At 61.9% G+C, this 56,918-nt stretch carries 48 protein-coding genes (1 of these 48 cut by a window edge); 20 read left to right on the top strand and 28 right to left on the bottom strand.

Going from position 1 to position 56,918, the window contains the following annotated elements; genetic code table 11:
• A protein-coding gene (gene recR, locus HX866_RS14660; protein ID WP_177092450.1) for a recombination mediator RecR crosses the window boundary here: on the top strand, positions 1–273 show its final stretch. The gene continues 330 nt to the left of window position 1, outside the view; 273 of the gene's 603 nt are visible here — the last part of the coding sequence; its start codon lies beyond the left edge, outside the window; its stop codon occupies positions 271–273.
• Between the two features lie 80 nt (positions 274–353).
• Here recR and HX866_RS34350 read toward each other — a convergent pair whose 3' ends face one another.
• The 13 genes from HX866_RS34350 to HX866_RS14595 all read right to left on the bottom strand — a co-directional run bounded on the left by HX866_RS34350 (position 354) and on the right by HX866_RS14595 (position 16,013).
• Positions 354–686 (bottom strand): hypothetical protein, encoded by a 333-nt coding sequence (locus HX866_RS34350; protein WP_256261170.1) that lies wholly within the window; start codon positions 684–686, stop codon positions 354–356.
• Between the two features lie 151 nt (positions 687–837).
• Positions 838–1,764 carry a glycosyltransferase gene (locus HX866_RS14650; protein WP_177140030.1) on the bottom strand — a complete coding sequence of 309 codons (927 nt, stop codon included), beginning with the start codon at positions 1,762–1,764 and terminating at the stop codon, positions 838–840.
• Positions 1,765–1,780: 16 nt separating this feature from the next.
• Positions 1,781–3,196, bottom strand: coding sequence for a lipid II flippase MurJ (locus tag HX866_RS14645; protein ID WP_177140105.1), 1,416 nt, complete (start codon positions 3,194–3,196; stop codon positions 1,781–1,783).
• A 24-nt stretch (positions 3,197–3,220) separates the two neighbouring features.
• A complete protein-coding gene (locus HX866_RS14640; RefSeq protein ID WP_177092448.1) occupies positions 3,221–4,042 on the bottom strand; it encodes an acyltransferase in 822 nt (273 codons plus the stop codon).
• Positions 4,039–5,427 (bottom strand): O-antigen ligase family protein, encoded by a 1,389-nt coding sequence (locus tag HX866_RS14635; protein WP_177140029.1) that lies wholly within the window; start codon positions 5,425–5,427, stop codon positions 4,039–4,041. Before HX866_RS14635 ends, HX866_RS14640 begins: the two co-directional genes overlap by 4 nt.
• Positions 5,427–6,527, bottom strand: a complete 1,101-nt coding sequence (locus HX866_RS14630) for a glycosyltransferase family 4 protein (protein WP_177125781.1) — start codon at positions 6,525–6,527, stop codon at positions 5,427–5,429. Before HX866_RS14630 ends, HX866_RS14635 begins: the two co-directional genes overlap by 1 nt.
• Positions 6,518–7,735: a glycosyltransferase family 4 protein gene (locus HX866_RS14625; RefSeq protein ID WP_177092445.1), complete on the bottom strand. Its 1,218-nt coding sequence runs from the start codon at positions 7,733–7,735 to the stop codon at positions 6,518–6,520. The genes HX866_RS14630 and HX866_RS14625 overlap by 10 nt, the downstream gene beginning before the upstream one ends.
• Entirely contained in the window at positions 7,732–9,057 is a 1,326-nt protein-coding gene (locus HX866_RS14620) for a cellulase family glycosylhydrolase (RefSeq protein ID WP_177140028.1), read from the bottom strand. The genes HX866_RS14625 and HX866_RS14620 overlap by 4 nt, the downstream gene beginning before the upstream one ends.
• The gene (locus HX866_RS14615) at positions 9,047–10,237 is read right to left on the bottom strand and encodes a glycosyltransferase (protein WP_177100304.1); all 1,191 of its coding nucleotides are present in this window, start codon (positions 10,235–10,237) and stop codon (positions 9,047–9,049) included. The genes HX866_RS14620 and HX866_RS14615 overlap by 11 nt, the downstream gene beginning before the upstream one ends.
• Positions 10,237–12,231 (bottom strand): GumC family protein, encoded by a 1,995-nt coding sequence (locus HX866_RS14610; protein WP_177092442.1) that lies wholly within the window; start codon positions 12,229–12,231, stop codon positions 10,237–10,239. The genes HX866_RS14615 and HX866_RS14610 overlap by 1 nt, the downstream gene beginning before the upstream one ends.
• A gap of 18 nt (positions 12,232–12,249) precedes the next feature.
• Positions 12,250–13,032 (bottom strand): polysaccharide biosynthesis/export family protein, encoded by a 783-nt coding sequence (locus HX866_RS14605; RefSeq protein WP_177092441.1) that lies wholly within the window; start codon positions 13,030–13,032, stop codon positions 12,250–12,252.
• 86 nt (positions 13,033–13,118) lie between these two features.
• Complete coding sequence (locus HX866_RS14600) at positions 13,119–14,576, bottom strand: mannose-1-phosphate guanylyltransferase/mannose-6-phosphate isomerase (protein ID WP_177140027.1); 1,458 nt, start codon at positions 14,574–14,576, stop codon at positions 13,119–13,121.
• Positions 14,577–16,013 carry an undecaprenyl-phosphate glucose phosphotransferase gene (locus HX866_RS14595; RefSeq protein ID WP_177092439.1) on the bottom strand — a complete coding sequence of 479 codons (1,437 nt, stop codon included), beginning with the start codon at positions 16,011–16,013 and terminating at the stop codon, positions 14,577–14,579. It abuts the gene before it with no gap.
• A 403-nt stretch (positions 16,014–16,416) separates the two neighbouring features.
• On the opposite strand from HX866_RS14595, the gene yegS reads away from it, so the two are divergent.
• On the top strand, positions 16,417–17,316 hold the full coding sequence (gene yegS / locus HX866_RS14590; RefSeq protein ID WP_177125777.1) for a lipid kinase YegS: 900 nt from the start codon (positions 16,417–16,419) through the stop codon (positions 17,314–17,316).
• On the opposite strand, the gene HX866_RS14585 is transcribed toward yegS, so the two are convergent.
• The 3 genes from HX866_RS14585 to HX866_RS14575 form a co-directional block, all read right to left on the bottom strand.
• Positions 17,300–17,962 carry a response regulator gene (locus HX866_RS14585; protein WP_177092437.1) on the bottom strand — a complete coding sequence of 221 codons (663 nt, stop codon included), beginning with the start codon at positions 17,960–17,962 and terminating at the stop codon, positions 17,300–17,302. The genes yegS and HX866_RS14585 overlap by 17 nt on opposite strands.
• Positions 17,959–18,849 (bottom strand): sensor histidine kinase, encoded by an 891-nt coding sequence (locus HX866_RS14580; RefSeq protein WP_177093336.1) that lies wholly within the window; start codon positions 18,847–18,849, stop codon positions 17,959–17,961. The genes HX866_RS14585 and HX866_RS14580 overlap by 4 nt, the downstream gene beginning before the upstream one ends.
• A gap of 465 nt (positions 18,850–19,314) precedes the next feature.
• Complete coding sequence (locus HX866_RS14575) at positions 19,315–19,779, bottom strand: hypothetical protein (RefSeq protein WP_177092436.1); 465 nt, start codon at positions 19,777–19,779, stop codon at positions 19,315–19,317.
• Between the two features lie 575 nt (positions 19,780–20,354).
• Here HX866_RS14575 and HX866_RS14570 point away from each other — a divergent pair.
• Together HX866_RS14570 and HX866_RS14565 are read left to right on the top strand one after the other, a co-directional pair.
• Positions 20,355–21,284, top strand: a complete 930-nt coding sequence (locus tag HX866_RS14570) for a chemotaxis protein CheV (protein WP_177092435.1) — start codon at positions 20,355–20,357, stop codon at positions 21,282–21,284.
• Positions 21,285–21,369: 85 nt separating this feature from the next.
• On the top strand, positions 21,370–22,176 hold the full coding sequence (locus HX866_RS14565; protein ID WP_177092434.1) for an MOSC domain-containing protein: 807 nt from the start codon (positions 21,370–21,372) through the stop codon (positions 22,174–22,176).
• A gap of 169 nt (positions 22,177–22,345) precedes the next feature.
• On the opposite strand, the gene HX866_RS14560 is transcribed toward HX866_RS14565, so the two are convergent.
• A complete protein-coding gene (locus HX866_RS14560; RefSeq protein WP_177092433.1) occupies positions 22,346–24,274 on the bottom strand; it encodes a transglycosylase SLT domain-containing protein in 1,929 nt (642 codons plus the stop codon).
• 62 nt (positions 24,275–24,336) lie between these two features.
• Positions 24,337–24,489 carry a hypothetical protein gene (locus HX866_RS14555; RefSeq protein ID WP_177092432.1) on the bottom strand — a complete coding sequence of 51 codons (153 nt, stop codon included), beginning with the start codon at positions 24,487–24,489 and terminating at the stop codon, positions 24,337–24,339.
• Here HX866_RS14555 and HX866_RS14550 point away from each other — a divergent pair.
• Complete coding sequence (locus HX866_RS14550; RefSeq protein WP_177092431.1) at positions 24,488–26,404, top strand: ATP-binding cassette domain-containing protein; 1,917 nt, start codon at positions 24,488–24,490, stop codon at positions 26,402–26,404. The genes HX866_RS14555 and HX866_RS14550 overlap by 2 nt on opposite strands.
• Before the next feature lie 213 nt (positions 26,405–26,617).
• Here the strand turns inward: HX866_RS14550 and HX866_RS14545 are convergent, their stop codons facing one another.
• The gene (locus tag HX866_RS14545; RefSeq protein WP_177092430.1) at positions 26,618–27,061 is read right to left on the bottom strand and encodes a universal stress protein; all 444 of its coding nucleotides are present in this window, start codon (positions 27,059–27,061) and stop codon (positions 26,618–26,620) included.
• Between the two features lie 103 nt (positions 27,062–27,164).
• Between HX866_RS14545 and HX866_RS14540 the strand changes: the two genes are divergently transcribed.
• The 7 genes from HX866_RS14540 to HX866_RS14510 all read left to right on the top strand — a co-directional run bounded on the left by HX866_RS14540 (position 27,165) and on the right by HX866_RS14510 (position 35,632).
• Positions 27,165–27,602, top strand: a complete 438-nt coding sequence (locus tag HX866_RS14540) for a hypothetical protein (RefSeq protein WP_177092429.1) — start codon at positions 27,165–27,167, stop codon at positions 27,600–27,602.
• A gap of 347 nt (positions 27,603–27,949) precedes the next feature.
• A complete protein-coding gene (gene fadB / locus HX866_RS14535; RefSeq protein ID WP_177092428.1) occupies positions 27,950–30,097 on the top strand; it encodes a fatty acid oxidation complex subunit alpha FadB in 2,148 nt (715 codons plus the stop codon).
• Between the two features lie 174 nt (positions 30,098–30,271).
• The gene (fadA, locus tag HX866_RS14530) at positions 30,272–31,447 is read left to right on the top strand and encodes an acetyl-CoA C-acyltransferase FadA (RefSeq protein ID WP_177140026.1); all 1,176 of its coding nucleotides are present in this window, start codon (positions 30,272–30,274) and stop codon (positions 31,445–31,447) included.
• 85 nt (positions 31,448–31,532) lie between these two features.
• On the top strand, positions 31,533–31,769 hold the full coding sequence (locus HX866_RS14525) for a DUF1653 domain-containing protein (protein WP_177092427.1): 237 nt from the start codon (positions 31,533–31,535) through the stop codon (positions 31,767–31,769).
• A 114-nt stretch (positions 31,770–31,883) separates the two neighbouring features.
• Positions 31,884–34,505 (top strand): type I DNA topoisomerase, encoded by a 2,622-nt coding sequence (topA, locus tag HX866_RS14520; protein WP_177100316.1) that lies wholly within the window; start codon positions 31,884–31,886, stop codon positions 34,503–34,505.
• A gap of 192 nt (positions 34,506–34,697) precedes the next feature.
• Positions 34,698–35,219: a DUF6586 family protein gene (locus HX866_RS14515; RefSeq protein WP_177092425.1), complete on the top strand. Its 522-nt coding sequence runs from the start codon at positions 34,698–34,700 to the stop codon at positions 35,217–35,219.
• 176 nt (positions 35,220–35,395) lie between these two features.
• Complete coding sequence (locus HX866_RS14510; RefSeq protein ID WP_100939176.1) at positions 35,396–35,632, top strand: hypothetical protein; 237 nt, start codon at positions 35,396–35,398, stop codon at positions 35,630–35,632.
• 100 nt (positions 35,633–35,732) lie between these two features.
• Here the strand turns inward: HX866_RS14510 and sulA are convergent, their stop codons facing one another.
• Entirely contained in the window at positions 35,733–36,206 is a 474-nt protein-coding gene (gene sulA / locus HX866_RS14505) for an SOS-induced cell division inhibitor SulA (RefSeq protein WP_177092424.1), read from the bottom strand.
• Between the two features lie 10 nt (positions 36,207–36,216).
• Positions 36,217–36,825 (bottom strand): transcriptional repressor LexA, encoded by a 609-nt coding sequence (gene lexA, locus HX866_RS14500; protein ID WP_103496730.1) that lies wholly within the window; start codon positions 36,823–36,825, stop codon positions 36,217–36,219.
• 251 nt (positions 36,826–37,076) lie between these two features.
• On the opposite strand from lexA, the gene HX866_RS14495 reads away from it, so the two are divergent.
• The 3 genes from HX866_RS14495 to HX866_RS14485 all read left to right on the top strand — a co-directional run bounded on the left by HX866_RS14495 (position 37,077) and on the right by HX866_RS14485 (position 39,748).
• Entirely contained in the window at positions 37,077–37,790 is a 714-nt protein-coding gene (locus HX866_RS14495) for a TetR/AcrR family transcriptional regulator (protein ID WP_177092423.1), read from the top strand.
• Between the two features lie 205 nt (positions 37,791–37,995).
• On the top strand, positions 37,996–38,994 hold the full coding sequence (gene nagZ / locus HX866_RS14490) for a beta-N-acetylhexosaminidase (RefSeq protein ID WP_177100563.1): 999 nt from the start codon (positions 37,996–37,998) through the stop codon (positions 38,992–38,994).
• A 10-nt stretch (positions 38,995–39,004) separates the two neighbouring features.
• The gene (locus tag HX866_RS14485) at positions 39,005–39,748 is read left to right on the top strand and encodes an S-methyl-5'-thioinosine phosphorylase (protein ID WP_177092422.1); all 744 of its coding nucleotides are present in this window, start codon (positions 39,005–39,007) and stop codon (positions 39,746–39,748) included.
• On the opposite strand, the gene HX866_RS14480 is transcribed toward HX866_RS14485, so the two are convergent.
• From HX866_RS14480 to mfd, 3 genes are read right to left on the bottom strand one after another with little or no spacing between them, the layout of a single operon-like run.
• Entirely contained in the window at positions 39,745–42,438 is a 2,694-nt protein-coding gene (locus HX866_RS14480) for a DEAD/DEAH box helicase (RefSeq protein ID WP_177140104.1), read from the bottom strand. The two genes, HX866_RS14485 and HX866_RS14480, sit on opposite strands and share 4 nt — an antisense overlap.
• Before the next feature lie 19 nt (positions 42,439–42,457).
• Complete coding sequence (locus HX866_RS14475; RefSeq protein WP_177092421.1) at positions 42,458–43,024, bottom strand: CsiV family protein; 567 nt, start codon at positions 43,022–43,024, stop codon at positions 42,458–42,460.
• Between the two features lie 10 nt (positions 43,025–43,034).
• A complete protein-coding gene (gene mfd, locus HX866_RS14470) occupies positions 43,035–46,484 on the bottom strand; it encodes a transcription-repair coupling factor (protein ID WP_177140025.1) in 3,450 nt (1,149 codons plus the stop codon).
• 351 nt (positions 46,485–46,835) lie between these two features.
• On the opposite strand from mfd, the gene HX866_RS14465 reads away from it, so the two are divergent.
• On the top strand, positions 46,836–48,299 hold the full coding sequence (locus tag HX866_RS14465; RefSeq protein ID WP_177092419.1) for a glyceraldehyde-3-phosphate dehydrogenase: 1,464 nt from the start codon (positions 46,836–46,838) through the stop codon (positions 48,297–48,299).
• A gap of 78 nt (positions 48,300–48,377) precedes the next feature.
• Here the strand turns inward: HX866_RS14465 and HX866_RS14460 are convergent, their stop codons facing one another.
• Complete coding sequence (locus HX866_RS14460; protein ID WP_177140024.1) at positions 48,378–49,676, bottom strand: MFS transporter; 1,299 nt, start codon at positions 49,674–49,676, stop codon at positions 48,378–48,380.
• A gap of 180 nt (positions 49,677–49,856) precedes the next feature.
• A complete protein-coding gene (locus HX866_RS14455) occupies positions 49,857–50,423 on the bottom strand; it encodes a chalcone isomerase family protein (protein WP_177100326.1) in 567 nt (188 codons plus the stop codon).
• Positions 50,424–50,711: 288 nt separating this feature from the next.
• Here HX866_RS14455 and sthA point away from each other — a divergent pair, with 288 nt between their 5' ends.
• Positions 50,712–52,106 carry a Si-specific NAD(P)(+) transhydrogenase gene (sthA, locus tag HX866_RS14450; protein ID WP_177092416.1) on the top strand — a complete coding sequence of 465 codons (1,395 nt, stop codon included), beginning with the start codon at positions 50,712–50,714 and terminating at the stop codon, positions 52,104–52,106.
• A 42-nt stretch (positions 52,107–52,148) separates the two neighbouring features.
• Here the strand turns inward: sthA and HX866_RS14445 are convergent, their stop codons facing one another.
• Positions 52,149–52,871 (bottom strand): glycerophosphodiester phosphodiesterase, encoded by a 723-nt coding sequence (locus HX866_RS14445; RefSeq protein ID WP_177140023.1) that lies wholly within the window; start codon positions 52,869–52,871, stop codon positions 52,149–52,151.
• 61 nt (positions 52,872–52,932) lie between these two features.
• On the bottom strand, positions 52,933–53,520 hold the full coding sequence (locus tag HX866_RS14440; RefSeq protein ID WP_177092414.1) for a PilZ domain-containing protein: 588 nt from the start codon (positions 53,518–53,520) through the stop codon (positions 52,933–52,935).
• Positions 53,521–53,632: 112 nt separating this feature from the next.
• Between HX866_RS14440 and HX866_RS14435 the strand changes: the two genes are divergently transcribed.
• From HX866_RS14435 to HX866_RS14425, 3 genes are all read left to right on the top strand, one after another.
• On the top strand, positions 53,633–54,883 hold the full coding sequence (locus HX866_RS14435; protein ID WP_177100330.1) for a lipoprotein-releasing ABC transporter permease subunit: 1,251 nt from the start codon (positions 53,633–53,635) through the stop codon (positions 54,881–54,883).
• A gap of 7 nt (positions 54,884–54,890) precedes the next feature.
• Entirely contained in the window at positions 54,891–55,574 is a 684-nt protein-coding gene (lolD, locus tag HX866_RS14430; RefSeq protein WP_177126855.1) for a lipoprotein-releasing ABC transporter ATP-binding protein LolD, read from the top strand.
• Positions 55,575–55,643: 69 nt separating this feature from the next.
• The gene (locus HX866_RS14425) at positions 55,644–56,888 is read left to right on the top strand and encodes a lipoprotein-releasing ABC transporter permease subunit (protein WP_177092411.1); all 1,245 of its coding nucleotides are present in this window, start codon (positions 55,644–55,646) and stop codon (positions 56,886–56,888) included.
• Positions 56,889–56,918: the final 30 nt, after the last annotated feature.

Here is a 56,918-nt window from a genome sequence, read left to right as displayed (position 1 = left end):
TCGCCGCTCGATGGTCTGGGCCCGGAAGCGATCGGTATCCCGCAGTTGCTGGCGCGAATCGAAGAGCAGGGCAGCTTCAGCGAAATCATCCTCGCCACCAACCCGACGGTTGAAGGCGAAGCCACAGCTCATTACATCGCCCAGTTACTGGCCAACAAAGGCCTGATCACCTCGCGTATCGCCCATGGCGTGCCGTTGGGTGGGGAACTGGAACTGGTGGATGGCGGCACCCTGGCCCATTCGTTTGCCGGGCGTAAGCCGATTGCGTTGTAAGTCGGTCCGGCGCTGACGGTAACGCCTGGGCTCACGAGGTTCTCGGTCGCGCCCCGGCGGCGCGACACGAGTCACGGGGGTCAGGAGGTCAGCAGCAGCAGGATCTGGTCCATGCGATTGTTGGCAATCCAGACCAGGGGCGCGCCGATGACTGCTGCGGCACCGGCGACGTAGGTCAGTCGGCTCTTGATGGATTTGACATCGTTGCGCACCTCATTCAGGTCGCGGTGGATGTATTCGAAGCGGGTTTCCAGCTCTGTGATTCGGGGTTCCATAGCATCGCCTCCAGGGGTACGGGTCGTCTTGGCCTTGTCATGGCGGGGCGGGAGTTGCGGTTTGGCGTCGTGATGGCCCGGCTCGTGGGCCGAAGCGCTCAAGTGCGGTGCCGCGCAGTGCTGTAGCTCGACTTCCATGTGAATATGCTTCCTCGATGGTTCAGGTCCAGAGTGTTATTCGCTCGATAAAAAGAGCTTGAAGAAGTTCGCCTTATTTCGCTTCCGGGTCAATTGAGGCTGTTCTCTGATGATCATCGGAAAATTCCTCATCGTTTGAAGTCCTGCCAAATCAGGCATGCGGACTGTCCCAGTAGCGCTTGTACATGCCCAGGTTCTTTTTCAGCCGCCTGGGCAGATGGCGTTCTTGCTGGCTCAGTTTGTAGGCGAGCAGTTTCACCCCGTTGCGCCAGAGCGAGCCGGGCCAGGCGAACCAACGGCTGGGGCCAAGGAACTTCAACTCGGAGAGCACATAGCGCAGACCCTCGCCGCCGGCTCCGCCGAACTGCTGGCGAATCCATGGCTCGCGAGCGTGGAAGACGCCGATATCGAAGTAGCGTCGGAACTCTTCAGCGAGGCTGTAGTTATGGGAGTGTCGGCAACGCGCGCTGCCTTCGTAGGCGACTTTCCAGCCTGCCTGGAGCATTTTCGCCGCGACATACATGTCTTCGGAAAGGATCACATGCTGCGGGAAACCACCGACCTGCATCAGGGCCTGGCGCCGATAGGCGGAAAAGGAGTTGGAGATGAAGGCGGTCTTGATCCCCAGCCGTGGGGCATCGGCCAGGCTCTTGACCTGGGAACTCGGCGGGTAGTTGAACAACCTGGCGTGCTCGGCCAGGGGCGTGGCATCCAGGTGTGGCAGTTGTCGACCGCAGACGGCACCGACCTGCTCGTCGGCAAACGGCCGGACGATGTTGGCAATGCCTTCGGGATCTTCCAGGTAGGCATCTTGGGTCATGAACACGTAGAGCTCGTAGCCGGGGTTCTGCTCGACCATCCATTGGCGGGTGCCGCCGTGGTTGAAGTCCTTGCTGTCGATGCGTTGTACCCGGGGGCAGCGTGAGCAGGCCAGCTCGAAGGTGCCGTCGCTGGAGCTGGAGTCGACGATCAGGGTGTCGAAGGTCGCGGTCTGGGTGGCCAGGGAGTCGAGCAGGCGTTCCAGGTCGCGGCGCCCGTTGTAGGTCGGAATCACTACGGCCACTTGAGGGGTCGACATCGTTCGGTCTCCAGGTTCAGCCGGGCAGTGAGCGCCAGGGGCGCAGCCACGCGGCCAGGGCAATCAGCAGGATCAGGCTGCACAGGCTGCTCAGGCCCAGTTGCAGCCAGATACCGTGCAACGGATGCAGGCCCAGCGCGGCCACGATCATCACCGCCAACCCCAGCAGCCCATGGGTACGCCATGGCACCAGGGCCTGCAATTGTTGGCGGCGGATCAGCAGCAGGCCGGTGAGTATCACCCCACAGATGGCGGCCAGGGCGATGCCGATCAATCCGAGGAAATACGGCAGCACCGCCAGCAGCACAGCATTGAGCAGGCTGCCGGTCAGCTCGCAGGTGAGTGGCAGGCGGGTGTCGCCGGCGGCGTAGGCGTAGCGGGCGAGCAGGGCGTTCCAGGCGCCAAAGACCAGGGGAATCGAGAACCACGCGAGCAATTCCGGCAACGGGCTGTCGACGGCCTGGTGGGGCAGCAGCAGACTGACCAGCGCACCGGCGGCGCCGATCAGCCCGACCACGGCGGGCAAGGTCAGCAGGCTGGCGCTGGCCAGGCCCTTGCGCAGCAGGTCCAGGCGTTCGCTGCCCTGGCTGCCGCTCATCAGGCCGAGGAGCACCTGGTTCAGGCTCATCAGGGCGATCAGCGGCAGGTTGATCAGCTTGCGCGCCAGGTTGATCCAGGTCACGGCGCCTTCGCCGAGCAACGACGCGACCATCCGTTCGAGCAAGGCCAGGCCCTGGCTGGCAAGGTTGCTGCTGAGCAGTGGGCCGATGCGTTGCAGCAGCTCCTTTACCGCACCGGGGGCGTGGCCGAGTTGCCAGGGTTTCCAGCCACTGCGGTACAAGGCCGGCAGCAGCAGCGTCGGCATCAGCAGGCTGCCCAGTACACAGGCGCTGGCCAGGCCGGTGGGGGTCGCGGCCTGGCGCAGGATGGCCAGGTACAACACCGGTGGCAGGTTGAACAATAGCGAGCCGAGCCCGGCCAGGACAAAGCGTGATCGGGCCTGCAAGGGCACACAGAACAAGGCATGCAGGATAAAGCCGGGGGCGCACCAGGCCAGCCAGTGCAGACTGGCCCCGGCCAGTGCGTAGCCGTCACCCTCAAGTCCCGGTCCGATCAGCCGGACCCACAGGGGTGAGCCGACGCCCAGCACCAGCGCCAGCAGCAGGCCGCAGAGCAGCAGCCTGGGTGCCATTGCGCCGAGCCATGCGGTTTGTTCGGTGGCCGTACGTTGTTGGTAGAGTGGCAGCGCCGCGGCGCTGAGCAGGCCGGCGGCCAGGGCCATGCGCAGGGCCTCGGGCAGAAACAGCGCCACCAGGAAACTGTCGCTGCGTCCGCCGGCCCCCCAGGCGGCGACCAGCAGCCACTCGCGGGCGAACCCGGCGACAAGGCCCGTGAGGGTCGCCAGGGTCAGCCACAGGGTCGAGCCGAGCAGTTTCGAGTCAGGCATGCCTGCGGCTCAGTGGAACAAAGTGAACAGGCCTTTGCCGCCCACCTTGTAGTTCAGGCCACGGCAGCGCTCGCCCTTGATCGCGGCATCCGGGCCGCCGACGATGGCGTAGGCTGGGACCGGTTTGGAGACCACGCACTGGCCGCCGACCACCGCGCCTTCGCCGATATCGGCACCGAACGAGAGCAGGGCACGGCTGGCGACCCAGGCGTAGTCGCGGATATACACCGGCCCGCCGACGGCCCAGAACTCCGGAGCCTGGACGTCGTGGCCGCCGGCGATGATCAGTACATGGGAGGCGATGGTCACATGATCGCCGATGATCAGGCCGCCGCGAGCGTCCAGCTGGCAATGCCAGGCCACCGTGCTGTCGTTGCCGATGCGCAAGCTGTCGACCCCCAGCACCTCGGTGTTGCGCCAGACCGTCGAGCCCTTGCCGATCTTCGCCCCGCCCGCCCGCAGCCAGAACAGTCGCAGTGTATGGCTGGGGATCTTGCAGATGAGCATGTTGTAGGCCAGCTCCCACCAACGCAGCAGGCGGTCACGCAGGGTCGGCCAGTTGATGCCGTACAACGGGATCAGCGCACCCTTGACCTCGCGGCCGAGCAAGGCATAGAAACGTCGTGCCAGGGGCGGTTCGATCCGCGGTTCGATGTTCAGGTAGCTGATGAAACACAGCGTATTGCTCTTGAGCGGCTGTTCGAAACACACATCGTTTTCCAGCATCCACTGGTAGCTGCTCTCCAGTTCGTCCAGGTTGACGCCCATTTTTTCGGCATATTCGGGCAGGGCCTGCCTCAGGTTCAACGAGTGGAACATGCGGTGTTTCATGGGTGGGTTCCTGGCAAAGAGGCGGCCTTGAGCTTGAGACGCCGGGTTTCGTGCAGGTTCAGGCCCATCAGCAGCCAGAACAGGGCGATCAGCACATTGGTAAAGCTGAAATAGTGGTCGAAGAACCCGCTGATCAGCGCGGTCATCAGGCCACAGGTAGTGCCGAGCCAGATCGCATTGTCTTCGTTCAGTTGCAGGGTGCCCAGGGAGGAGCGGATTTCATTCCACCAACTCCAGATCACCCCGGCAAACAGTACCAGACCCGGTACGCCGAGTTTGTAGATGAAGTTCAGCCACAGGTTGGAGATACCCCACAGGCCGGTGCCGGGCACCGGCGGCTCGACCTTGAAGCCGATACCGAAGGGGAACATCGCCATGGCATCGGGGAAGTGTGAGTACTCGTCGAAGCGCACGCTGGTACTGGCATCGTTGCTGGAGAAGAGTCCCAGCAGGCGATCCTGCAACGGTGGGTAGAACATCAGCAGCACGCTACCGAACACCAGGCCGGCGAGGATCACTTGGCCGGCGTAGGGCACGCGTTTGCGGGCCATCCACAGCAGCACGACCAGCAGGCTGAGCAACGCGCCGCGTGAGCCCGAAAGCAGCAGGCCGATCACCCCCAGGGCGGCCACCGCGAGCCCCAGCGTCCGTCGCCAGCCCTGGCGGGCCAGCCCATAGCAGAAGGCCAGCGGTAACAGCAGGGCCATGGCGCCGCCCAGGGCGTTGGGATGCATCCACGGTGAGCCCATGCGATTGGACAGCGCCGAGAGGCTGTCGCCGAGGACCTCGAGGCCTCCATAACCGAGGGTGGCGAGGATCGGGGTCATGCTGGTGGCGGTGCCGTTCTTGAGGAACACCGGGATCGACAGCAGCAACAGCAACAGGGTCCCCAGCAGCAAGCCGGTGACCACCTGTTCACGGGCTTTTTGCTGGTCGAGCAGACGGGGCACCAGGAACAGCACCGACAGGTTGAGCAACCAACGTATCCAGTTCACGGGGCCGTTGCCATCGGCGTTGATCGTCAACTGGCCGACGATAAACGGAAAGGCACTGAACAGCATCAAGGCCACCAGCCAGCGCTCGGTGCGCAACAGGGGCGGTTTTTCCGGCAGGTTGTTGAACAGGCTTTGCACCAGCACGCTGCCCCAGACCAGCAGGATCAGGGCTTCGGACACCGTGGTGCGCAGGCCTATCTGTACCGTCGAGTAGGGCAGGAAGGTGGCGAGCACGCTGAACAGCAGCAGGCCCCAGAGCGGGTGGCGGATGATGGTCACCAAGGCGCCGATGGCGACCAGCAGCACCGCCACCTTGAACGGTGGCAGCAGCCAGGCGAGGATACCGAAGAGCAGCCCGGACAAGAGGGCAATAGGCAACGCCAGGGGCATTATTTCAGCTCCTCGAGCAGATGGTTGAAGCGCTCCTGATAGGCCGCCGTGCCATATCCCGCAGCCCAGGTCCGGAGTGCCTCGGGATCTTCGGCGGGGGCGTCGGCCAAGCCGATCATCAGTGCGCTCAGGGCTGGACCGTCGGTGGGCGAGAAGCGCGGGCTGTCCGGCGGGGTGATCTCGTCCAGCGCCGAGCCGCTGGCGACGGCCACCGAGGTACCGACACTGAGGGCTTCGATGACCGGCAGGCCGAAACCTTCGGCATAGGACGGTTGCCACAAGCGCTCGGCCTGTTGGTATACCCCATGCAATTGGGCATCGCTGAGATCGCTCAGATAATGCAGGCCCGGCAGGTGTTGCAGCGACGCAGGCAGGTCCGCAGGTGTACCGATCAGGACCAGGTCCGGCACCTGCGGCGCTTGCTGGCGGGCGGCCTGCCAGGCGCTGACGAACCAGGGGATGTTTTTGCGCGGCTCACGGGTGCCAACGGCCAGCCAGTAGCGTTCAGGCACTTGCAGGTCGCTGATGTCGGCAGCCTCACCGACGAAACCGTTGACCAGGTTGGGCAGCACACGGACCTTGTCGCGGGCGCCTGGAAACAACTTGACCAGTTCGTCGGCGGTGTATTGCGACGGTGTCCAGACTCGGTCGGCGACCTTCACCGAATGACCGATGGAGAGGCGATCGGTGGTGCGATAGAGGCGTTCCTTGAGTTTTGAGCCATGGCTGTTTTGCAGGGTCAGCTGGAACAGGTCATGCAATTGCAGGACATAACGCAGGCCGGCGGGCTTGCGCCCCGGGGGCAGGCCCATGTTGAAGTTGCAGAGGTAGACCTCGATCTCGGCTTCGCGCAACGCGCCGGGCAGGAAGCCGGCCTCGAAGCGCAGGCGCAACGGCAGACGGTGTACGCCAAACAAGGGCGCGCCCCATTTCGGGCAGTGGACGCGACGACGGATCGGGTGATCCTCCGGAGCCACCCCGAATAGTTGCAGACTCACCTCGGGGTGGGCACGCAGGGCTTGCTCCAGGGCGAGGTTCTGACGGCCGATGCCGCTGTGGGTGTAACCCGCTGCCGGGCGATAATCCAGACCTATGCGCATACGGACTCTGCTTCCTTGAGGTGGGGGAGTCGGTTATAGACCGCTTCCAATTGTGCGGCCGCCACGGCCCAGTCGTGTTCGGCCTTGACATAGGCTCGGCCGGCTTCGGCGATCTGGTGCAGGCGCGATGGGTGTTCGAGCAGGTCGGCGAGCATTCGTGCGAGGGCTTGCGGGTCCTCGCTGCCCAGATAATGTTGGCCGTTTTCGACCCGCAGACCCGACACACCCTGGCCGGTAGTGACCACCGGCAGGCCGGCGGCCATGGCTTCGAGTACCTTGAGCTTGGACCCGCCGCCCTGGCGCAGTGGCGCGAAGAACACCGAGGCTTTGCTTTGCAGGGTACGCAGGTCGGGGACAAAACCTTGCCATTCGATACGCGGATCGGTCCAGCGCTCGCGCCAGGCCTGCGGCAAGCCGAAGCCGGCAATGGCGAAACGTACGCCCGGGTTGAGCTGCCACAGGGCCGGAAGGATTTCCTCCAGGGCCCATTCGACGGCGTCCAGGTTCGGACTGTATTCGTAGTTGCCGATAAACAACAGGCGCCGGGCGTGGAGGTCGGGCTGGACGCCAGCATAGAGGCCGGTGTCGACACCGTTGACCACCACCGCCACCGGCTTGCCGGTCTGCTGACGGAGTACCGTGGCGTCCTCGCGGGTCACCGCGATCAGTTCGGCGGCCTGACTGAATACCCGGTTTTCCCAGCGCCGGTAGCGGCGCTGGTCATATTGGGTGAAGGGTTTCATCCAGCCCGGCAGGCGGTCATAACTGGCGGCGCCGAGGGCCGATTCGACATTGTGCTCGGTGAGAATAAACGGTCGACCGGCGTCGATCAGCGGTTGCTCGAAGGGCTGGAAACTGTAGCTGTGCTCGATCTGGATCACGTCCCAGTCTTCTTCCAGCAAAGTGCGCAACTGTGCCTGCAACGACGGCGCCAGGCCGTTGATCGTGGCGAGCATCGGGTAGGGTGCGAGGAGCACGCCGAGCAGGGTTTTCAGGCTGCGCAACGACCGCCGTGGCAGCACGATCAGCCGTTCGACAAAGGGCGCAAGGGCGTTGCGCGTGGCTGCGTCGACATCGTTTTTCGACTGGACCAGCAGGGTAATTTGATGCCCGCGTGCCGCCAGGCTGCGCAACAGATGGAATTGCCGGGTCTTGCCGCCGCTGGTGGTGGGCCAGGGCAGGTAGGGCAGGGTCCAGAGAATTTTCATGGCGTCCACACCAATAGCTGAAGGCTGGTTTTCAGCGGCACGGTAATGGCTGTGCTGTCGCTCAGGGTTTGCTGGGTGCCGGTCAGCGGGTCGAACAGTGTCGCCTGGGTCACGCCGGGCAGTTGCAGGCTCTGGCCGCTGGCGCTCCAGAACATCCAGACGTGGGCGCCGTCGTTGCGGGTCCAGGTGATGTTGTAGAGGTCGGCGGGGGCATTATTCGAGGCTGGCGCATCGGTCGGCTGGAGCACCGGGCCGGTGACCGTGAGGAAGTTTTTCAGGGCGCTATACACCGGCTTCGGCTCGCCGTTGAGGTCGAGCAGGCCGTAATACTGGTCACGCGGGGTGGCCCGTTGATCCAGGTCGCTGAGGTTGAACAGGAAGATCCGCTGGTAGTCCATGGCGCTCATCAGGGCCAGGCGCCGCAGGGTGTAGTCGGCTTGTCCGTCGACGCCGATCAGGGCCTGCAGTTCCTTGGGGCCGTCGTAGCTCGACCAGCCCCATTCGGTTGCCCACACCTGGGTGACACCCTTGCCGTGCAGATCACTGTTCATGGCGTTGCCCCTGACCAGGAAGTCCTGGGCCGCGGCGTTGTCGCCTTCCGGAAACTGGGTATAGGGGTGATAGGCGGCGATGATGTTCTGGCCGGCCAGGCCCTGGGTCAACATGGCATCGAGCATCAGGCCGGGGGTGCTGTGCATCTGGCCGAAATAAGCGACGCCGGCGGTCGCGATGGCTTTGCCCGGTACCTGGGTGCGGATGGCATCGGCAGTGGTGGTCAGCAGTTGGTAATAGGCGCTAGGGTCTTCCTTGGGCCGCCAGATGATGTTCGGCTCGTTCCACACCTGCCAGGTATTCACCTGGGGATAACGCTGGGCGAGGCTGACCATGCGCGAGGCGAACAGCTTGAAGTCGGCCGGTGGGTACTGGTCGCTGTTCGGGGTCCCGGCCGGGGCACTGCTGGCAAACGGCGGTGAGCCGACCAGGTAGGCGACGGTGTTGTAGCCATGGCTCTTCATCGCGGCCATGGCGCGGTCCAGATCGCCGAATTGCAAGGCGCCCTGTTCAGGTTCGAGGATGAACCAGTGCAGGGTCAGGCGCACCCAGTTCAGGCCCAGTGCATCGAGCTGCTCCATCTGTTTCTGGTAGGTGTCCGGATCGAAATACTGGAATTGCGCGTTGACCCCGAGAAAGTTTTTCCACTCCACCGCGCGGGGTGCCTTGAGCGAGGTCTGGGCGGCGACCTTGGGGCTCCAGGGAATCAGGCTGGCGGCAACGGCCAGCAGCAAGAAGGCTGGCAGCCAGAGCAAGGCTTTACGCCACATCGGCATGTCCTCCGCAGGCTTGCTGGAACAGTTGCAGGAAGCGTTCGGCGGTGTGGCTCCAGAGCCGCTGTTCGCCGATCACACTGGCATGTTCGGCCCAGCGGATCGCCAGTTCCGGCTTGGCGCACAAGTGACTCAGCTCGGCGGCCAGGGCGGTGACATTGCCCTGGGGAAAAATCACCCCGTTGCCCTGGGCCACTTCCTCGGCAAAGGAGCGTGCGTCCGAGGTAATGGCGCCGCGCCCGCAGGCCACGGCCCAGGACAGTGCGCCGCTGGTGCCGCGCAGACTGCCCAGCAGTTTGAGTTTGCTCGATTCGCGGTACGGCAACACCATTACATGATGGGCCTGGATCACCCGGGGGATGTCGCTGGCCGGCAGGTCCAGTTGCCAGTCGACACTGTCTTGCAGCCCCAGGTGCTGGATGTGTTGGCGCAGTTGATCGAGGTAGCTGCCCGACGGTCCGAAGGCCATCTCCGGCTCGCTGCCCCCGGCCAGGGTCAGGCGCAAGTAGGCGCGCAGGGCCGGTTGCTGGGCGAAGGTCATGGCCAGGGCATCGAGCAGGTCTTCGATGCCTTTGCCGCGATAAATGAAACCGAAGTACAGCAGTCGCAGCGGCGCCAGCCCAGGCAGGGGTTTTGCCGCGATGGCCAGGTTACCGTGGGGGATCACCGCCATCTGTTCGCTGCGCAAGCCCATGCGCTGGCGCAGGCAATGGCCACCCGAATGGGTGAGCGTCACCAGGCGGGTCAGGCTGCGGGCCAGTTGCCGTTCTTCGTGCAGGCACAGCGGGTCGGCCAGCACCGTGGCCATCTGCGGCAACGGTGACGGCAGGCGTGCGGCCAGCGACAGCGGCCAGGGCAGGCGCTCGCGGCGCCAGACCAGGCGTTCGGGATCATGCAGGGTGGCGGTCAGCGGCAGCGCGGGAAAGCGTTCGCGCAAGGCCTTCAAGGCGTGGAACTCGGCCAGGCGTCCGCCACCGATTTCGGCGTGGACCAGGTCGATACCCTGCCATGACGCTTGCGCCACGCACTCCCGTGCCCGATGCGGGTCGTTGCCGAGTCCCGCCAGGGGCGTGCTGACACGCACCCCGAGGTTTTCCAGTGCGCTCTTCAAGTGCCCAGCGTAGTCGGCGATGCCATTCTGTTCCGGTGGCAGGGGCGCTATCAGGGCGATATGCATCAGGCATGGCTCCGGATGCGGGCCAGGGTCGTGAGCAGGCGCTCGGGGATCTCGAAGCGCCGCCGATTGAGGATGATGCCGTCGACGCGCTTGAACGCGGTATTGAGTGTCGACAGGGCATTTTCCAGGATCGGTACGGTGGTGTTTTCCGCCTCGACGATCAGCGCGATCAGGTCGGCCTGGCGCAGGGTCACGAAGGCTTCCTGATTGGAGAAGAAGGCGCTGGCGTTGAGCAGCAGGATTTCCCCTGGATGCGCCGGGCCGTGGCCGTCGACGCGCACGCGATGGCCGCGTTCCTGCAGCAGGTTGGCCAGGTGCTCGATGACAAAACTGACCCCTTCGCCGCGCCGGGCCGAAGTCAGGCCGATGGCCAGGCCCTTCTCCGCGACCTGTTCCAGCGGCAGGACCCCATAGAGTCGGTACATGCTGGCGGTGAACGCGGTGCGGCGCTGGGCGCTGCCGTTGCTGATGTCTTGCAGGCTGGTCCAGATCTTGATCCCGAAGCGTGACTGGATCTTGTCGCCGTCGTGGATGCGTTGGTCCAGCAGGTAGAAGAAATACAGGGCCAGCAGGCCGACCCCCAGGCTCAGGGGAATGGCCAGCAAGAGCATGGTCAGGCTTTTCGGGAAGACCCGGCTTTCGTTGAGGGTGGCCTGTTCGATCACCGCGATGTTGCTGATCTGGCTCTTGTCCAGTTCACGGTCGATCCGTGCTTTCTCGGTACTGGTGCTGTACAGGGTGAAGTTCTTTTCCGCGGCATCGAGTTCACGTTGCAGGCGGGCCATTTCCGGCTCCAGGGCCAGGGCCTGGCGACGGTCCTGCTCCAACTGGTTGAGCTGGGTTTCCTGCTGGGCGGCTTGGGTCTGCAAGCGGCTGAGGCTGGCCTGCTGGTCGGCGAAGCTGTTCTGCAGACGCGTGTAGACCGGGTTCGGCGCCAGGTTGTCGGTGCGCTGGACCACCGCGTTCTGCGACTTGAGCAGGTCTTCCAGGTTGGCAATCGACTTGTCCATGGCCTTCACGGGCGGCGCGCCTTCCTTGAAGGTGCGGAGCATTTCCTGGCGTTCGATCTGCTTGGCGTTGATCCGCTGTTGCAAGTCCTGACGGTCCGGGTTGATGCTCATCTGCCGGCCGATGCTGATTTCTTTCTTCATGCTGTCGAGCTGGGCCTTGATCCGGTCCAGCCCGCTTTTGGTCGATGCCACGGCGCGGGTGGTGTTCAGGTGCTCGCCGCGCAGGTTGTTGAGGTTGCGCGAGATGTCGTTCAGGCGCTCGCCGATGCTGACGGCCCCCAGTTCGTTGAGGTGGGTTTCGATCTGTTTCTTGTAGTCGAGGATGCGTTTGTTGGTCGCGGTGCTTTCGGCTTCATAGAAGGTGTACAGGCTTTTGCGCCCCAGGGTGCGGGTGCGTTCCTGTTCATACTGCTCGATCCAGCTCTTGACGATGGTCTGCGCCACCTGCGGATCGTTCCAGGTAAAGCTGATCTCCATCACCGAGGAGCCCGTGGCGTGGGTCACGCTGAAGTTCTTCGACAGCTGGTCCGCAAGGCGTTCGACCGGAGTCTGTTTCTCCACCAGACCGAGCAGTTGCAGCAGCCCGCGGCCGACATCCAGCAGGCCCTGGACCGTGCTCTTGACCAGGGTCTTGAGGGTGGCGATGAAACCTTCCTGGGGTGGAACCCTGGACAGTTCGTCGAGGTATTGCTCGGCTACCAGCCGGGCGATGGGGCGCCCGGTGAGGATGCGTTCTTCATCGATGATCGGGTCGCGCTGGGCGCTGGGGATGATGGTCGCCTGGCGGTCGGAAATCTCGATCGGCAAGGTGCTGGTATCGCGGCCCGGCTTGACCAGCAGCAGGGCAGTGGACTCATAGCGGTTAGGCAGCAGGAAAGCGCCAAGCAGGATGATGACGAAGGTCACCAGCACGGTAATTTTCACTTCGCGCTTGAAGATGAAAAATAGGCGCAACAAGTCTCGGAAGGAGCGGATATTGATCATGTCTGTTGTCCTTAACGATCAGTTGCCAATGCTGGTGGAGTTGTTCAGGTTGTAGTTCGCGCCGATGCCAATCGATTTCTGGAAGGGAATCAATTGGTTCAGGTACAGGTCGACCCACTCGATGCCGTTGCCCACATGGGACTTGGGCACGAACACCACATCACCCCGTTGCAGCAATACCGGTGCGCGGTTGCTGGCGCCGGCGAGCATGGTGTCGCGGTAGTCGAAGAAGTAGGTCTTGTAGCGGCCCTGGTCGTCCTCGCGCAACAGGGCGACATTGCGGCTGTCGCCTACCGGCAACAGGCCGCCGGCACCGATCAGGGCCTGTTCCAGGGTGGTGACGGTGGTCACCGGCAGGCTGGCCGGGTTGCGCACCGAGCCACCGACGAACACGGTGTTGCTCGGTGCCTGGGAGATGTTCACCGTCAGGGCCGAGTCCTGGTAGACGTTCTGGAGCTTGTTTTCCAGGAACAGGGTCAGCTGTTGCGGCGTCAGGCCGGCGGCCTTGACGTTGCCGACGTAGGGATAGGAAAAGCTGCCGTCGTTCATCACGATGAACAGCGTCAGTTCGTAGATCGAGTTGGCGGTGAAGGCTGAAATGGACGGTGCCTCACCGGTATTGCGCACGATACGCAAGGTATCGCCAGCGCGGATGCGCTGGTCCGGCAATGGCTTGCCGGCCAGGGCGTCGCCGGCTCGGTGACCTTCGCGCAGAACGTCGTTATCTGGCAGTGCTACCTTGGCCGGGATACTGCACGCGCTGATTAATAACGCACTGAGGACCAGCAGGAGTTTGTTCATTATTCAGTCTTCCCTTTGTGCATGATGACTCCCCCTCTGACAGACCGTGGTCCGTTCATGCGGGCGCTCCTACTTTTTCAGGTGTTTCAGGTCTTGCCGGTTTCGGCGGGAACCCGCCCGTAAATATCGTTGAAGCGCACGATGTCGTCCTCACCGAGGTATTCGCCGCTCTGCACTTCAATCATCACCAGGTCGATCACCCCCGGGTTGACCAACCGGTGTTGTTTGCCCGGTTTGATAAAGGTCGATTCATTGGTGTCGAGCATGAATTCGTTGTCACCATTGGTTACCCGTGCCATGCCGCTGACCACGATCCAGTGTTCGCTGCGGTGGTGGTGCATCTGCAGCGATAACGAAGCGTTGGGCTTGACCACGATGCGTTTGATCTTGAAGCGCTTGCCTTCCTCGAGCACGGTGTAGGTGCCCCACGGACGGGTCACGGTACGGTGCAGGCGATAGGCGTCGTGGCCCTGGCGCTTGAGTTCCTGGGCGATCAGCTTGACGTCCTGGCTGCGCTTGCCGTCGGCGATCAACAGGGCGTCCGGGGTGTCGATGATGATCAGGTCCTTGAGCCCGACACCGCCCACCAGGCGTTTGGGCGAATCGATGTAGCAGTTGCTGACGTCATGCAGCACGGTTTCGCCGTTGCACTGGTTGCCCTGGGCATCGGCTGGCGTCAGCTCACGCACCGCCTGCCATGAGCCGATATCGCTCCAGCCGATCTGGCAGGGCACCACCGCGACTTTGCGCGAGCGCTCCATCAGTGCGTAGTCGACGGAGATGTCCGGTGCCCGGGCCAGGCTCTTGCCGTCCAGTTCCAGCTGAAGTTCCTGGCTGCCTTCGCGGCTGTGGCTGTGGGCCAGGCACTCGGTCATGGCGTCGAGGACATCCGGGGCGTGTTCACGCAGTTCGCGCAGCACGGCGTCGGCCCGCAGGCAGAACATCCCGGCGTTCCACAGGTGCCGGCCGCCGTCGAGGTATTGCTGTGCGGTCACCGCATCGGGCTTTTCGACAAAACGCGCGACCTGGAAAGCCTCGCCGCCCAGGGCCTGGCCTTTCTCGATATAACCGAAGCCGGTCTCGGGTTGGGTCGGCACCAGGCCGAAGGTCACCAGCCAGCCTTGGTCCGCCAGTAGCCGGGCGCTGTCGACTGCCTTGGCGAAGGCACCCAGGTCCTTGATCAGGTGATCGGCCGGCAGCACCAGCAGCTGTGCGTCGTCGCCGTAGAGCCTGGCCACATGCAGGGCCGCCGCGGCGATGGCCGGGGCGGTGTTGCGGCCAAAGGGTTCGAGAATGAAGTCCAGTGCCGCGCCGCCCTTGTTCAGCAGGCGGTAGTCATCCAGGGTGCGAAAGAATACCTCGCGGTTGGTCACCGTCAGGACCCGCTGCACATCGGCCAGCCCGATGGCCCGGCTGAAGGTCTTCTGCAACAGGCTTTCGCCATCGGGCAGGCGCATGAAGGGTTTCGGCATGGCCTCGCGGGAGACCGGCCACAGGCGGGTGCCGGCGCCACCGGCGATGATGCAGGGAATGAGTGCGCCCATTCAGAAGGCCTCGCGGGTCATGAGCACTGCCGGAACAGTGCGGAACAGAATGTAGAGGTCGAACCAGATCGACCAGTTTTCGATGTATTCCAGATCGAACTCGACACGCTTTTCGATTTTTTCCAACGTGTCGGTTTCGCCGCGGTAGCCATTGATCTGTGCCAGCCCGGTGATGCCTGGCTTGACCCGGTGGCGCGAGGTGTATTCCTTGACGGCTTCTTCGAAGAGGATGCCCGCCGCCTTGGTGGCCGTGGCATGGGGGCGCGGGCCGACCATCGACATGCTGCCGATGAAGACATTGAACAGCTGCGGCAACTCATCGAGGCTGGTCTTGCGGATAAACCGTCCGACCCGGGTGATCCGTGGGTCGCCACGGGTGGTTTGGGTTTCGGCGGTGGCATCGCTCTGGTGCTGATGCATCGAGCGGAACTTGAAGACTTCGATCAGGCGGTTGTTGTAGCCGTAGCGCTTCTGGCGGAACAGTACCGAGCCCGGTGAATCGAGTTTGATCGCCAGGGCCACCAACAACATCACCGGTGACAGGAGGATCAGGGCGATGCTCGACAGGACCATGTCCTCCAGACGCTTGAACATCGGCGACCAGCCGCGCAGAGGCACCTCGGAGGCGTTGAACATCGGCAGGTTGGCGACTTCGGTGATGCGGTTGTGGGCATGCCGGAAGGCAACCATGTCCGGCACCAGCAGCACGTTGACCGGCAGGCGCCGCAGTTCGCGGATGATGTAGTCCATGCGATTTTCCGCCGACCAGGGCAGGGCGACCAGGACCTGGGTGACCTTTTCTTCGCGGATCAGGCGCTCCAGGTCGCTGGAGTTGCCCAGCAGCGGCAGGTTGACCAGGGTCTTGGGCAGGCGACCGATACGGTCGTCGATAAAACCGATGACGCCGGAGCGGATGTCCTGATGCTGGGCCAGGTACTCGGCCAGGCGCTGGCCGTTTTCGGTGGCACCGAGAATGACCGCGTGCTGCAGGAAAAAGCCCCGTTGCATCAGTTGCTGGAACAGGGTCAGCAGGACCAGGCGCTCGATACCGAGCAGCACCAGGCTGGCGAGAAACCAGACGAGCAGTTGGGTGTTGGTCAGGAAGTTGAACAACTGCAGGCCGTGGTGCATGAACAGCAACAGGCAGAACGCCGACGACCAGGCGAAGAGGGTGAGTTGGAAACGTAGCAGGTTGCTGAAGATGGTCTCGGCATACACCCCCAGCGCCTGGAAAATCAGGACGCTGATGACACCGAAGAACAGCAGCAGGGTCAGGTAGCTCTTGACGACGTCATGATCCTGCTCGTGCAGGTACACCAACAGCATCAAGCCAGGCAGCATCGCGGTCAGGCCATGGACCAGGCGAATGCCGAAGAGAAAATATTCGACCATACTGGGTCGGGTCAGGAATAGGCTGTCAACCGGCTGCAGGCGCATAAACCCCCTCCCGTCATACCATCGTGAAACGGTAATCGCGAAACATAGTGGCAGTTATTTTTGTAGAAAAACTTGGGCTTTTTTGCGCTAACCCCATCCTTGGTGGCCAGTGATACTGCTGGTGTAACAGAGTCAATTCAGGTGATTTTTTCTTCTTGTCAGTTCGAGATTTTCACTGGCTTGACACTTCGTGCGTCCTCTCCGGTGTGGGTGGCATGGGCTTGAGTAAAGCCTATGAAACAGCAGGCTGCTATCCGAATGAGGGCTTACTGTAAAAAAGATCCGACTAATTCTTTCGTATTAGGAGCGCGTGGGCGGCAGAAAAATTCAATGAGCCAAGACTTTTTTTGCTTCGGTTGCGGTCAACATCCTTCAAGGCCACTTTTGAAGGGAGATGGGGCTCATGAGCGAGCGCAAGGCATTGTTGATTCTGCACGGCAAGCAAGCCCTCAACGAGAGCGTGCGGGCCGCCGTCGAAGGCAAGCGGGCCGAGGGCTGGGACTTGGCGGTGCGCTTGACCTGGGAGGCCGGCGATGCGCAGCGCCTGGTCGGTGAAGCCCTGGCGCTGGGCTATCGGCAACTGATTGCCGGTGGCGGTGACGGCACTTTGCGCGATATCGCCGAAGCCTTGGCCAGCGCCGATACGCACGCCAGTCTGGTGCTGCTACCGCTGGGGACCGCCAATGACTTTGCCCGTTCGGCCGGTGTGCCGCTGGAGCCGGTTGAAGCCTTGGCGTTGCTGGAGGCCCCGGCCCATACGATCGACCTCGGCAGTGTGGGTGAGCAGATGTTCCTCAACATGGCCACCGGCGGCTTTGGCAGCCAGGTCACTGCCAATACCTCGGAGGACCTGAAGAAGCTGCTGGGCGGCGCTGCCTATCTGTTCACCGGCCTCAGTCGTTTCAGTGAGCTGCATGTCGCCTATGGCGAGCTGCAGGGACCGGATTTTCATTGGCAGGGCGATCTGCTGGCGCTGGGCATCGGTAACGGTCGCCAGGCGGGAGGTGGGCACCCACTGTGTCCGGAGGCGCTGGTGGACGATGGCTTGCTCGATATCAGCATCCTGCCGGCACCCCAGGAGATGGTCGGCACCTTGCGTGAGTTGATGAGCGGTGGCTGGGGGTTGGACAACCTGTTCGTCCGGGCTCGCTTGCCCTGGATCGAAATCAAGGTGTCCGAGGGGCTGTACCTCAATCTTGACGGCGAGCCGCTGCACAGCGACAGCCTGCGCTTCGAGGTCCGTCCGGCGGCCTTGCGGGTCCACCTGCCCGAGGGCTCGCCGCTGCTCAGTCGTCGAGGCTGATGATCTGCTCGCGCACCGCGAACAGCACCAGGCCGGCGACGTCGAAGATCTGCAGTCGCTTCATGATCTGTGAGCGGTGGGTTTCCACGGTCTTGATGCTCAGGCCCAGGCCATTGGCGATTTCCCGGGTCGACTTGCCGCGCACGATCAGCCGCAGGATTTCCAGTTGGCGCCCGGTCAGGTTGTGGTTGACTGTCCTTTCGGCTGGCAGGTTGCGTTGGACCTGGGTCAGGGCCTGGTTGATCACCGTGTGGGCGATGGCCGGGCTCAGGTAGCGTTCATTGTTGCGCAGGGCATCCAGGGCCTGGGCCAGTTCGGTGGCGGTGGTGTCCTTGAGCAGGTAGCCGTGGGCACCGATTTCCAGGGCCTGCATGACCAACTGCGGGTCGGTGTGCATCGACAGGATCAACACCTTGCTCTGGGGGCGCACCGCCTTGAGTTTGCGCAAGGCATCCAGGCCACCGGTTTCGCGCATGGACAGGTCGAGCAGGATGATGTCCGGGTTCAGCTGTTCCACGGCCTCGAGCAGCTGCGCGCCATCGCTGGCTTCGCCGATCACGGCGTAACCCGGGATATCCAGTACCAGGGCGCGGACACCGGCCCGGATCAGTGAGTGGTCATCCACCAGAAGTAGGGTGCAGGTCATGGAGCCTTATTCTTGCTGGCGCGTTCCAGGGCGCGCGGCGCCCAGGGCAGCAGTGCTTCGATCTGCGTACCTTTGCCGGGTCCGCTACTGACTGTCAATGTTCCGCCTGCCTGTTCGATGCGCTCGGCCATACCGGCCATGCCACGCTGGCCTGCTTCGGCGGGATTGCGCGCCGGTGAAAAGCCCTGGCCGTCGTCGGCGATGTGCAGGGACAAACCTTCGGGCAGGCGTTTGATCCGTACCAACAGGTTATATGCCTGGGCATGGCGCAGCATATTGGTGACGGCTTCCTGGGTGACGCGGAACGCGGTCACCGCCATTTCCTCGGGGATGCCGGTCAATCGTTGGTGGCACTCCAGGCTCCAGAGCACGCTGGTGTTTTCCAGGGTCTTGAGCAAATGCGCGCGCAGGCTGGCTTCCAGGCCGAGGCTGGTCAACTGACGGGGGTTGAGGATCGCCGAAACGTCGCGAACCTTGGCCAGGGTCTCGTCGAGGGTGTTGCCCAGGGTCTCGCAGTGGCTTTGCAGATCATCCGGCAAGCGCCGTTGCAGCCACTGGGTCTGGAGCTTGGCCGCCGTGAGCAACTGGCCGATGTCGTCATGCAGTTCGCGGCTGAGGCGATGCCGTTCGTTTTCCTGCACCTGTAGCAGGCGGTCGGCCAGTTCCTGCGGCTGGAACTGAATGGAGGTGCCGGAGTCGCGGTGCTGGAGCCAGACGCTGGCCAGGGCGGCCAGGTTGAGGATCAGTAATTCGGGTGGAAAGCTGGCGCAGGTGCTGTAGACGAGCAGGCTGGCGATGGCCGAACCGATGCAAAGCACAGTGGTCAGCCGGCGGGCATTTCTTCGAGAGGGGAGCCAAGGCTTGAATGACTTGAGGCTGGCGTACATAGCGTATGGAGCCAATGAATGTTCGCTACGGGTAGACCGTCAGGACAACCGACAGGCCAAGTTTGAAAAACAGGTACGGTTTAATACGTTGATTCGGGTGAACAGTGTCAGGCTGAGAAATTTTGCGCAATGATGTCATTTTGGCATCTGTTGATAAAATTACTATGTTGTACAAGTACATATGAAAGTTTTTTGCATGACATTACACCATCCAAGGCCGGTGGCGTTCGGTGGATATATGTCCGAGTGGTCAACTTTTCTTGCACGTTTGTTCCATAAACTCTGCGGCATCATCTTACTCTAGTCGAAGCCCGAACGCTGTTCGGGGACTTTTATCGCGTAGACACTAGTTATTCTTTTTGCATTAAAAAACCACGGCCTGGAACCTGAAAGTTCGAGGTGAGTTGTTATTGTCGTTTTTGGGTATGAAGAGGGCGGATCGAAGGCGGGAGGAAGGCGAGCGGTTCAAACGGATCGTTCAGGGAAGGTGATCAGGGTGAAGGTCTTCGGTCCGGTGATGGCTGATCCGTATTGGCCGGTCTGGATAGCAAGTGCGGTGATCAGTTCGGACTCTTCTTCGTCGTCCAGGCCCAGTTGGCCGGTTTTCGGGTCGATCAATTCGACCTGCCAGGCCAGTAGCGTCAGGCAATTACGCAAAGCCAGCAGGGCGTCTTCATGGAGATTGAGCGGGTCCTGGGGCTGACTCAGGAGGGCATGGATCTGCCGCGAGAACCGGGCCATCGAGCGTACGCCCAGGCCTTGCGCGCAGTTGGCCAGGGTATGCAGCGAGACGAGGAGGCAATCAATGGCGTCCTTGTCGTTGCGGATCAGCTCCAGGTGCTGGCAGCACTCCTGCATCTTCGTTTGCAGGGTTTGGGCTTCCACCAGAAACTGCGGTAGGCCGGCTTGCCGCTCTAGACCGTTCAGCATGCTTTATCTCCTTGATTGCATAGGCAGGCGATAGAAAGTCGCACGGGGCGAACGGTTTTAACGTTAAGGCCGACAGACTGTCTGTGTCTGTAGTCTGTTTCTGATTGTTTCGAATTATAGTGATTGCATTTTGTTCTCAAGGGCAGGCTGGCAGGCGGCGAAAAGCCCTCCGTGCAGGCGCGCAGAGATTCACCGAAAGTGGCGGTCCAGAGGGCCTGAGCCTGTTCGGTGAGGGTTTTCACCTGGCTGGCTGGCCGTGGTCCTGCGATCAAAGGCAAGAGCCTGACTCCATTCATGCAATGAGAATGGCGTCACATTAATGGCTATTGGATATCGCGAATATCAGGTTGGGCCTGATTGTCGCTAGGGGATTCCCCTAGTATGGGGAACTATAAGTGAAATCGGCGGTCGCGCTGGGTATTGCCTGGCGACGGCGAGGAGGTGAATTGAGTAAAGCATGATGTTAATGTGACATCAATGCTTTTGGCAGGCATTTGGTCGGAGGGTCAAGGTCCGAAGTTCTCCGCCGATAACCTATTCAATGTCACTTTCAGCAGCAAGCCCAGGAGTCATTAATGGCCGGCATTCTCGACACAGTAGATCAACGTACGCAATTGGTGGGTGAGAACCGGCTGGAAATTCTCATGTTTCGCCTGGCGGGGCGCCAGCTGTTCGCGATCAACGTATTCAAGGTTCAGGAAGTGCTGCAACTGCCCAAGTTGACCTTGATGCCCCAGCGTCATCCGTTCGTCTGTGGTGTGGTCAACCTGCGCGGCCAGACCCTGCCGGTGATCGACCTGTCCCAGGCGATCGGCATGCGCCCACTGGTGCCGGGGCCCAACAGCACCATCATCGTCACCGAGTACAACCGTTCGGTGCAGGCGTTCCTGGTCGGTGGCGTGGACCGTATCGTCAACATGAACTGGGAAGCGATCCTGCCGCCGCCGACCAGCGCGGGTCGCCAGCATTACCTGACCGCCATCAGCAAAGTGGATGACCAGTTGGTGGAAATCATCGACGTGGAAAAGGTCCTGGCCGAGATTGTGCCGTACAACGCCAAGGTCTCCCGTGAGAAGCTCGACGATCCGATCATGGAGCAGGCCCGTGGTCGCGAAGTGCTGCTGGTCGATGACTCGAACGTGGCGCTGTCCCAGTTGCGCGATACCCTCGGGCAGTTGGGGGTGAAAATGCATATCGCCAGCGACGGCCTGAAGGCCTTGAACATGCTCAAGGGCTGGGCGGATAGTGGTGCGGTGATGACCGACAAACTGCTGATGGTCTTCACCGATGCGGAAATGCCGGAGATGGACGGCTACCGCCTGACCACTGAAATTCGTAACGACCCGCGCCTGCGCGGGTTATATGTGGTGCTGCACACCTCGCTGTCCGGTAGTTTCAACGATGCCATGGTGAAGAAGGTCGGTTGCGACAACTTCCTCTCCAAGTTCCAGCCGGACAAGTTGGTGGATGTGGTGCGCCAGCGGTTGATGCTGGATAACGCCTGATTTCGCAAAACCGCGTTCCAGCGCAAAAATGCCGTTGTGCCCAGCCTCCTGTAGAATCGCTGTTTTGTCTCTCGGGGAGCTGGGCATGTTGCGTCTGAGCGCGCTGTATCGATATCCGTTGAAGTCCGCCAGGGGCGAGGCCTTGCGCCAGAGCCCGCTGGATGAGCTGGGCCTGGCCGGGGATCGGCGCTGGATGCTGGTGGACGAAGCCAGCGGACGCTTTCTGACCCAGCGCGCAGTGGGCAAGATGAGTCAATTGTCGGCGCTGTGGAATGTCGCCGGCGGCCTGACCCTGAGTGCTCCCGGCCATTCGGCGCTGGACGTCGCGCTGCCCGGGACGGACGACACCTTGCGTGGCGTGACTATCTGGAGCGACACCTTGCGCGTACCGGATGCCGGTGACGAGGCGGCGGCCTGGCTGAGCGGGTTTATCGGCAAGCCGACCCGCCTGGTGCATGTGCCGTTGGAGCGGGCCCGCCTGACCGAGGCCGGCTACGGCAAGGAAGAGGACCGGGTGGCGTTTGCCGATGGTTTCCCCCTGCTGTTGATCGGCCAGGCTTCCCTGGAGGATCTGTCGCAGAAGGTCGGGCGTGAGCTGGAAATGCTGCGCTTTCGGCCCAACCTGGTGATCGAGGGTAGCGAGGCCTTTGCCGAGGACGGTTGGAAGCGCATTCGTATCGGCGATGTCGAGTTTCGCGTGGTGAAGCCCTGTTCCCGCTGCATTCTGACCACCCTCGATCCGCAAACCGGTGAGCGCAGCGCTGACCGCGAGCCGTTGACGACCCTCAAGACTTATCGTGAGCAGGACGGTGAGGTGATGTTCGGGCAGAACCTGGTCAACGATGGCCAGGGCGTGCTGGAAGTCGGGATGCCGGTGACGGTGCTCGAATAGGCAGGGGCTTTAACGACACTAAATGCCGTCTTGCTCCTTGCGTTCTCAATATCGGTCAACGTGGTCTTTGTGGGAGCCGGCTTGCTGGCGATGAAGGCGACGCGGTATCTCACTCAGGCACACCGCGTTATCGTTCATCGCCAGCAAGCCGGCTCCTACAGGAGCGGCGTTATTGGTCGTCGAAATAGCGCTCGTTCCAATCCACCAACGGCTGCGGCACGTTGAGCTTCTGACCGTAGATCACCGCGTACGACAATACGTTCTGCACGTACTGGCGGGTTTCGTCGAATGGAATGCTTTCCACCCATACATCGAAGCCCAGGTGGTTGGCGCCCTTGAGCCACTGCCTGACGCGGCCGGGGCCGGCGTTGTAGGCGGCTGTCGCGAGCACGCGGTTGCCGTTGAACTGACCGTGCACCTGGCTCAGATAAGCCGCGCCCAGTTGGACGTTCTTGTCCGGGTCCAGCACCTGCTGCGGCGAAGCCAGGGGAATGCTGAACTTGCGCGCGGTTTCCTTGGCGGTCCCTGGCATCAGTTGCATCAGTCCGCTGGCACCCACGCCTGAGCGGGCGTCATCCATGAAGGCGCTTTCCTGGCGGGTGATGGCAAATACCCAGCTCGAGTGCAGCCCGCGGATCTTGGCTTCGCGCACCAGGGTGTCGCGGTGGGCCATGGGGAAGCGGATATCCAGGTCATCCCAGTATTGCGCCTGGCTGATGGTGCGGATGGCCGGGAAATACCATTTCAGGTCATAGGCCAGCTTGGCCTGGGCGACCATTTCATCGCGGCTGAACAGGCGGCTGACGTGGTACCACTCGCGACGTCCGTCGACCACCTGGCCGCGGTCATGCAGTTCCAGTGCGCGGCGTATGCCGGGGGTATTGCGGACCTTGTTGATCAACTGCTGACTGAGTACCAGCGGTCGGTTGGTCAACTGGTACGGGGTCTGCGAGCGATCGGCGGCGAGGAAGCCGTAGAAATCCCGTTCGCGGGCAACCACCTTGAACAGCACCTGCGCCTGTGGGTTGTGCGGTTGTGCCAGTTCCAGACTGCGGGCCTGCCAGTAGCGCCAGCGGTTGGTGGTGGCCAGCTCTGGCGGCAGGCGGCGGGTCAACTGGTAGGCGTCTTCCCAGCGGCCCAGGCGCAACAGCAGGCGCAGGCGCCACTCGGTCACGGTGTTGTCCCGCAGTTCCGGGTCGTACTGGGTCATGATGTCCAGCGCGCGGCTGTCGTAGCTGCGAGCCAGGGTCAGGCCGATTTCGCGGGCGATCGCAACCTTTTCGTCACGGGAGAAGTGCATGCTCACGGCATAACTGTCGAGCAGCGGCATCGCCTTGTCCGGATCCTGGCGGGCCAGGCGGCGCAGGCCGAGGCCGACCACGTCGGACATCGCTTCATCCGCCGGGGTGAAGCGCGAGGGCTGGCTCAGCATGTCCGGTCGCTGGGCCACGTCGATCAGCAGTCGACCTTGCGCGGCGAGGGTGGTCAAGCCGCTGACCAGGCTGGTGGCCAGGCTGTAGTTGCGGGCTTCGGCGGCCAGTTTCAGGCGCTGCCAGCGTTTCTGTTCGGTCAGTTGGCCGGCGGCGGCCCAACTGCTGAACAGGGCGTCACAGGCGCTCGGTTGGCTCTTGCCGGTCAGCCAGAGTTTTTCCGCCGTGGCATAACCCTCGGCAAGCAGGTTGTGGCTGAGCTGGTACTGGCCGTTGAGGCAGTCCAGTTCAGTGAAGTTCAGCTTGGGGTCGTAGTACTTGACGAAGGGCTGCCAGTCACCGCGATCGGCCAGCCAGCGCAACCAGCGCAGCTTCATCCAGTTGGCCTGGGGCAGGTCGCCATGTTCGGCGAGGAATTGCTCGATCTCGGCATTGCTCGCGGTTTTCAGGCGCGCGGTCAACTCGTCGTAGGCCAGGTAGGGTTCCAGCGGGTAGTCCCGCAGGGCGTCCTGGTAACGGAAATAGGGGCCTGAGTCACCCTTGGCAAGGGCACGCTTGGCTTCATCGTAGAACTGGCGTTGCTGGGAGAGATCGGCAGCCTGGGCGGTCTGGAGGGCGCAGGCGGAAAGAAGCAGACACGATAAAAAGTTGAAAAGACGGCTGCGCATGGGAGTTCCGAACAAAAAACCTGACGAGCACCGCTGCAATGCGACGCTGATTGCCGGGTAGCTTAGCCTTTTGCCGGCTGCGGGCGAAAGTTTTGCGGCCCGCTGTACGTAACTTGATACCAATTGTCATCTTGAACCGAGGTGCCGATAAAATTGCCGGCCGCCTCCTGTCTCAAGTCAGGTAGAATGCGCGCCCGGTTTTTGGAGAAGCTCATGACCCTGCTCAAATTCAGCGATGTGTCCCTTGCCTTCGGCGCCATGCCGTTGTTGGACAAGGTGTCGTGGCAGATCGCCCGTGGTGAGCGGGTGTGCATCATCGGCCGCAACGGCACAGGCAAGTCCAGCATGTTGAAGCTGGTCAAGGGCGTGCAAAAGCCCGATGACGGCTCCGTCTGGCGTGCCCCCGGCCTCAAGATCGGCGAGTTGCCGCAAGAGTTGCCGCTGGCCGACGAACGTACCGTGTTCGACGTGGTTGCCGAGGGCCTGGACGGGGTCGGCGCGTTGCTCGCCGAGTATCACCACCTGAGCCAGAACATCGTCACCGATGCCGACCTGGACAAGCTCATGCATGTCCAGCACGACCTCGAAGCCCGTGATGGCTGGCGCTTGCAGACCCTGGTCGACAGCACCTTGAGCCGCCTGCAACTGCCGGCCGACAAGACCCTCGCCGAGTTGTCCGGTGGCTGGCGTCGGCGCGTCCTGTTGGCCCAGGCTCTGGTTTCCGAACCGGACCTGTTGTTGCTCGACGAACCGACCAACCACCTGGATATCGGTGCCATTGCCTGGCTGGAAGAAGCCTTGAAGGATTTCCAGGGCGCGGTGTTGTTCATCACTCACGACCGTTCCTTCCTGCAGAACCTGGCAACCCGCATCCTGGAACTGGACCGCGGCGGCCTGATCGACTGGAACGGCGACTACGCCAGCTTCCTGGTGCACAAGGAAGCCACCCTGGCTGCCGAGGAAACCGCCAATGCGCTGTTCGACAAGCGCCTGGCCCAGGAAGAAGTCTGGATCCGCCAGGGCATCAAGGCCCGCCGGACCCGTAACGAAGGCCGCGTGCGGGCATTGAAAGCCTTGCGCGTGGAGCGTAGCGAACGCCGCGAGCGTACCGGCAAGGCGAACATTCAGCTCGACACCGCCGACAAGTCCGGCAAACAGGTGATGGTGCTGGAAAACGTCAGCTTTGCGCACCCGGGCGGTCCGTTCCTGATCAAGGACTTCTCCATGGTCCTGCAGCGTGGCGACCGGATCGGCCTGCTCGGTGCCAACGGTACCGGCAAGACCACCTTGCTCAAGCTGATGCTCAATGGTCTGCAACCGACCAGCGGCAAGGTTGAAGAGGGCACGCGGATCGACGTGGCCTATTTCGACCAGTTGCGCCATCAGCTGGACCTGGAAAAGACCGTGATCGACAACGTCGCCGAGGGTCGCGACTTTATCGACATCGATGGCCAGAGCCGTCACGTGCTGAGCTACCTGGGCGATTTCCTGTTCAGCCCGCAACGCGCCCGTACGCCGGTCAAGGCCTTGTCCGGTGGTGAGCGTGCACGCCTGCTGCTGGCCAAGCTGTTCAGCAAGCCTTCCAACCTGCTGGTACTCGACGAACCGACCAACGACCTCGATGTGGAAACCCTCGAGTTGCTGGAAGAAGTGCTGCTGACGTTCAGCGGCACCGTGCTGATGGTCAGTCACGACCGGGCCTTCCTCGACAACGTGGTCACCAGCACCCTGGTCTTCGAAGGTGAGGGCAAGGTGCGCGAGTACGTCGGTGGTTACCAGGACTGGCTGCGCCAGGGCGGTTCGCCGCGTTTGCTGGGCGTGACCGAGAACAAGTCCGGCAAGGCCGAGCTCAATTCTGCGGTAGTCACGGCAGCCCCAGCGCCGGTGGCAGCGGTCGAGCAGCCGGTGGCGAAGAAAAAACTCAGCTACAAGTTGCAGCGCGAGCTGGAAGCGTTGCCGGGCGAGATCGAAGCCAAGGAACAGCAGATTGCCGCTGTTGAAGCTGAAATGGCCGAGGCGCGGTTTTATCAGCGTCCGGCGGCGGAGACCGCAGCGGTCATCGCCGGGCTGGAAAAACTCCAGGCCGAGCTGGAAGTGATGGTGGAGCGTTGGGCCGAGCTGGACGCTTAGTGATCGCTGAGTGACAAAAAAGCCCGGCCCCAACCTGTGTGGATGCCGGGCTTTTTGTTGGTCTCGCCGATCTCGTGCGGAAGCGCGGACCTGTAGGAGCGAGCTTGCTCGCGATGGTATCCCGGTCACCGCAGGGCATCAGGTGCCCCGCGTTATCGTTGAGGTCCATCGCGAGCAAGCTCGCTCCTACAGGGAGGGGGAGGGGCTTCGGGATCAGCTCGGACGCTTGACCAGATGCACCGCCAGCACATCGCAGGGCGCACCGTGCAGCACGTCATTGGCGGTGGAGCCCAGCAGCAGGGCCAGGCCGTGGCGGCCATGGCTGCCGACCACGATCAGGTCGCAATGCTGTTCCTTGGCCAGGTGATGGATTTCCTGGCGCGGCTGGCCGTAGGTCAGGTGGCAGTTGTCTTTCGAGAGTTCCGGGTACTTGACGATCAGGCGATCGAGGCGCTCCTTGGCCTGGTCGAATTGCTGTTGCTGCAACTGCGAAAGGTCCATGGGCACGTCGCCACCGAAGGCCATGGCCATGGGTTCGACGATATGCACCAGTGATAGCCTGGCTCCGCTGCTGACCGACAGTTCGCGCGCGCGCTTGATGACCGGGTCGCATTCTTCTGTCAGGTCGACAGCTACCAGAATGTGTTCGTAGCTCATGAAAGGCACTCCTGAGGATCGCATTAGCTTTAAGTATGGCTGGTTTCAAGCGGATTGGTTCAGCGGCGAACCCATCGCTCATCAAGAATCGAGAGAGTTAGATATGACGGTATGGATAGTGGTGTCAATCCTCGCGCTGGTATTGAGCCCTCTGGCCTGGTTGCGTCCTTCGCGCCGCCAGAGCGGAATGATGGCCGTGCGCATGGAGGCACGGCGCATCGGCCTGGGCATGCAACTGGCGCCCCAGGAGTGGCCGCACTGGCTGGCGCAGGAGCCGCCGAGCCCCTGTGCGCAATATCATCGGCCACGCCTGCGCGCCGACAGCCCGTGCTGGTGTTACTGGCAAACCGCCCCGGGAGTCTGGGCCAACCAGTGGCGGGAAACCTTGACCGACGACAAGCTGCTGATGCATTTGCGCACGTTGCCGGACAACGCCTACAAGATCGAGGCGGACAAGCAGATGATCGCCATCTACTGGGGTGAGCGTGGTGATGCCCAGGCCTTGCCGGCCATTGCGGCGGTGCTCAAGGCCCTGGCTTGACGCAGGATCGGCCGCCCGCCACTACACTATTGAATTCCTGAATGGGTGCCCATAAAGCCTGGCACCCAAGCGCTTTCACGCCCGGAATATGACCGGGAAGTCGTTTTTTTGGCAATGTTTTCGGCAATTGACAATTGCCGCGAATTCCGTGAAGGTGTCCACACCCAAATCAAACGGGCGTATGAATTGAGCGTTTGTCTGATCAGACGGCTCCAAACAGAATCCCGACTATCGCGTTGGCGGGTGTGCCTGGCGGCTTGGCGTAGCATTGACGGTAACGTTCATGCCGTACCATCCGCCCGCGTCCGACGTGTACTGTTCAGCTTCCATATCGTGGAGATCAGTTGATGATTTACGAAGGTAAAGCCATCACGGTTAAGGCTCTTGAAAGTGGCATCGTCGAACTGAAGTTCGACCTCAAGGGTGAGTCCGTCAACAAGTTCAACCGTCTAACCCTGAGCGAATTGCGTCAGGCCGTGGACACCCTCAAGGCAGATGCGTCCGTCAAGGGCGTCATCGTCAGCAGCGGCAAGGACGTGTTTATCGTCGGCGCCGACATCACCGAATTTGTCGACAACTTCAAGTTGCCGGATGCCGAGTTGGTGGCCGCCAACCTCGAAGCCAACAAGATTTTCAGCGATTTCGAAGACCTCGCCGTGCCGACTGTCGCCGCGATCAACGGCATCGCCCTGGGCGGCGGTCTGGAAATGTGCCTGGCCGCGGATTTCCGCGTCATGGCCGACAGCGCCAAGATCGGCCTGCCGGAAGTCAAGCTGGGCATCTACCCGGGCTTCGGCGGTACCGTCCGTCTGCCGCGCCTGATCGGTGCGGACAACGCCATCGAGTGGATTGCCGCCGGTAAGGAAAACCGTGCCGAAGACGCCCTGAAAGTCGGCGCCGTCGATGCCGTGGTCGCTGCGGAAAAACTCCAGGAAGCCGCCCTCGAACTGCTCAAGCGCGCTATCTCCGGCGAGTTCGATTACAAGGCCAAGCGCCAGCCGAAGCTGGACAAACTCAAGCTTAACGCCATCGAACAGATGATGGCCTTCGAAACCGCCAAGGGTTTTGTCGCCGGTCAAGCCGGTCCGAACTACCCGGCTCCGGTCGAAGCCATCAAGACCATCCAGAAAGCCGCCAACTTCGGTCGCGACAAGGCCCTGGAAGTCGAAGCCGCCGGTTTCGTGAAACTGGCCAAGACCTCGGCTGCGCAAAGCCTGATCGGTCTGTTCCTGAATGACCAGGAACTGAAGAAAAAGGCCAAGGCCTACGACGAAATCGCCAAGGACGTGAAACAGGCCGCCGTATTGGGCGCCGGTATCATGGGTGGCGGTATCGCTTATCAGTCGGCTTCCAAAGGCACGCCGATCCTGATGAAGGACATCAACGAGCACGGTATCGAGCAGGGTCTGGCGGAAGCCGCGAAACTGCTGGTCGGTCGCGTTGATAAAGGCCGCATGACTGCCGCGAAGATGGCCGAAGTGCTCAATGGCATTCGTCCGACCCTGTCCTACGGTGACTTCGGTCACGTCGACCTGGTGGTCGAGGCGGTCGTCGAGAACCCTAAAGTCAAGCAAGCGGTACTGGCGGAAGTGGAAGCCCAGGTCAAGGAAGACGCCATCCTGGCTTCCAACACCTCGACCATTTCCATCAGCCTGCTGGCCAAGGCCCTCAAGCGTCCGGAAAACTTCGTCGGCATGCACTTCTTCAACCCGGTGCACATGATGCCGCTGGTGGAAGTGATCCGTGGCGAGAAGTCCAGCGAAGAAGCGGTCGCCACCACCGTGGCCTACGCCAAGAAAATGGGCAAGAACCCGATTGTGGTCAACGACTGCCCGGGCTTCCTGGTCAACCGTATCCTGTTCCCGTACTTCGGCGGCTTCGCCAAACTGGTCAGCGCGGGTGTGGACTTCGTCCGTATCGACAAGATCATGGAGAAGTTCGGCTGGCCGATGGGCCCGGCCTACCTGATGGACGTGGTCGGCATCGACACCGGCCACCATGGCCGTGACGTGATGGCTGAAGGCTTCCCGGACCGCATGAAGGACGACCGTCGTTCGGCGGTGGACGCCCTCTACGAGGCCAAGCGCCTGGGTCAGAAGAACGGCAAGGGCTTCTATGCCTACGAGACCGACAAGCGCGGCAAGCAGAAGAAGGTCGTCGATTCGTCCGTACTGGAAGTGCTCAAGCCGGTCATCTACGAGCAGCGTGAAGTGACCGACGAGGACATCATCAACTGGATGATGGTCCCGCTGTGCCTGGAAACCGTGCGTTGCCTGGAAGACGGTATCGTTGAAACCGCCGCCGAAGCCGACATGGGTCTGGTCTACGGTATCGGTTTCCCTCCCTTCCGTGGCGGTGCGTTGCGCTACATCGACTCCATCGGTGTGGCCGAATTCGTTGCCCTGGCCGATCAGTACGCCGATCTGGGCGCGCTGTACCACCCGACCGCGAAACTGCGTGAAATGGCCAAGACTGGCCAAAGCTTTTTCGGTTAAGCGCCGCACAGGACGGAATAAAAGCGTCGCGAGCGAAGGCAAGACAAGGCAAAAACAGGCGAGGAAGCGGAGTTTACGGGTTGTAAATGAGCATTCCGAGCCTGTTTTTAACGCAGTATTGCCGAGCGCAGCAGCTTTCAGCCGTCCTGCACCACTAGAGCGAGAGTGAAATTTATGAGCTTGAATCCTAGAGACGTCGTGATTGTCGACTTCGGTCGTACTCCGATGGGCCGCTCCAAGGGCGGCATGCACCGCAACACCCGCGCCGAGGACATGTCGGCGCACCTGATCAGCAAGCTGCTGGAACGCAACGTCAAGGTCGACCCGAACGAAGTCGAGGACGTGATCTGGGGCTGTGTGAACCAGACCCTGGAGCAGGGCTGGAACATCGCCCGCATGGCGTCGCTGATGACCCAGATCCCGCATACCGCTGCCGGCCAGACCGTCAGCCGCCTGTGTGGCTCGTCCATGAGCGCGCTGCACACCGCCGCCCAGGCGATCATGACTGGCAACGGTGACGTGTTCGTCGTCGGCGGCGTCGAGCATATGGGCCACGTGGGCATGATGCACGGTGTCGATCCGAACCCGCACATGTCCCTGTACGCGGCGAAGGCCTCGGGCATGATGGGCCTGACCGCGGAAATGCTTGGCAAGATGCACGGCATCACCCGCGAGCAGCAGGACGCCTTTGGCGTGCGTTCCCACCAGTTGGCCCACAAGGCCACCGTGGAAGGCAAGTTCAAGGACGAGATCATCCCGATGCAGGGTTATGACGAGAACGGCTTCCTCAAGGTGTTCGACTACGACGAAACCATTCGTCCGGAAACCACCCTGGAAAGCCTGGCGGCCTTGAAGCCGGCGTTCAACCCTAAAGGTGGCACCGTGACGGCGGGGACTTCCTCGCAGATCACTGACGGCGCCTCGTGCATGATCGTGATGTCGGCCCAGCGTGCCCAGGACCTGGGGATCCAGCCTTTGGCGGTGATCCGCTCCATGGCCGTGGCGGGTGTCGACCCGGCGATCATGGGCTACGGTCCGGTACCGGCGACCCAGAAAGCCCTCAAGCGTGCGGGCCTGGCCATCTCCGACATCGACTTCTTCGAGCTCAACGAAGCCTTCGCCGCACAGGCCCTGCCAGTGCTCAAGGATTTGAAAGTGCTCGACAAGATGAACGAGAAGGTTAACCTGCACGGTGGCGCCATTGCCTTGGGTCACCCGTTCGGTTGTTCCGGTGCGCGGATTTCCGGCACTTTGCTCAATGTAATGAAGCAGAATGGCGGTACCCTCGGGGTGGCCACCATGTGCATTGGCCTCGGCCAGGGCATCACCACCGTCTTCGAACGCATCTAAGCGTCTCGTTGAAGGAAGCCGGGGCCCAGTGCCCCGGCTTTTGTTTTTCCGAATTTTTTTATTTTTATTTGTAAGGAGCCGATACATGAAATTGGAACCCGGGCTCTATCAGCATTACAAGGGGCCGCAGTACCGTGTTTTCAACGTCGCGCGGCATTCCGAGAGCGGCGAAGAACTGGTGTTTTACCAAGCCCTGTATGGCGATTACGGCTTTTGGGTGCGTCCCTTGAGCATGTTCCTGGAGTCGGTCGAGGTTGACGGCGAACAGGTCCCGCGCTTTGCTTTGGTGCAAGCTGAACCGAGCCTGTTTTCAAGGCCTTGAGGGGAGGGCGCGCAGAACCCTGCGCTTGACCTCACCTTGTAGCCACTATATATAGCGGTGCCGCGTCAGGCGCAGGCCGCCTCTCACTTCTAGCATTCAGGAATTTTCTGATCCATGGGCAAATCGCTGGTCATTGTGGAATCCCCGGCTAAGGCCAAGACCATCAACAAGTACTTGGGTACCCAGTACGTGGTGAAGTCGAGTATCGGCCATATCCGAGACCTGCCCACCAGCGGTTCGGCGAGTGCCACCAAAGAGCCTGCTGCCAAGCGCGGCAAGGCGGCGGCTGGCGAAGCCCCTGTGCTGACGGCTAAGGAGAAGTCGCGCAAGCAACTGGTCGCGCGCATGGGTGTCGACCCGGACCATGGCTGGAAAGCCCGCTACGAGATCCTTCCCGGCAAGGAGAAGGTGATCGAGGAGTTGCGCCGCCTGGCCAAGGATGCCGACACCATCTATCTCGCGACGGACTTGGACCGCGAAGGGGAAGCCATTGCCTGGCACCTGCGCGAAGCCATCGGTGGCGATGACAGCCGCTACAAGCGCGTGGTGTTCAACGAGATCACCAAGAAAGCCATCCAGGAAGCCTTCTCGACACCTGGCGAGCTGGACATCGACCGCGTCAATGCCCAGCAGGCCCGCCGTTTCCTCGACCGTGTGGTGGGTTACATGGTCTCGCCCTTGCTGTGGTCGAAGATCGCCCGTGGCCTGTCCGCCGGTCGCGTACAGTCGGTAGCGGTGAAGCTGGTGGTCGAGCGTGAGCGCGAGATCCGTGCCTTCAACCCCGAAGAGTACTGGGAAGTCCACGCCGATCTCGGCACCGCCAAGGGCGCCAAGGTGCGCTTCGACGTGGCACGGGAGAAGGGCGAGGCGTTCAAGCCGCTCAATGAAGCCCAGGCCATGGCGGCCCTGGAGAAGCTCAAGTCTTCCGCCTACAGCATTGTCAAACGCGAAGACAAACCGACCAGCAGCAAGCCGTCGGCGCCGTTCATCACCTCGACCCTGCAACAGGCCGCGAGCAACCGCCTGGGCTTCGGTGTGAAGAAGACCATGATGATGGCCCAGCGTCTGTACGAAGCCGGCTACATCACCTACATGCGTACCGACTCCACCAACCTCTCGGTTGATGCCGTGGCGATGGCGCGTACTTATATTGAAGGCGAGTTCGGCAAGAAGTACCTGCCGGAATCCCCGAACGTCTACAGCAGCAAGGAAGGCGCACAGGAAGCTCACGAAGCGATCCGTCCTTCCGACGCCAACACCGAGCCAAGCAAGTTGTCGGGCATGGAGCGCGATGCCGAGCGCCTCTACGAGCTGATCTGGCGCCAGTTCCTCGCCTGCCAGATGCTGCCGGCACAATACCTGTCGACCACCGTAACCGTGGGTGCCGGGGATTTCGAGTTGCGTGCCAAGGGTCGTATCCTCAAGTTCGACGGTTACACCCGGGTCATGCCGCAGATCGCCAAACCAGGCGACGACGACGTGCTGCCCGACATGGCCCAGGGCGAGGTGATGAAGCTGATCCAGCTCGATCCGACCCAGCACTTCACCAAGCCACCGGCGCGTTACTCCGAAGCCAGCCTGGTCAAGGAAATGGAAAAACGCGGTATCGGTCGTCCTTCGACCTATGCGGCGATCATTTCGACCATCCAGGACCGTGGTTATGTGGCGCTGCACAACCGCCGTTTCTACTCCGAAAAAATGGGTGACATCGTCACCGAGCGCCTTTCGGAAAGCTTCTCCGACCTGATGGACTACGGTTTTACCGCCAGCATGGAAGAGCACCTCGACGACGTGGCCCAGGGCGAACGCGACTGGAAGAACGTGCTCGACGAGTTTTACGGCGACTTCAAGAAAAAGCTCGAAGTGGCGGAAAGCCCTGATAGCGGCATGCGCGCCAACCAGCCGGTCATGACCGACATTCCGTGCCTGACCTGTGGCCGGCCGATGCAGATCCGTACCGCCTCCACTGGCGTGTTCCTCGGCTGCTCGGGTTACAGTCTGCCGCCCAAGGAGCGCTGCAAGGCTACCGTCAACCTGGTGCCGGGCGACGAAATCGCCGCCGACGACGAGGGTGAATCGGAATCCCTGGTGCTGCGTGGCAAGCATCGCTGCCCGATCTGCAGCACGGCGATGGACGCCTACCTGCTGGACGAGAAGCGCAAGCTGCACATCTGCGGTAACAACCCGGATTGCAATGGCTACGAGATCGAAGAAGGCAGCTACCGCATCAAGGGTTATGAAGGTCCGAGCCTGGAATGCGACAAGTGCGGCAGCGAGATGCAGCTCAAGACCGGCCGTTTCGGCAAGTTCTTCGGTTGCACCAACGCGACCTGCAAGAACACCCGCAAGCTGCTCAAGAGCGGTGACGCGGCGCCGCCGAAGATGGACCCGGTGAAGATGCCGGAGCTCAAGTGCGAGAAGGTCAACGACACCTACATCTTGCGTGACGGTGCTTCCGGTCTGTTCCTGGCCGCGAGCCAGTTCCCGAAAAACCGTGAAACCCGCGCGCCGCTGGTGATCGAGATCCTGCCCCACAAGGACGAGATCGATCCGAAGTATCACTTCCTGTGTGCGGCTCCGGCGAAGGACCCGGACGGTCGTCCGTCGGTCATTCGCTACAGCCGCAAGACCAAGGAGCAGTACGTGCAGACCGAAGTGGACGGCAAGCCGACCGGCTGGAAGGCGTTCTACGACGGCGGCAAGTGGAAGGTCGAGGACAAGCGTCAGGGGGCCTGAGTTGCCCTGACCAGGGCGCCAACGCCCGCAACCTGTGGGATCGGCGCAAGCCGGTGCCACACGGTTGATCCTGACAAGGCCGCATGAAGACATTCGTTTTCAGGCGGCCTTTGTTTTTTGGCTTGCGGCGAACTCGGTCGATCCCTGAAACTGACTGACCTGCCTGTGACCTTTTCCCTGGAGCGTGCCGTCATGGCCAATGAACTCTATACCCGCACCAACCAGAAGATTTTTTACGCCGGTCTTGCCCTGGAAGCCCTGGGCAAGGCCGAGGAGAGCGGGGCGATGAATGCCCTGGCGCTGATCCAGGCCGAGCGTGAAGCCGCGGTGTTTCACCTGTATGGCGCACTGCTCGGGCTGTGTCATGAGATTGCCGGTTTCTACCGCTTGCCCCAGGCCGCCGCACCACGGGCCGAATTGTTGCTGACCCGCGAAGTGCTGGAAGCGATCGCCATTCCTGAAATGGCTGAGCTGGTGGAGTTGGCCCACAGCCCGCAAACCTGGCTGGCCCGCCTGATCAGCGTCCATGCCGCGCTGTACTTGCCGCCCCAGGCGCCGAGAAAGGTCAAAGGCGACGTTTTGCAGCCGTTGATCGTGGCAGTCAGCCTGGATGAGGAAGAAGCGCCTGAGCTGGGGCGTGAGGAGCTTGAGAGCTGGCGGCAGAATTTGAAGGCGCTGGCGATCCGTTTTCGCGACGGGCTCAACGAGTGCTGAGTGATTGAACGGACAGATGGATGAACAGAGGGCGATTATTTTGTCGCCTTTCTCTTCTAAAAAAGTAGTCTCCATCTGTCAGATGTTCATCAAGCGGTAAAGAAAGCGCTTCAGTTCTCCTGCGATGTGCCGTTGATGACTGATATAATGATGGCCTTTCGTGGAGAACAGACACTATGCCTACGTCCTTTCTAGAAATTGTCGAGCTGCCGGACGGCCGTATCGAGCTGCGCCGGGCCGAGGACGAAGGTTCTCTGGTAACCCTTAACTTTTCCGAAGATGCCAAGGCGTTCCTGCAGGGCCAGCACGTCGAAGTGGCCAAGGCCATGTTGAGCGTGGGTGTGCAGATGGCCGGACGTTTGGCCGAAGGTGAGATTGAGAAGGACGACGGCGGGCCACGGGTTCTTCACTGAACCGAGGCTCGTTCGGCGTTGTTTCAGATCGGCTTCTCTGTCCTGGAGAAGCCCTGAGGCAATCAGCATGAAGTACCGGCCCTGACAGCCGTTCAATCCGTTAGCCCAAACGAATATTCAGACTTTGCGCATCGCCTTGGCGAGCCGCGTTGATCAGTTGTTGGCGAGCGTTGCCGTTCAGCGGGTTCAGCCAACTGACCACGGTGTGGCTGCGGCCCAGGCGCAAGGCTTCACAGGTCAATTGCAGGGCGCTTTGGGCGCTGCTCGGTTGCAGAAGCAGAATCCGCTCCCGGTTCAATCCGGCATCCCGCAACCAGGCCTGTGTCAGGCTGGACGGCGGCGCGATCAGGGTCAGCCAGCGGGCTTCCTGATCCTCGCTCAAATCCCGCAGGATCGGGGCCAGCAGGCTCAGGCAACTCCCGGCAGCGCCCCGCAACGACAGCTCACTGAAAACTTCTGGCTCGTTGCTCCAGGGGGCTTCGACCACCTCCTTGAGCAGGGGCGCGAGAGGTTGCGCCATGAACGCTTCGAACAGGGACAGTTGTGCATGTTGTGGGGTTTGCTGGAATTGCATGACGCCTCCTTCAGCGGCGAATAACGCCGACACTCAAACCTTCGATGACGAAGTCCTGGTCTTTCAGGTTGACTTCTATGGGGGCGAACTCGGGGTTTTCCGCCAGCAGCCAGACCTTGCTGCCTTCACGCTTGAAGCGCTTGACGGTGACGTCGTCGCCGATCCGCGCCACCACGATCTGGCCGTTGCGGGCTTCGCGGCAGGTGTGCACGGCCAGCAGGTCGCCGTCGAAAATACCGACGTCCTTCATGCTCATGCCGTGAACGCGCAACAGGTAGTCGGCCCGGGGATGGAAGAAGGTCGGGTTGATGTTGCAGGATTCTTCGACGTGCTGCTGGGCGAGAATCGGTGCGCCAGCGGCCACCCGGCCAATGATCGGCAGGGTCGATTCATCACTCTTGGCTTCGAAGCCGGGGATGCGAATGCCGCGGGATGCGCCTGGGGTCATCTCAATCGCGCCCTTGCGGGCCAGGGCCTTGAGGTGCTCTTCAGCCGCGTTCGGCGATTTGAAGCCCAGCTCCAGGGCAATTTCCGCACGGGTCGGCGGATAGCCGTTGTCATCCAGGCAACGTTTGATAAAGGCCAGAATCTCAGCTTGGCGTGGCGTCAGTTTTATCATTTTGAGCGCTCTGTCTTTTTATACAGTGACTGGGATTATATACAGTGTAAGGCGCTTGGCAATCCTCCTTTTTCTCACTGCCGCCGGACGGTCGCCGGACAACGCTGCGCGAGCCTTGTCGGCAGGATGGCTACAGGCCAGGATTTGTATGATTTAATGCCTGACCGGCGGGCCACGAACGGACCGTCAGACTTGACATTCGCGGGGCTGAAACGTATGTTTCAAACAAGTGTTTGTCAGGCGGAAGAACCATGGCCCAGTCGGAAACCGTTGAACGCATTCTCGATGCTGCCGAGCAATTGTTCGCGGAAAAAGGTTTCGCCGAGACCTCATTGCGGTTGATCACCAGCAAGGCGGGGGTCAACCTCGCGGCGGTGAACTACCATTTTGGCTCAAAAAAAGCCCTGATCCAGGCGGTGTTCTCGCGCTTCCTCGGACCGTTCTGCATCAGTCTCGACCGTGAGCTGGAGCGACGCCAGGCCAAGCCCGAGGTCAAGCCCGGGTTGGAAGAGCTGCTGGAAATCCTCGTGGAACAGGCCCTGGTGGTGCAGCCACGCAGCGGCAACGACCTGTCGATCTTCATGCGTTTGCTGGGCCTGGCCTTCAGCCAGAGCCAGGGCCACTTGCGGCGTTACCTCGAAGACATGTACGGCAAGGTATTCCGCCGCTACATGCTGCTGGTCAACGATGCCGCGCCACGGATTCCACCGATCGAGCTGTTCTGGCGCGTGCACTTCATGCTCGGCGCGGCGGCGTTCAGCATGTCGGGTATCAAGGCGTTGCGGGCTATTGCCGAGACCGACTTTGGCGTCAACACCTCCATCGAACAGGTCATGCGCCTGATGGTGCCGTTTCTCGCGGCCGGCATGCGTGCTGACAGCGGTGTCACCGATGCCACGATGGCGGCGGCGCAGTTGCGTCCGCGCAGCAAGTCGACGTCGGTGCCGACGGTGGCCAAGGTTTAATACACTACAGGTGGGCGCGCTGGCTTCGATCCGCTAAGCTGCCGCCCATGCCTGATTTCTTTCTGTTCCAAGTCCCCCTTGCCCGTTCCCGCTTGCCTGGTGCTGTCCATGGCAAGGCGTTGCCGTGCCTGTCTGTCGCCGCTTGGCGTTCAGGTCCGCGAGGGCAACGGGCACTTTTGTCCAAGGATTCCTTATGAGTACTGCCCTGCAAGGCTCCCTGATGGTGGACGTCGCCGGTACCTGGCTGACGGCTGAAGATCGCCAGTTGCTGCGCCAGCCGCAAGTCGGCGGCCTGATCATTTTTGCGCGCAATATCGAGCACCCGCGTCAGGTCCGTGAACTGAGCGCCGCCATTCGCGCTGTACGCCCGGACTTGTTGCTGGCGGTCGACCAGGAAGGCGGGCGGGTGCAGCGCTTGCGCCAGGGCTTCGTGCGCTTGCCGGCGATGCGCGCCATTGCCGACAACCCGAATGCCGAATACCTGGCCGAGCAGTGTGGCTGGCTGATGGCGACCGAGGTGTTGGCGGTGGGCCTGGACCTGAGTTTCGCACCGGTTCTGGACCTGGATTACCAGCGCAGCGCCGTGGTCGGTAGCCGTGCTTTCGAGGGGGATCCCGAGCGCGCGGCGTTGCTCGCCGGGGCGTTTATCCGCGGTATGAACAGTGCCGGCATGGCCGCCACCGGCAAGCATTTCCCCGGTCATGGCTGGGCTGAAGCCGACTCCCATGTGGCGATTCCCACCGATGAGCGCAGCCTGGACGAGATCCGTGCCAATGACCTGGTGCCGTTCGCCCGCTTGAGCCAGCAGCTCGCCGCAGTGATGCCGGCCCATGTGATTTATCCACAGGTCGATGGGCAACCGGCCGGTTTCTCGCGTCGCTGGCTGCAGGAGATTCTGCGGGGCGAATTGAAATTTGAGGGGGTTATCTTCAGTGATGACCTGTCGATGGCCGGTGCCCATGTGGTCGGCGATGCCGCGAGCCGGATCGAAGCGGCCCTGTCCGCCGGCTGCGATATGGGTCTGGTGTGCAACGACCGTGCGGCTGCCGAACTGGCCCTGAGTGCCGCCCAGCGCCTGAAGGTCCAGCCGTCGCCGCGCATTGCACGGATGCGCGGCCAGGGCTTTGCCCGCACGGATTACCGTCAGGACCCGCGCTGGTTGTCGGCGCTTATGGCGCTCAAAGATGCTCAACTGATTGATTGAGGAATCCTGCATGACGGTTTACGCAATTATCGGCGGCACGGGTCTGACCCAGCTGGAAGGCCTGAGTATTCGTCAGTCGTTGGCGCTGGACACACCCTACGGTGCCCCCTCGGCAGACATCCAGATCGGCGAATATGCCGGTCGCGAGGTGCTGTTCCTGGCGCGCCACGGGCATCCGCACCGTTTTCCACCCCATCAAGTGAATTACCGGGCCAATCTCTGGGCGCTGAAACAGGCGGGTGCCGAGGCCATACTGGCGGTCAATGCGGTGGGCGGGATTCATGCGGCGATGGGCACCGGGCATTTCTGCGTACCGCATCAATTGATCGACTACACCAGCGGGCGCCAGCACACCTACTTTGCCGATGACCTGGAGCAGGTGACTCATATCGATTTCAGCTATCCCTACAGCGAAGGCCTGCGGGAACAGCTGATTGCGGCGCTGGCAGCCGAGGGTTGTGCCTACAGCAGCCACGGCGTCTATGCCTGCACCCAGGGGCCGCGTCTGGAGACGGTGGCCGAGATCGCCCGTCTGGAGCGCGACGGTTGCGATATCGTCGGTATGACCGGCATGCCGGAAGCGGCGTTGGCCCGAGAGCTGGAACTGGACTACGCCTGCCTGGCCCTGGTAGTGAACCCGGCGGCGGGCAAGTCGACGGCGGTGATCACCATGGCCGAGATCGAACAGGCCTTGCATGACGGCATGGGCCAGGTGAAGTCGACCTTGGCCCGGGTGCTGTCGGCCGGTCGTTAACGACCGGCTTTCTTGTCCGGCAGTGGCGCGAACAAGGCTTCGATGTCGTCGTTCTGTAGCTGCCAGTCACCGGCCTGGCGGCCGTCGAGGACGCCGGCGGCCAGGTCCGATTTTTCCTGTTGCAGGTGTTGGATCTTCTCTTCCACCGTGCCCCGGGCAATCATCTTGTAGACGAACACCGGCTTCTCCTGGCCGATCCGATAGGCGCGGTCGGTGGCCTGGTGCTCAGCCGCCGGGTTCCACCACGGATCGTAGTGGATCACGGTGTCGGCTTCGGTGAGGTTCAGGCCCACGCCGCCGGCCTTGAGGCTGATCAGGAAAATCTGCAACTTGCCGCTCTGGAAGTCCTTGACCGGCGCACGTCGGTCGCGGGTCTGTCCGGTCAGCAGCGCATAAGCCACTCCGCGCTTATTCAATTCCAACTCGATCAGCGACAACATCGAGGTGAACTGCGAGAACAGCAGGATTCGCCGACCTTCGTCGAACAGCTCCTCGAGCATCTCCATCAGGCTGTCGAGCTTGCCGGAGGCGCTGCCGCGGGCGGGCAGGGGCGCGTCGTTGACCAGGCGCAGGTCGCAGCAGACCTGGCGCAGCTTGAGCAGCGCCTCGAGGATAATGATCTGGCTGCGGGCCACGCCTTTGCGGGTGATTTCGGCGCGGACTTTCTTGTCCATGGCCAGGCGCATGGTCTCGTAGACATCGCGCTGGGCCTCGTTGAGTTCCACCCAATGGATGATCTCGGTCTTGGGCGGCAGTTCGGTGGCCACCTGTTCCTTGGTGCGGCGCAGCAGGAAGGGTTTGATCCGACCGTTGAGGTGTTGCAGGCGGACTTCGCTGGCGTGTTTTTCGATCGGCGTCCGATAGTCGCGGTTGAAGCTCTTCACGTCCCCCAGCCAGCCCGGCAAGAGGAAATGAAACAGCGACCAGAGCTCGCCCAGGTGGTTTTCCAGCGGCGTGCCGCTCAGGCACAGGCGTTGCCGGGCATCCAGCTCACGGGCGGCCTGGGCGGCCTTGCTGCCGGGATTCTTGATGTACTGCGCCTCGTCGAGCACCAGTACGTGCAGCGGCTGGGTCTTGAGGCGTTCGATATCCTTGGGCAACAGGGCGTAGGTGGTGAGCAGCAGGTCGTAATCCTGCAATTGCTCGAAATGCTTCTTGCGCCCGGCACCATACAGAGCCAGCACCTTGAGCTGCGGGGTGAAATGCGCGGCTTCGTCCAGCCAGTTGGGGATCAGGCTGGTGGGCATCACCACCATGCACGGGCGGTCCAGGCGTCCGGCGAGCTTTTCGCTGAGGATATGGGCCAGGGTCTGCAGGGTTTTGCCCAGGCCCATGTCATCGGCCAGGATGCCGCCGACTTCCAGTTGCCTGAGGGACTGCATCCAGCTCAGGCCCTCGTGCTGGTAGGGGCGCAGCGTGGCGTTGAGACCTTCGGGGATCGCCGCGCTGTAGTCGCGGATATCCCGCAGCCGCTGGGCGAAACCACGGATCTGTTCGCCGCCTTCCCAGAGCAATGCCAACTCGTCCAGCGGATTGAGCCGGGTCGCATCGGCATGGCTCAGGCGCAGGCGGGTGGTACCGGGTTCCTGTAGGTAGAACTCGCCAAGGGTGTTCAGCACCGGCCGCAGGCGTCCATAGGGCAGCGCCACTTGCAGCGGTCCGTGGTTGCCGGCGGGGGAGGCCGGGATATTGACCAGGATCAGTTCGTCGTCGCGGCGCCGGGCCAGGCGCTCGGGGTTGAGCAGTTCGGTGTGGGAGCGCACCAGGTTCAGCAGGATCGGCAGCAGGCTCAGGCGCTCGCCGTTGACGATGATCCCCAGTTCCAGGTCAAACCAGTCGCGTTCGGGCGCTTCGTCGACCGTGGCGTACCAGTCTTCCACGGGGCTGAGGTCGAAACCGAAGTCTTCCTCGATCTGCAATTGCCAGCCCTGGGCGCGCAGGCCGGGCAGTTGGTTGAGGGTGAAGTTCAGCCAGGCGCTGTCATTGACCATTTCGAACAGCTCGCCGGCACTTTCCGGCAGGGCCTTGCTCTGGCGCGTGGCGATCTTGAATCCCAGCACCCGCAATTGCTCACGACAGGCTTTTTCCGCTTCCAACTGACGCTTGATGCGCAGGCTCTGGTGTTCCTGGCGCAGGATGATATCGGCGTTTTTCTGGCCGCTGACGTATTCACCCAGATAGTCGAAGGACAGGGCCGCGCGGTGCTGGATATAGCGTTGCATCCGCCCGTTGCGTGGCTCGAAGGCGCTGAACTCGATACTCGCCAGCCACAGGCGCGGCACCGGCATCAGGTCGTCGATAAGCTGTTGCGGCAAAGGCGAAGGTGTCCGCGCATCGAGCACGGCCTGGAGTTTTTCCAGCAACTCGGCGTCCTTTTCCGCGGCAGGATAGGCCAGGGTTTCCTGGACTTGCAGCAACACCGCAGCGGTGTGCTTGCAGCGGCTGCGTACCGGGCAGGTGCAGGTGGCGTCGACCACCAGCAGCGTGCCTTTGGCGGATTCGCGCAGGTGAATGGTCTGGCGATAGGTGTTGCCGCCCGAGCCTTCGCAACTGGCGGTGACCGTGCTGTCACCGGCCTGGACGATCCTCACGCGGTTTTCCAGGGCGTAGCGCCGGCCTCGTTCCAGACTCTGTTCCGTGAAGCGACTGACCCAGGACGCAGCGAGCGGTTTCGTCAGGGTGGGCGTCAGGGACGAGGGCATCGGACTTTCACTGGTCGAGGTTCTGTGATGGCGCTTCGCGTTTCGATGCGGCGAGTGAGGTCACCTTGAGCAGCAGGGCGAGGTGGCCGGCATCCAGGAAGTTGAGCTGGCCGTTCTTGGTCTGGCTGGTCTGGTTCAGGCGTTCGCTGGCACTGACCACGCCGTTGCTGTCGAACTGGTTGACCCAGAATTGCGCCTGTACGTCGGTGAAGCGCTTGAGGGTGAGGCTCAGCGTGCCCTGCACCGGGAACTGGCCGAACTGTTCCTGGCCCTCGGTGATCGACACCAGGCTCGGCTGGTCGCCCAGGGATTGTTGCCAGGCCTTGTGCAGCAGCACCTCATAGTTGCCGCTGGCACCAAGCTTGGTGGTCATGTCGTTGAGGCTCGGGGTGCGCTCCTGGTCGGCGGTGACCGGTTTCGCTCCCTTGGCCCAATCCTCGGGTGCCGGCTGACTCTGGAATGGTTGTTCCAGGTTCTGCCGGATCAGGATCATTTCGATCTGATACAACTCGTCGGCCAGCGCCGCGGGAGCGATCAGGACCAACAACAAAGCCAGCGAGGGTATCAAGCGCATACGGCGTCCTTCAGGCAGTTTTCGGGGTGAGGCGCTCGAACAGCGCCTCCAGTGTATTAAAGCGCTCTTCTGCACGTTCCATCGGCACCATGAACTTGAACAGGGTGGCGCCTTCGAATTTGTAGCGGTTGGGCTGGCCCTGGATCAGCTTGATCAGCGACAACGGATCGACCGGGGTGTCCGCGGCGAACTCGATGCGCCCGCCTTGCGGACCACCGTCGACCTTCTTGATACCCAACTGCTCGGCCTGCAGTTTGAGCAGGGTCAGGCGCACCAGGTTCTTGGTCGGTTCCGGCAGCAGGCCGAAGCGGTCGATCATCTCCACTTGCAGGTCCTTGAGACCCTCTTCGTCGGTCGCCGAGGCGATGCGCTTGTAGAGGATCAGCCGTGCGTGCACGTCCGGCAGGTAGTCTTCGGGGATCAGCGCCGGCAGGCGCAGGTTGATTTCCGGACCACCGCCCAGGGGCTGGTCGAGGTTGGGCTGCTCGCCCTTGCGAATGGCCTTGACCGCACGTTCGAGCATTTCCATGTACAGGGTAAAGCCCACGGCCTGAATCTGCCCGCTCTGGCCGTCGCCGAGCAGTTCGCCGGCACCGCGGATTTCCAGGTCGTTGGTGGCGAGCACGAAGCCGGCCCCGAGGTCCTGGGTATTGGCGATGGCCTCCAGGCGCTTTTCCGCGTCGGGCGTGATCTGCTGGCGACCCGGGGTCAGCAGGTAGGCATAGGCCTGGTGGTGACTGCGTCCGACCCGGCCGCGCAACTGGTGCAACTGCGCCAGGCCGAACTTGTCGGCGCGCTCGATGATGATGGTGTTGGCGCTTGGCACGTCGATGCCGGTCTCGATGATGGTCGAGGCGATCAGCACGTTGAAGCGCTTGTGGTAGAAGTCGCTCATCACCTGTTCGAGATCGCGTTCGCGCATCTGTCCGTGGCCGATGCCGATACGGGCTTCCGGCACCAGTTCGGCGAGGTCGGCGGCGCATTTCTCGATGGTTTTCACATCGTTGTGCAGGTAGTAGACCTGGCCGCCACGGAGCAATTCGCGGAGCAGGGCTTCCTTGACCGTGCTGTTGTTCTGCTCCATGACGAAGGTGCGCACCGACAGCCGGCGTGCTGGCGGCGTGGCGATGATCGACAGGTCACGCATGCCCGACACCGCCATGTTCAGCGTGCGCGGAATCGGCGTGGCGGTCAGGGTGAGGATGTCGACTTCGCTGCGCAGGGCCTTGAGCTGTTCTTTCTGGCGGACGCCGAAACGGTGTTCTTCGTCGATGATCACCAGGCCCAGGTTCTTGATCTTCACATCGTCCTGCAGCAGTTTGTGGGTGCCGATGACGATATCGATCTTGCCTTCGGCGAGGTCCGCCACGGCCGCGTTGACTTCCTTGGCGGACTTGAAGCGGCTCATGACTTCGACCGTTACCGGCCAGTCGGCGAAGCGATCGCGGAAGCTGTTGTAGTGCTGCTGGGCGAGCAGGGTGGTGGGCACCAGGATCGCCACCTGCTTGCCGCCATGCACGGCGATAAAGGCCGCGCGCATGGCAACTTCGGTCTTGCCGAAGCCGACGTCGCCGCAGACCAGGCGGTCCATCGGCTTGGGCGCGAGCATGTCGGCGCGCACGGCTTCGATGGTGGTCTGCTGGTCCGGGGTTTCCTCGAACGCGAAGCCGGCGCTGAAGGTCGCGTAGTCGGCTTTCGGATCGGCGAACGCATAACCTTCGCGGGCGGCGCGGCGGGCGTAGATATCGAGCAGTTCGGCGGCGACGTCACGGACCTGTTCGGCGGCCTTGCGCTTGGCTTTCTGCCAGGTTTCCGAGCCCAGGCGGTGCAGCGGGGCGAGGGCGTCGTCGCTGCCGGTGTAGCGCGCGATCAGGTGCAGGTTGGCCACCGGCACGTAGAGCTTGGCGCCCTCGGCATAGGCCAGTGTGAGGAATTCCGCGACCTGGTTGTCGATCTCCAGGGTCGCCAGGCCGAGGTAGCGGCCGACGCCGTGGTCGATATGCACCACCGGTGCGCCTTCGCGCAGTTCGGTGAGGTTCTTGATCACCGCGTCGTTGTTGGCGTCGGCGCGCTTTTCCCGGCGTCGGCGCTGCATCACGCGCTGGCCGAACAACGGGCTTTCGGCGACCAGGGCCAGGGCCGGGTCGTCCAGCACCAGGCCTTCGTCCAGTGGCGCGATGGTGATTGCCAGGCGTTCCTTGCCGGCGACGAAGTCCGGCCAGTTGTCGACGGTCTTGGGTCGCAACTTCAGGCGTTCGAGCAGCTCCAGCAAGACTTCCCGGCGCCCGGCGGATTCGGCGGTGAACAGCACGCGGCCGGGGAATTCGTCGAGGAATGCCGAGAGTGCCGCCAGCGGCTGGTTGGCCTTGGCCTCGATCGCCAGGTTCGGCAGTTCGCGGGCCGGGAAGCGTTCACGGCCGACGCCGGTTTCCACGTCCTGCTGGCTGGCGACCACCCGTGGCCAGCTTTTCAGGCGGGCGAAGCAGTCTTCCACCGGCAGGAACAGTTCGGCCGGTGGCAGCAGGGGCCGGGTCGGATCGACGCGACGCTCCTCATAGCGGTTGCGCACATCGTTCCAGAAATTTTCCGCCGCCTGTTCGATGCCGGGCAGGGAGAACACCTGGGTGTCCTGGGGCAGGTAGTCGAACAGGGTCGAGGTTTCCTCGAAGAACAGCGGCAGGTAGTACTCGATGCCGGCAGGGGTAATCCCGCTGTTGAGGTCCTGGAAGATCGGGCAGCGACGGAAGTCGACGTCGAAGCGTTCGCGAAAACGCGCCTTGAAGCGGGTCACCGCTTCTTTCTGCAGCGGGAACTCCTTGGCCGGCAGCAGGCGCACCGAGTCGACCTTGTCGATGGAACGCTGGTTTTCCGGGTCGAAGGTCCGCAGCGTTTCGATCTCGTCATCGAACAGGTCGATGCGGTACGGCAACTTGCTGCCCATCGGAAACAGGTCGATCAGGGCGCCGCGCACGGCGAACTCGCCATGCTCGTAGACCGTGTCGACGCAGCGGTAACCGGTGGCTTCCAGGCGTGTGCGCATCTGCTCGACATCGAGCTTCTGGCCGATATCCAGCACCAGGCTGCTACCCAGCAGGAACTTGGTCGGCGCCAGGCGGTGGAGGGCCGTGGTGATCGGCACCACCAGCACGCCATGCACCAGCTCCGGCAGCCGGTAAAGGCTGGCGATGCGCTGGGAGATGATGTCCTGGTGCGGTGAAAACAGGTCGTAGGGCAGGGTTTCCCAGTCCGGGAAATGCAGCACCGGCAAGTTGGGGGCGAAGAAACTCAGCTCCTGTTCGAGCCGCTCGGCGCTCTGGCTGTCGGCGGTCAACAGCAGGGTGAAGCGCTTGGCAGCGCTGGCAGCCTCGGCAATGGCCAGGCTCAGGGCGGCACCGGGGAGATTGCCCCAGTGCTGTTTACCTGCCGCGGCAGGGAGAAGCGGTAGACGCAGAACGGGCACGGAAGGTTGAGCTCCAAGCGTTGCGACAAAGTCGGTAATTGTAACGGGCCTGGGTGCCGCCTGTCAGTTGCAGACTGTTTCTATTACGCATTGAGGGAAATGTAGTGGCTATGACAAAAAATAGCGCTTTTTGGTCGGTTATGTAGTGCCGTATCGGACGTATGTTTTGGAGGGTTACGGACAAGTCGCCGGTGGCCGGCAAAAATGAGCCCTGCTGCAACCCGCGTATTTACTGGGCTGGCGCGGGGTGCATTTTTTTCAAAAGGTTTTTTCTTGGGGGAAGCACGACAGGCGCGCATTGCTCGCAGGGCCACTCGGCGGCATAATGTAGCCCCTTTTTTCAGCCCCTACATGTGGAAGGTTCCCGTGACTCAGAAGCCCGACCAGTGTCTTGGTGAGTGGATTGATCGTGAAGCGCTTGCAGAAGCGATGATCCCGCTTATCGGTCAGCTCTACCGCAATAACAATGTGGTGAGTTCGATCTATGGCCGCAGCCTGATCAACCAGTCTGTCATTGCGATTCTCAAAGCTCACCGCTTTGCTCGCCATCGTCAGACTGATGATGCCGAACTGTCCGTCCACGAGACTTTCCCGCTGCTCAAGGCGATGAGCGAGCTCAAGCTGGGTGCCGCTTCGGTGGACCTGGGCAAGCTGGCCGTGAAATTCAAGGAACAAGGCAATGGCCGCAGCGCCGAGCAGTTCGTGCGCGAAGAGCTGGTCGATGTGGTTGGCCAGCAAAGCGCTGCCGGTCGCAAGGGCACTGACGTGGTGCTGTACGGTTTCGGCCGTATCGGTCGCCTGCTGGCCCGTATCCTGATCGAGAAAACCGGTGGCGGCGACGGCCTGCGCCTGCGTGCCATCGTCGTGCGCAAGGGCGCCGACAACGACCTGACCAAGCGCGCCAGCCTGCTGCGTCGCGATTCGGTGCACGGTCCGTTCAACGGCACCATCACCATCGATGAAGAAAACAGCACCATCACCGCCAACGGTAACCTGATCCAGGTCATCTACGCGAAGAACCCGGCTGAAGTGGACTACACCCAGTACGGCATCAAGAACGCCCTGCTGGTGGACAACACCGGCGTATGGCGTGATGCCGACGGCCTGGGCCAGCACCTGGCCTGCCCGGGTATCGACCGCGTGGTGCTGACCGCACCGGGCAAGGGCAAGCTGAAGAACATCGTGCACGGTATCAACCACGGTGAGATCACTGCGGACGACAAGATCGTTTCCGCGGCGTCCTGCACCACCAACGCCATCGTGCCGGTGCTCAAGGCCGTCAACGACAAGTTCGGTATCGTCAACGGTCACGTTGAAACGGTTCACTCGTACACCAACGACCAGAACCTGATCGACAACTTCCACAAGGGCGATCGCCGTGGTCGTAGCGCCGCGCTGAACATGGTGATCACCGAGACCGGTGCCGCCACCGCTGCTGCCAAGGCCCTGCCTGAGTTGGCCGGCAAGCTGACCGGTAACGCGATCCGTGTGCCGACGCCGAACGTGTCGATGGCCATTCTCAACCTGAACCTTGAGAAAGCTTCCACCCGCGAAGAGATGAACGAGTACCTGCGCTACATGGCGCTGCACTCGGATCTGCACAAGCAGATCGACTTCGTCAATTCCCAGGAAGTGGTGTCCACCGACTTCGTCGGTTCGCGCCACGCCGGTGTGGTCGATGCTGAAGCGACCATCTGCAACGACAACCGCGTTGTGCTGTACGTCTGGTACGACAACGAATTCGGTTACAGCTGCCAGGTGGTGCGTGTGATGGAAGACATGGCTGGGGTCAACCCGCCTGCGTTCCCGCGCTAAGCACTCGCCGCACATGAAAACGCCCCGACTTGTCGGGGCGTTTTCGTTTGTGCAGGGTGCTGAGAGGGCGGTGTCGGGTCAGCCTCTGTTGGCGGCTGCGATCTGCGCGGTGCGCAGTTCATGCTTGTTGCCGTGGAACAGCACCAGGGTCGCGATCAGCCCCAGTACCGCCGCGCCACTGAGCCAGATGCCCGGTGCGGCCTTGTTGTCCAGCACGTGGATCAGGTAGGTACAGGCCACCGGAGTGAAGCCACCGAAGGTGGCGGTCGCCAGGCTGTAGGCCAGGGAGAAACCGGTGGTACGCACTTCAACCGGCATGATCTCGGTCAGGGCCACGACCATGGCACCGTTGTAGGAGCCATAGAGGAACGACAGCCACAGTTCGGCAATCAGCAGGCGACTGAAGCTCGGATCCGCCACCAGCCAGGACAGCACCGGATACGCAGTGAGGATCGCCAGGATAGTCGCCGCCAGCAGCAGCGGCTTGCGGCCAATCTTGTCGGACAGCGCACCCATCACCGGCAGCCAGAAGAAGTTCGACATGCCGATGCACACGGTCACCAGCAGGGCGTCGAAGTCCGACAGGTGCAGCTCGGCTTTACCGAAGGTCGGGGTGTAGGCGGTGATCAGGTAGAAGGACACGGTGGTCATCACCACCAGCGCCATGCCCGCCAGGACCACGCCAAAGTTCTGACCGATGGAGCGGATGACTTCCGGCAGTGTTGGACGATGTTTACGCGCCTGGAACTCAGGGGTTTCTTCCAGCGAGCGACGGATGATGAAGATCGCCGGAACGATCATGCAGCCCACCAGGAACGGCACGCGCCAGCCCCAGTCACCCATTTGCTCAGGGCTCAGCCAGTGGTTGAGGCCCACACCCAGCAAACCGGCAAAAACCACAGCGGCCTGTTGGCTGGCGGACTGCCAGCTGACGAAAAAGCCCTTGCGGCCCGGTGTCGAGATCTCGGCCAGGTAGACCGATACGCCGCCCAGTTCCACGCCGGCGGAGAAGCCCTGCAGCAAGCGGCCCAGCAGGACCAGCAGCGGTGCTGCAACCCCCAGGGTCGCATAGCCGGGTACGCAGGCAATCAGCACCGTGCCCGAGGCCATCAACGCGAGGGTGATGATCAGGCCTTGGCGACGACCGTGGCGGTCGATGTAGGCACCGAGGAAGATCGCCCCCAGGGGACGCATCAGGAAGCCGGCACCGAAGGTGGCCAGCGAAAGCATCAGGGAGGCAAATGCACTGTCGCTAGGAAAGAAGGTTTTAGCGATGGCCGTGGCATAAAAGCCGTAAACCATGAAGTCGAACATCTCAAGGAAGTTACCGCTGACAACGCGAAAAATCGCCTTGCCCTTGCCCGTACTCGAGGCCATTTTTATTTACTCTCTTTGTCTGTCTTATAAGCAATCCATCGTCTTTGCTCGTCCTTACTGCACCTTTCAGGTATATGCACGCTGGCAGATCAGTATTGTAACGATATGTGTAATAGAGTCGTCAGGCAACAAAAACCCTAGCTTGCTGGCTAAGTGGCACAACCCTTGATCTAGACGCCTTCAGCTGGGGTTTTGTGCCAGCAGCGTTTCCCGTAACGGGTCCGACAGACCTTGTGGGGCCAACCAGATCCCGAAGTACGCCCTGGCCAGTTCCGGGTCGCGACTGCTGAAAATAACCTGGCCATTGCGCTCCAGGCTCAGCCCTTGCCCGACCCGGTAGTCGAGTGCATAACGATCACCTTGCTGGATGTCCTTGAAGCTCTGGTGCAGGGCATCCAGTTCGCCTTGCAGACGGACCAGGTTGGCCGCTGTTTGCTGGCGTTGCAGGGTGGCGGTGGCGGCCTTGATCACATCGCTGCGGTCTATCGCGCGAAAGTAATAGAGCTCCAGGCGCTGGTCGCGCAGTTCGGCGACGGCCTGGCGGGCGCTGACGCCGGGGGCGGTGTACAGCGCGGCGGCATAGACGTCGGCCCAGAGGTAGGTGAGGACGCTTTGTCCCTTGAGCTCCAGGGTTTCGCTGCCGTTGTGCCATTGGCCGGGGAAATGGGCTTCCTTCAGGCGTTCGGCGGAGCCGGCCCAGCTCAGTGAGCTGAAGATCAGTAAGAGACAGGCGATTATCTGACGCATAATGATCAACCTCGAAAAGGGCCTTTCTACAGACTATGTCAAATCCACCGGTTGCCGCGCCTTGTTGCGAATCCTGCTGCCGGGCGGTGTCTTTACCCTGCCCGGCGGCGCCTGGGCATAACATGTAGTGCAGGCAAAGCTGGCCTACGACGCGACCAAGGGTTAATGTGCGCGGCGTTGAAGCTTCTATAGACTGCACACCAAGATTTGATCCTTCATGTCGCCGGCCGCGACATGATTTAGCCGCAGGTGCCAGAGGGGTGCCTCGGCCTGTTCTGAGGAGTACGCATGGCTGTCTACAACTACGACGTAGTGGTACTGGGTTCCGGCCCAGCTGGTGAAGGCGCGGCAATGAACGCCGCGAAAGCGGGGCGCAAGGTGGCGATGGTCGACAGCCGTCGCCAGGTCGGCGGTAACTGCACCCACCTGGGGACCATTCCGTCCAAGGCCTTGCGTCACTCGGTCCGGCAGATCATGCAGTTCAACACCAACCCGATGTTCCGGGCCATTGGTGAACCGCGCTGGTTTTCCTTTCCGGACGTGCTGAAAAGCGCGGAGAAGGTCATTGCCAAGCAGGTGGCTTCGCGCACCGGCTTCTACGCCCGCAACCGGGTTGACCTGTTCTTCGGCACCGGCAGTTTCGCCGACGAGCAGACCATCGAAGTGGTCTGCTCCAACGGTGTGGTCGAGAAACTGGTGGCCAAGCACATCATCATCGCCACCGGTTCGCGTCCGTATCGCCCGGCCGATATCGATTTCCACCACCCGCGTATCTACGATAGCGACACCATCCTCAGCCTCGGCCACACGCCGCGCAAGCTGATCATTTACGGTGCCGGTGTGATCGGTTGTGAATACGCCTCGATCTTCAGTGGTCTCGGGGTGTTGGTGGAACTGGTGGACAACCGCGACCAGTTGCTCAGCTTCCTGGATTCGGAAATTTCCCAGGCCCTGAGCTACCACTTCAGCAACAACAACATCACAGTGCGTCACAACGAAGAGTACGACCGGGTCGAAGGCCTGGACAACGGGGTGATCCTGCACCTGAAGTCGGGCAAGAAGATCAAGGCCGACGCCTTGCTCTGGTGCAACGGCCGTACCGGCAACACCGACAAGCTGGGCATGGAAAACATCGGGGTCAAGGTCAACAGCCGTGGCCAGATCGAGGTCGACGAGAACTATCGCACCTGCGTGCCGAACATCTACGGTGCCGGTGACGTGATCGGCTGGCCGAGCCTGGCCAGTGCGGCGCACGACCAGGGGCGTTCGGCGGCGGGCAGCATTGTCGACGACGGCAGCTGGCGTTATGTCAACGACGTGCCGACCGGGATCTACACCATTCCGGAGATCAGCTCGATCGGCAAGAACGAGCATGAACTGACCAAGGCCAAGGTGCCTTACGAAGTCGGCAAGGCGTTCTTCAAGAGCATGGCCCGGGCGCAGATCGCCGGCGAGCCGCAAGGCATGCTGAAGATCCTGTTCCACCGGGAAACCCTGGAGGTCCTGGGTGTGCACTGCTTCGGTTATCAGGCGTCGGAGATCGTGCACATCGGTCAGGCGATCATGAACCAGCCGGGTGAGAACAACACCCTGAAGTACTTCGTGAACACCACCTTCAACTACCCGACCATGGCCGAAGCCTATCGGGTAGCGGCCTACGATGGCCTCAACCGGCTTTTTTAAGCGGCTCCGGCCGGTGGCCTGAGCCGGCCGGGGAGACCGATTTCAGCCTTTCCCAAGTGTGGCCGTGGCCAAACCGGGAAAGTCTGTAATCAGGCTATCAACGCCGAAGTCAGCGAGTCTGCGCATCAGCGCCGGCTCGTTGACTGTCCACACCGACACATGCAGACCCTGACGCTGGGCCTTGATCAGGCGTTCCGGGGTGCAGAGTGTCCAGTTCAGCGCCAGAATCTCGCAGCCATAACTCTGGGCGATCTTCAACGGGTCGAGCCAGGCGTATTCGGCCACCAGTCCGCGTGACAGGTCCGGGGTCAGTTCCAGGGCGGCCTTGAGCACTTCCCGGGAGCTGGAGGTGACGGTGACCTTGTCCAGCAGGCCGAAGCGCTGGGCCATTTCGCGGATCGCCAGCACGGTGGTCGCCGCCCGGGTGCGCGAGGCGCTCTTGACTTCCAGTTGCCAGTGCTCGAAATCGCACTGTTCGAACAACTCTTCCAAGCGTGGAATCGGGCAAGGCTTGATCCAGCCGGGGCCGCCCTGGCGCGCGTCATAGGTCACCAGTTCGGCGGCGGCATGCTCGACCACCTTGCCCCGGCGGTCGGTGGTGCGTTTGAGGGTCGGGTCATGGATAACCATCAACTCACCGTCCATGGACAGGTGCAGGTCCAGTTCACAACGGCGTACGCCGTGTTTGAGACATTCCTGGAAACTGGTCAGGGTGTTTTCCGGTGCTTCACCTTTGGCGCCACGATGGCCATAAATCAGAGTCACGACTGCTCCTTACAGGGAGAAAAAATACTGTTGAAAAATCAGGGCGGCACGGCCGCAAGCGTCAGGTCGCGTCGGGGTCGTTCTGCTCCCGGGCCAGGCGTCGCTCCTGCGCCTGTTTCTGCAGGATATGCCGCGCCAGCAACTGGCGTTGGGCATCGGTCAATGCTTCGAACTCGGTGCCGATGTCGAAGGTGCCGAAGTGGCGGGGCGCGCAGTGGGTCACCTTGGCCCGCAGCAGCAACCCGAGCGCCTGGGGCATCAGCACCATCTTGATCGCCAGGTGGCTGCCGGTCGGGTAGGCGATATGATGTTCGAACTCCAGGCCGCCTTCGGAAATGGTCACCCGTTGCGGTTCGCCGAACTCGCCCAGGACCGAATAGGCCATCACCTGGCTCAGCAGGTCGACGCGCTTGTTCTGGGCCTTGAGGAAGGCCGTCAGGCTGCGGTCGCGCTCGCTGACCTGGCGCAGCAGGTGCTGGGACTCGAATTCGCTCAGGTGCAGTTCGCTCAGCAGGTTGAAGAGCGGTGAAGCATCCTGCAACACTTCTTTGTTCGCCGCGTCGGGGGCGGACAAAGGGCTGATTTCCAGTGCGATCGTGTCCTCGATACGGTAGTATTCGCGGCGATCTTCTTCATCTAATGTCGACATGGCGAACCCAGGGCAGAGGCGATGGTCTGAGTGTAAAGCTGCTGACCACACCTCGCCACAAGGACGTCTTCTTTTCCTTCGAACCTCTTTGCCGACGAACAAGCCCCTCGACATGTTCAGACCACTTTTCGTATTTATCGGCACGCGTTATACCCGTGCAAAGCGTCGCAATCATTTCGTCTCTTTCATTTCCCTGACTTCGATGATCGGACTCGCGCTTGGCGTGGTCGTGATGATCGTGGTGCTCTCGGTGATGAACGGTTTCGACCATGAAATGCGCACCCGCGTGCTGGGCATGGTGCCCCACGCGACCATCGAGTCCGACGAGCCGATCAGCAACTGGCAGGCACTGGGCGACAAGGTCCTCAAGAACCCGAAAGTAGTGGCGGTTGCGCCGTTCACCCAGATGCAGGGCTTGCTGACCAACAACGGCCAGGTGCAGAAGGTGATCCTCAATGCCATCGATCCGGCGCAGGAGCGCAAGGTCTCGATCATTGACCAGTTCATGCAGAAGGGCCAGCTCGATGCGCTGACCCCCGGCAGCTTCGGTATCGTCATCGGCGACAAGGCGGCGACCAAACTGGGCGTCGGCCTTGGCGACAAGCTGACCTTCGTCGCCCCGGAAGTCACGGTGACCCCGGCGGGCATGTTTCCACGGATGAAGCGTTTCACCGTGGTCGGCATCTTCCATGTCGGCGCCGGTGAGCTGGACGGCTACCTGGGCCTGACCAATCTCGACGACCTGGCCCGCCTGCACCGCTGGAAGCCGGACCAGGTCCAGGGCCTGCGCCTGAAATTCGACGACCTGTTCCAGGCCCCGCGCACGTCCTGGGAAATTGCCCAGCAGCTGGGCGATGGCCATTACTACGCCCGTGACTGGACCCGTACCCACGGCAACCTGTACCAGGCGATCAAGATGGAAAAGGCCATGATCGGCCTGCTCTTGCTGCTGATCGTGGCGGTGGCGGCGTTCAATATCATCTCGACCCTGGTGATGGTGGTGAACGACAAGAAGGGCGATATCGCCATCCTGCGTACCCTGGGCGCCACGCCCGGGCAGATCATGGCGATCTTCATGGTCCAGGGCACCGTGATCGGGGTGATCGGCACGCTGATCGGCGCGGTGGTCGGGATTCTCGCCGCGCTGAACGTCAGCGCCGCGATTGCCGCCCTTGAGCGCCTGATCGGCCACAAGTTTCTCAATGCCGACGTGTACTTCATCGACTACCTGCCGTCCCAACTGATGGCCGAAGATGTGTTGATGGTCTGCGGTGCGGCATTGGTCCTGAGTTTCCTCGCCACCCTGTATCCAGCCTGGCGTGCGGCGCGCACCCAGCCTGCGGAGGCGCTACGTTATGAGTGAGTTGGGCATGAGTGAAAAAGCAGTGCTGAGTTGCCGCAACCTGGGCAAGTCCTACGAGGAAGGCCCGGAGTCGGTGGTGGTCCTGTCGGGCCTGCAACTGGAGCTGCACGCCGGTGAGCGGGTGGCGATCGTCGGCAGCTCGGGCTCGGGCAAAAGTACCTTGCTCAACCTGCTGGGCGGCCTCGATACCCCGTCCCAGGGCAGCGTCTGGCTGGCCGGCGAGGAGCTTTCCGCCCTTGGCGAGAAAGCCCGTGGCCTGCTGCGCAACCGTTCGCTGGGGTTCGTCTACCAGTTCCACCATCTGCTGCCCGAGTTCACCGCCCTGGAGAACGTCTGCATGCCGCTGCTGATCGGGCGCACCGCGATTCCCGAGGCGCGTCAGCGTGCCACGGCGTTGCTGGAGCGGGTCGGCCTCGGCCATCGGCTGGAACACAAGCCGTCCGAGCTGTCCGGCGGCGAACGCCAGCGCGTGGCGATTGCCCGGGCCCTGGTGAACAAGCCGGGATTGGTGATGCTCGACGAGCCCACCGGCAACCTCGACCACCATACCGCCCAGGGTATCCAGGACCTGATGCTGGAACTCAGCACCTCGATGCGCACGGCGTTCCTGGTGGTGACCCACGACATGAACCTGGCCCGGCAGATGGATCGTGTGTTGCACCTAGAAGACGGCAAACTCGTCGCTATCTGATTCGCCAGGACCCGTACCCGTTGAATTGCGCGGGTGTCGGGTCGATTATTTTTCTACGGTGGCCAGCGAATGTTCAGACCGTTATCGATTTTCATCGGCACGCGCTATACCCGCGCCAAGCGCCGCAACCGTTTTGTCTCGTTTATCTCGATGACCTCGATGATCGGCCTCGCCCTGGGCGTGCTGGCGATGATCGTGGTGTTGTCGGTGATGAACGGTTTCCAGAGGGAAATGAGTTCGCGAATCCTCGGCATGGTGCCCCACGCCACCATCGTTGGGGTCAAGCCCATCGACGACTGGCAACCGGTGGCGGCGGCCGCACTGAAGAACCCTGAAGTGACGGCGGCGGTGCCGTTTACCGAAATGGACGGCATGCTCTCCTACAAGGGCTCGATGCAGCCGATCCAGATCAGCGGCGTCGACCCGGCCCAGGAAGGCAAGGTCTCGATTGTCGCCCAGCATATTGTCCAGGGCCGCCTGGAAGATCTGAAACCGGGTGAGTTCGGTGTGGTGATCGGTGAGATCACCGCGCGGCGCTTCCGGGTGAATGTCGGCGACAAGCTGACCCTGATTGTTCCGGAACCCAGCACTGAGCCCGGCGGTATTACCCCGCGCCTGCAACGTTTGAACGTGGTCGGGGTGTTCAAGGTGGGGGCCGAGCTGGATGGTTCGATGGCTCTGATCCATATGAGCGACGCGGCGGATATCCAGCACTGGCAGCCGAACCAGGTGCAGAGTGTGCGACTGGCGGTGAAGGACCTGTATGCGGCGCCGCAGGTGTCCGCGGATATCGCCACCGGTCTGGGCAGCGATTTCAAGGCCGATGACTGGACTCATACCCAGGGCAGCCTGTTCAGTGCCATGAAGATGGAAAAGACCATGATCGGCCTGTTGTTGCTGATGATTGTCGCCGTGGCGGCGTTCAATATCATCGCGACCCTGATCATGGTGGTGAACGACAAGGGCGCGGACATCGCAATCCTGCGCACCATCGGCGCCACGCCAAGGCAGATCATGATGATCTTCATGGTCCAGGGCACGGTGATCGGGATTGTCGGGACCTTGATCGGCGGCGTACTGGGGGTGATTGCGGCGCTGAATGTCAGCCAGATGGTGGGCTGGATCGAGCGGGTCAGCGGGCAGCATATCTTCAGTTCCGACGTGTATTTCGTCAGTAACCTGCCGTCGCAGTTGCAGGCGGGGGATGTGCTGTTGATCTGTTCGGCCGGGTTTATCCTCAGCTTCCTGGCGACGCTGTACCCGGCGTATCGGGCGGCGAAGATCGAACCGGCCCACGCTCTGCGTTATTCGTAACCCCGGTGCTCTCTGTGGCGAGCGGGCTTG

Source organism: Pseudomonas gingeri, from assembly GCF_013386165.1.
GTDB classification, from domain to species: domain Bacteria; phylum Pseudomonadota; class Gammaproteobacteria; order Pseudomonadales; family Pseudomonadaceae; genus Aquipseudomonas; species Aquipseudomonas gingeri_C.
This window is presented reverse-complemented; position numbering and strand designations above follow the sequence as displayed.

What these genes read in the sequence shown, in the direction of transcription:
- HX866_RS34350 (WP_256261170.1), bottom strand. Translation starts at nt 686, where the DNA reads ATGGAAGTCGAGCTACAGCACTGCGCGGCACCGCACTTGAGCGCTTCG.
- HX866_RS14650 (WP_177140030.1), bottom strand. Translation starts at nt 1,764, where the DNA reads ATGTCGACCCCTCAAGTGGCCGTAGTGATTCCGACCTACAACGGGCGC.
- HX866_RS14640 (WP_177092448.1), bottom strand. Translation starts at nt 4,042, where the DNA reads ATGAAACACCGCATGTTCCACTCGTTGAACCTGAGGCAGGCCCTGCCC.
- HX866_RS14635 (WP_177140029.1), bottom strand. Translation starts at nt 5,427, where the DNA reads ATGCCCCTGGCGTTGCCTATTGCCCTCTTGTCCGGGCTGCTCTTCGGT.
- HX866_RS14630 (WP_177125781.1), bottom strand. Translation starts at nt 6,527, where the DNA reads ATGCGCATAGGTCTGGATTATCGCCCGGCAGCGGGTTACACCCACAGC.
- HX866_RS14625 (WP_177092445.1), bottom strand. Translation starts at nt 7,735, where the DNA reads ATGAAAATTCTCTGGACCCTGCCCTACCTGCCCTGGCCCACCACCAGC.
- HX866_RS14620 (WP_177140028.1), bottom strand. Translation starts at nt 9,057, where the DNA reads ATGTGGCGTAAAGCCTTGCTCTGGCTGCCAGCCTTCTTGCTGCTGGCC.
- HX866_RS14615 (WP_177100304.1), bottom strand. Translation starts at nt 10,237, where the DNA reads ATGCATATCGCCCTGATAGCGCCCCTGCCACCGGAACAGAATGGCATC.
- HX866_RS14610 (WP_177092442.1), bottom strand. Translation starts at nt 12,231, where the DNA reads ATGATCAATATCCGCTCCTTCCGAGACTTGTTGCGCCTATTTTTCATC.
- HX866_RS14605 (WP_177092441.1), bottom strand. Translation starts at nt 13,032, where the DNA reads ATGAACAAACTCCTGCTGGTCCTCAGTGCGTTATTAATCAGCGCGTGC.
- HX866_RS14600 (WP_177140027.1), bottom strand. Translation starts at nt 14,576, where the DNA reads ATGGGCGCACTCATTCCCTGCATCATCGCCGGTGGCGCCGGCACCCGC.
- HX866_RS14595 (WP_177092439.1), bottom strand. Translation starts at nt 16,013, where the DNA reads ATGCGCCTGCAGCCGGTTGACAGCCTATTCCTGACCCGACCCAGTATG.
- yegS (WP_177125777.1), top strand. Translation starts at nt 16,417, where the DNA reads ATGAGCGAGCGCAAGGCATTGTTGATTCTGCACGGCAAGCAAGCCCTC.
- HX866_RS14585 (WP_177092437.1), bottom strand. Translation starts at nt 17,962, where the DNA reads ATGACCTGCACCCTACTTCTGGTGGATGACCACTCACTGATCCGGGCC.
- HX866_RS14580 (WP_177093336.1), bottom strand. Translation starts at nt 18,849, where the DNA reads ATGTACGCCAGCCTCAAGTCATTCAAGCCTTGGCTCCCCTCTCGAAGA.
- HX866_RS14575 (WP_177092436.1), bottom strand. Translation starts at nt 19,779, where the DNA reads ATGCTGAACGGTCTAGAGCGGCAAGCCGGCCTACCGCAGTTTCTGGTG.
- HX866_RS14570 (WP_177092435.1), top strand. Translation starts at nt 20,355, where the DNA reads ATGGCCGGCATTCTCGACACAGTAGATCAACGTACGCAATTGGTGGGT.
- HX866_RS14565 (WP_177092434.1), top strand. Translation starts at nt 21,370, where the DNA reads ATGTTGCGTCTGAGCGCGCTGTATCGATATCCGTTGAAGTCCGCCAGG.
- HX866_RS14560 (WP_177092433.1), bottom strand. Translation starts at nt 24,274, where the DNA reads ATGCGCAGCCGTCTTTTCAACTTTTTATCGTGTCTGCTTCTTTCCGCC.
- HX866_RS14550 (WP_177092431.1), top strand. Translation starts at nt 24,488, where the DNA reads ATGACCCTGCTCAAATTCAGCGATGTGTCCCTTGCCTTCGGCGCCATG.
- HX866_RS14555 (WP_177092432.1), bottom strand. Translation starts at nt 24,489, where the DNA reads ATGAGCTTCTCCAAAAACCGGGCGCGCATTCTACCTGACTTGAGACAG.
- HX866_RS14545 (WP_177092430.1), bottom strand. Translation starts at nt 27,061, where the DNA reads ATGAGCTACGAACACATTCTGGTAGCTGTCGACCTGACAGAAGAATGC.
- HX866_RS14540 (WP_177092429.1), top strand. Translation starts at nt 27,165, where the DNA reads ATGACGGTATGGATAGTGGTGTCAATCCTCGCGCTGGTATTGAGCCCT.
- fadB (WP_177092428.1), top strand. Translation starts at nt 27,950, where the DNA reads ATGATTTACGAAGGTAAAGCCATCACGGTTAAGGCTCTTGAAAGTGGC.
- fadA (WP_177140026.1), top strand. Translation starts at nt 30,272, where the DNA reads ATGAGCTTGAATCCTAGAGACGTCGTGATTGTCGACTTCGGTCGTACT.
- HX866_RS14525 (WP_177092427.1), top strand. Translation starts at nt 31,533, where the DNA reads ATGAAATTGGAACCCGGGCTCTATCAGCATTACAAGGGGCCGCAGTAC.
- topA (WP_177100316.1), top strand. Translation starts at nt 31,884, where the DNA reads ATGGGCAAATCGCTGGTCATTGTGGAATCCCCGGCTAAGGCCAAGACC.
- HX866_RS14515 (WP_177092425.1), top strand. Translation starts at nt 34,698, where the DNA reads ATGGCCAATGAACTCTATACCCGCACCAACCAGAAGATTTTTTACGCC.
- HX866_RS14510 (WP_100939176.1), top strand. Translation starts at nt 35,396, where the DNA reads ATGCCTACGTCCTTTCTAGAAATTGTCGAGCTGCCGGACGGCCGTATC.
- sulA (WP_177092424.1), bottom strand. Translation starts at nt 36,206, where the DNA reads ATGCAATTCCAGCAAACCCCACAACATGCACAACTGTCCCTGTTCGAA.
- lexA (WP_103496730.1), bottom strand. Translation starts at nt 36,825, where the DNA reads ATGATAAAACTGACGCCACGCCAAGCTGAGATTCTGGCCTTTATCAAA.
- HX866_RS14495 (WP_177092423.1), top strand. Translation starts at nt 37,077, where the DNA reads ATGGCCCAGTCGGAAACCGTTGAACGCATTCTCGATGCTGCCGAGCAA.
- HX866_RS14485 (WP_177092422.1), top strand. Translation starts at nt 39,005, where the DNA reads ATGACGGTTTACGCAATTATCGGCGGCACGGGTCTGACCCAGCTGGAA.
- HX866_RS14475 (WP_177092421.1), bottom strand. Translation starts at nt 43,024, where the DNA reads ATGCGCTTGATACCCTCGCTGGCTTTGTTGTTGGTCCTGATCGCTCCC.
- HX866_RS14465 (WP_177092419.1), top strand. Translation starts at nt 46,836, where the DNA reads ATGTGGAAGGTTCCCGTGACTCAGAAGCCCGACCAGTGTCTTGGTGAG.
- HX866_RS14460 (WP_177140024.1), bottom strand. Translation starts at nt 49,676, where the DNA reads ATGGCCTCGAGTACGGGCAAGGGCAAGGCGATTTTTCGCGTTGTCAGC.
- HX866_RS14455 (WP_177100326.1), bottom strand. Translation starts at nt 50,423, where the DNA reads ATGCGTCAGATAATCGCCTGTCTCTTACTGATCTTCAGCTCACTGAGC.
- sthA (WP_177092416.1), top strand. Translation starts at nt 50,712, where the DNA reads ATGGCTGTCTACAACTACGACGTAGTGGTACTGGGTTCCGGCCCAGCT.
- HX866_RS14440 (WP_177092414.1), bottom strand. Translation starts at nt 53,520, where the DNA reads ATGTCGACATTAGATGAAGAAGATCGCCGCGAATACTACCGTATCGAG.
- HX866_RS14435 (WP_177100330.1), top strand. Translation starts at nt 53,633, where the DNA reads ATGTTCAGACCACTTTTCGTATTTATCGGCACGCGTTATACCCGTGCA.
- lolD (WP_177126855.1), top strand. Translation starts at nt 54,891, where the DNA reads ATGAGTGAAAAAGCAGTGCTGAGTTGCCGCAACCTGGGCAAGTCCTAC.
- HX866_RS14425 (WP_177092411.1), top strand. Translation starts at nt 55,644, where the DNA reads ATGTTCAGACCGTTATCGATTTTCATCGGCACGCGCTATACCCGCGCC.